This window comes from Proteiniphilum sp., assembly GCF_040307845.1.
Classification (GTDB): Bacteria; Bacteroidota; Bacteroidia; order Bacteroidales; family Dysgonomonadaceae; genus Proteiniphilum.
The window spans coordinates 1-57,671 of the sequence record NZ_JAWRIS010000030.1 but is presented as its reverse complement, the minus strand read 5'-3'; the positions used below and the strand labels follow the sequence as shown (position 1 = coordinate 57,671).

The following is a 57,671-nucleotide window of genomic DNA, read 5'->3' as shown; positions in this document are numbered from 1 at the left end:
GGCGCCATAGCCGATAAGATCGGGTTTCGTTCCGCCATCATTTTGGCTTTTTCATTACTGACAGTAGGGTATGCCGGACTGGGAATTCTCCCGACAATGCTTGAGAATGCGGGATTGGTTAATTATGATATGACCACCACCTATACAGGGTTGAATGAGAGTTATTTGAGATGGTCCATTATTGCCCCGCTGATACTGGTTGTTATCGGAGGATCGTTCATTAAATCGGTAATATCGGGTACGGTAGCGCGTGAAACCACGCCGGAAAACCGGGCCCGTGGCTATTCAATCTTCTATATGATGGTGAATATCGGCGCTTTCACCGGTAAGACGGTAGTCGATCCGCTGAGAAGGAGTATGGGCGACCAGGGATTGGTCTACCTGAATTACTTTTCGGCAGCGATGACTCTCCTTGCATTGATCGCGGTTTATTTCTTTTATAAATCAGCCAAGACCGAAGGAAAAGGAAAAAGTTTTGCCGAATTGGGGCGGTCGCTGGGAAAAGTGATGCTGAACGGGCGATTGATGTTGCTGATATTGATTGTAAGTGGCTTCTGGGTTATACAAAGCCAGATGTACGCCACCATGCCTAAATATGTGATACGGTTGATCGGGGAGGGAGCATCACCCGGATGGTATGCCAATGTGAACCCCTTAGTGGTTTTTGTATGTGTCAATTTTGTCACTTCAATCATGAAGAAACGGAATGCCATCACCTCTATGATGATAGGAATGTTCATTATCCCATTGTCTGCCTTGGCAATGTCCTTTGGCACACAGATAGGAGCGGCTAATATACTGGGCATGCACCCTGTGGCATTTATGATGATCATTGGCATCGCCATGCAGGCAGTGGCAGAATGTTTTATTTCACCCCGTTACCTGGAATATTTTTCGCTTCAGGCACCTAAGGGCGAAGAAGGGCTTTATCTGGGATTCAGCCATCTGCACTCATTTTTTTCTTTCCTGCTTGCTTTCGGGCTCTCGGGATTCCTGCTGGATAAATATTGTCCCGACCCACGGCTGTTCATCAATGAGGAGGGGGTGCTCGATGTCGTCGCCTACGCTGCCGCTACCCAAAACGCACACTATATCTGGTATGTTTTCGTTGGAATTGGTGCTGTTTCGGCCATAGCGCTCGTCCTCTATACTGGCATTACACGTAAACTGGATAGGAGAAGAGAAGGCGCGTTATAATATACAAGGAGGATATGATTAGCTTTTTTAAAAAATAAAGAGATATGAGATTAGATTTAAGTTCACACATTACCTTTGAGAGGGTTCCCAAAAAGTATTACAGGCCCGAAAATGATTTCGAGGAATATAACCTGTCGCGTTTCGAGAAATTGCCGGTAGCCATTTTTGAGGAATCGGGAAGAGCGGCAAAAAAAGTTGCGAAGGATATCGTCAACGAGATGAAAGCAAAGCAGAAGGAAGGCAAACCCTTTGTGTTGGGAATCAGTGGGGGGAATTCTCCGATACCTGTCTATGACGAGCTGGTGAGATTGCATAAAGAGGAAGGCGTCAGTTTTAGCAACACGATCGCTTTTAACACCTATGAATTTTATCCGGTACTTGATTTCACCTATAGCAACCTACAGATGCTGAAGGAGAATTTTCTGGATCAGGTAGATATTGCACCGGAAAATATTTTTTCTCCCGATGCTACCGTAGAGAAGGACCTGATAGCCGAAAACTGCGAGGCGTTCGAGCAAAGCCTGAAGAAAGCAGGTGGACTCGATTATCTGCTGTTGGGGTTAGGGAGTAAAGGGAATGTGGGATTCAATATGCCCGGTAGCAGCCTCCATTCGGAAACCCGCCTGGTAATGCTCGACGGTGATTCCAGGAAAGATATCTCCCGTAACTTCGGCTCGCTCGACAAGGTGCCGGTAAGCGCCATCACCATGGGGCTGTCTGATATGATGGATGCCAAAAAGATCTCATTGGTGGCCTGGAGTGAACAAAAAGCTCCCAGTGTCAAGGAAATTGTGGAAGGTGCGGTAACTGACTTGGTCCCCGGTTCTTTGTTGCAGACACACCCTGAATCTAAAGTGTTTGTGGATTTGGCGGCCGCTTCTGAGCTGACACGTATCAGTCGTCCCTGGTTAGTGACCAATTGCGAATGGACCAGCAAACTGATCCGCCGCGCTATCGTCTGGCTCTGCGGGGTAGTAGACAAACCTATCCTCAAGCTGACAAACAAAGATTATAGCGATAACGGATTGAGTGAACTCATCACATTATACGGATCGGCCTATAATGTGAATATCAAGATATTCAATGACCTGCAGCATACCATCACCGGTTGGCCGGGAGGAAAACCGGACGCCGATGATACTTATCGTCCTGAAAGGGCAAAACCCTACCCCAAAAGAGTGGTTATTTTCAGCCCGCATCCCGATGACGATGTGATTTCCATGGGGGGTACATTCCAGAGGCTCGTCAACCAGGGGCATGAGGTACATGTGGCTTACCAGACCTCAGGGAATATTGCCGTGGGCGATGAAGAGGTGATCCGTTATATTTCCGTGCTGAACAGTATGCGTAAGAAATTCAATCCTGAAAACACTGGATTACTGGAAAAATATGAGAGTATCCGCCGCTATCTTTTGCATGAAAAATCGAAGGATGATGTGGATACGCCCGATATTCTTTTCATTAAAGGCAGGATTCGTCGTGAAGAGGCCCGTTCGGCCGACAGATATGTGGGACTTCCGGAAAAGAATGTACATTTCCTTGATCTCCCTTTCTACGAAACCGGTAAGATTAAGAAGAATCCCATATCGGAGAGAGATGTCAATATTGTAAAAGATTTTATTGAAACCATCAAACCGCACCAGATCTATGTGGCGGGCGACCTCGCCGATCCGCACGGAACGCATAAGGTTTGTCTTGATGCCATCCTGGCAGCGATAGACCTGATGAAAGAGGATGACTGGTACAAAGATTGTCGGGTATGGATGTACCGCGGCGCATGGATGGAGTGGGAGATAGACCATATAGAAATGGCAGTACCCCTCTCTCCCGAAGAACTGCGACAAAAGAGGAATGCTATCCTCAAACATCAATCGCAAATGGAAAGCGCTCCTTTCCTCGGAGATGATGAGAGATTGTTCTGGCAACGTTCGGAAGAACGGAACAGGGCAACGGCAGATATGTACTGGGAGTTGGGGCTGGCCTCCTACGAAGCTATAGAGGCGTTCGTCGAGTATATTCCCGTCCAATAGTCTCCGACCTGATAAAATGATCCCGGCACCCGGAGACAGGAGTGATCTGTTCCGGATGTCGGGGTTTTATTTTAAAATTAACCGACGATTGTATGCATAAATTCAAAAAAAATTTGTATATTGTGTGCCTGTTTTGAATTAATAAATGTCAAAGGAGAAATTTCATATCGAATTCCTGATGGGAAATGCTACCCAGAGCAGTTTGTGGCGAATGATCAGTCAGATTGACGGTCTTTCGGAATGGTTTGCAGATGAGGTGACAATGGATGAAACGGAGACCATCTACAAATTCATATGGGGAAAAACCGATAATGAAGCACGGATAATTAATAAGAAACCACAATCAAATATCCGCTACAAGTGGCTCGACGAGGAAGAGGAAGAACTCTATTTCGAATTCCTGTTGCGTAAACTTGATCTTTCAGGTGCTATGACACTTGAAATAACCGATTTTGCCGAACCCGACGAAAAAGGAGATGCCATAGCATTATGGGAATTCCAGGTTGATGAAATGAAAAGGAGACTGGGAATCTGACACGATTTCTCTCATTTTTCACTATCTTTAGATAAGATAGGATGCGCCTCGGTAATCTTTTGAGCGCAAACTCTCTCGATTTCTCTCAGCTTTCACTATCTTTGTCGTAAAATTAAACGACTCTTTTTTTGTCCATTTTTTAATGAGAAGATTTTTCCACATAAAGCGGCTATACAGCTATATCCTCACCACCTATATCCCGCTTCTCCTGATGACTTTTGCGATATGCCTATTTTTGGTATTGATGCAATTTTTGTGGAAATACGTGGAGGATATGGTCGGTAAAGGACTTGAGATAAGTGTGCTCGCAGAAATGTTTTTCTATGCTGCCCTCACTTTTGTTCCTATGGCGCTGCCATTGGCGATACTGCTGGCCTCCCTGATGATGTTCGGAAATATGGGTGAAAGCCTCGAATTACTGGCAGTGAAAGCGGCCGGTGTGCCGTTGTTGACAGCCATGAAACCGCTCACTATCCTCATTGTGGCTATCTCAATCGGTGCCTTTTTTTATCAGAACGATGTGATGCCGAAAATAGCAGCCAAGAATTATTCGCTGCTCATCTCTATCCGGCAGGCTTCACCGGAGCTCGAAATTCCCGAAGGGGTCTTTTATAAGGATATTCCCAATTATAATCTCTATGTAGGAAAAAAGGATCAGAAAACGGGAACGTTGCACAATGTATTGATCTATGATATAGAAAACGGATTCAACAGTATGGCTGTGATTGTCTGTGACTCTGCCAAGATGAGTATGACCGACGACAAGAAGATGCTTCTCTTCACGATGTATAACGGGCAGCAGTTTAGCAACTTTGACCAGGGCAGTTCTTCCTCTTCGCGTTATAACAATGATTTCGTTCCATACGCGCGGGAAAGCTTCGATACAAAGACCATGATGATCGATTATGATGCCAACTTCAACCGTATGGGAGAAGATGTGATTGAAGGAAGCTCGACCAGTAATTATGTATCTAAAAACTTATCGCAACTGGGTGCCTCCATCGACTCCATGTCCCTGATCATGGACAGCGTGAACCGGGTGGACAGGAAGACGATGAAGAACTATTCCTACCTCTCTTTCCGGAACGGTTATCCTGCAGGAAAGAAAGATTCACTGATTGCTGCCGCAAGGCTTACACCTGTTGATGTACCCGCTCCTGACACACTGGTCCGTTCAAAACCGCTGAATGATCAATCCGCCATCTTGCAGAATGCTTTCATGAAAGCGGATAATAACAGTAACGAGTTTATATTCAGGTCGCTCAATAAAACTACCACACAAAAAACTATCAACCGTCATTGGATAGAATTGCACCGGAAATTCACCATTCCGTTCACTTGCCTGATATTCTTTTTTATCGGGGCTCCGTTGGGTTCTATTGTGAGGAAAGGAGGACTGGGAACACCCATCGTTATTTCGGTGATCATGTTCATTATCTATTATATCGTGGATAATGTAGGATATAAAATGACCCGTGACGGTGTCTGGGCACACTGGTTCGGTATGTGGTTCAGTTCGTTCATCCTGTTGCCCATAGGGGTGTTCCTCACTTATAAGGCAATCAACGATTCGGTGATCATGAACGCCGATACTTATGTCAATTTCTTTAAAAGAATCTTTTTTATTCGTGAGACAAGAAAATACCCGGTGAAAAGTGTCATCATTGAAAAGCCGGACTATAATGAGATATCCCGGTCATTATCGGAGCTATCGCAGAAAATAGATCTCTTCCTTGAGAGATATGGCCATCTATCTTATAGAGATTATTGGATGGATACCAGCTACAACAAGGAGTTGCGTTCTATCAGAAGCTCCATGGAGATATCATTGAACAGCCTGTCAAATTCAAACAGACTGGAGGTATTATCCAAAGCAGAAGAGTATCCTGTACTATTCAATATAGTGAGGATTTTCGAAACCGGTTCACTCCCGGCTAAAATCTGTATGTACTTTTTTCCCGCAGGTATTATTATCAGACTTCTTTCTGTTCCCTTTGAATGGACAATCAGGAAAGACCTGAAATATATTCAACAGTTGAATGGAGAGTTGATACCTATTTTACACGGCATTCATGGGCCGGAAACTGTAGCTTTAGCATAAAACAATCCTATATATAATGCAAGAAAAAATTCAATTACATACCATCGATGAGGCGATTGAAGAGATTCGCAAAGGCAACTTTATTATAGTGGTCGACGATGAAGACCGTGAAAATGAGGGCGATCTTATTATTGCGGCAGAACATATTACTCCGGAGAAGATTAACTTTCTGGAAACCCATGCGCGAGGGCTCATCTGCGCGCCTATCACAAAAGAGCGTGCCGAGGAACTGGACTTGCCCATGATGGTTTCACACAATACATCCATACATTCCACTCCTTTTACCGTCTCCGTCGATCTGCTTACCCATGGTTGTACTACCGGTATCTCGGCCTACGACAGGGCCCAGACTATCCTGGCCCTGACCCGTAAAGAAACAGCGCCCGAAGATTTTGGCCGTCCCGGACATATCTTTCCCCTTCGTGCACAAACCAAAGGGGTACTGCGTCGCGCGGGACATACCGAAGCAACAATCGACTTTGCCCGCCTGGCAGGACTCTTCCCGGCCGGTGCCCTGGCCGAGATAAAAAATGAGGACGGCTCTATGGCCCGCCTTCCGGAACTGATGGAGATGTCCCGGAAATTCAACCTGAAGATCGTTTCCGTAGCCGACCTGATAAAATACAGGCTCCAGACGGAATCGTTGATAGAAAGGGGGGAAGCGGTGAGACTGCCTACCGAATATGGTGAGTTCACCATGATACCGTTCCTACAGAAAGCTACCGGCCAGGAGCATGTAGCACTTATCAAAGGGGAATGGCTGGAAGATGAGCCTGTGCTGGTACGTGTACACTCCTCCTGTATGACCGGCGATATTTTCGGGTCGATGCGCTGTGAATGTGGTGAACAACTTCACAAAGCATTGCAACTCATTGAAAAAGAAGGAAAAGGAGTCCTTGTATACCTGAATCAGGAAGGAAGGGGAATCGGACTGATGGCAAAAGCGGCGGCTTACAAATTGCAGGAACAGGGACTCGATACCGTGGATGCCAACCTCCACCTCGGTTACCAGGCCGATGAACGGGATTACGGTGTAGGGGCGCAGATACTGCGCAGTCTGGAAGTAAAAAAAATGCGACTGATGACCAATAACCCTACCAAACGCGTAGGACTGGAATCATACGGACTGGAAGTAGTGGAAAACGTGCCGCTCGAAATTACCCCCAATAAGTATAACCATTTTTATATGGAGACCAAAAAGAATAGAATGGGTCATGTGCTACGTAGTGTAAAGTAGTTCGATAGTTATTCGCTTCGCTGTTATTCGATCGTTATTCATGCTTCGCATGTTATTTCCCGCTTTGCGGGATAGTGCAACAGAACAACAACAGAATGTTTGCGATAAGCGAGTACAGAGGAAAAACTTGTTTTAACTATGTAGAGCGTAGCAAACAACTAAATTTATGAAATAAATTTGAATAACAACTGAACAATATGTACGGAAAAATGCAACAACACCTGCAAGATGAACTGAAATCAATCGAAGAGGCCGGACTTTACAAAAAGGAACGGATCATTGTTTCGCCGCAAAAAGCTGAAATAAAAGTACAAACGGGACAACAGGTCCTCAATTTCTGTGCCAATAACTATCTGGGATTATCCGATCATCCGCGACTCATCGACGCGGCAAAACGGGCTCTCGACGAACGGGGTTACGGCATGTCGTCGGTACGTTTCATCTGCGGAACCCAGGATTATCACAAGGAACTGGAGGCGACCATCAGCCGCTTCTTCAAAACCGAAGACACCATCCTTTATGCTGCCTGTTTCGACGCTAACGGAGGGTTGTTCGAACCGCTCTTCACCGATGAAGATGCTATCATCTCCGATGCATTGAACCATGCATCCATTATCGACGGGGTGCGTCTCTGCAAGGCTCAACGCTACCGCTATGCCAATGCCGACATGGACGATCTGGAAGAGAAACTGAAACAGGCGCAAGCCCAACGCTTCCGCATTATTGTCACTGACGGCGTCTTTTCAATGGATGGCAACGTAGCACCGCTCGACAAGATTATGGAGCTGGCGGAGAAATACGATGCACTGGTGATGGTGGACGAAAGCCACTCAGCTGGCGTAGTAGGCCAGACAGGGAAAGGTGTATCCGAACTGTATAATGTAATGGGCAATGTGGATGTGATTACCGGAACATTGGGCAAAGCCTTTGGAGGAGCCATCGGCGGATTTACCACCGGACGCAGGGAAATCATCGACATGTTGCGCCAACGATCGCGACCCTATCTCTTCTCCAACTCTATTCCTCCCTTAGTGGCGGCATCGGGTATAGAGGCATTTACCCTGTTGCAGGAATCCAACGAGTTGCAGGACAAGCTTCATGAGAATGTGGACTATTTTGTGGCCAGGATGAAGGAAGCCAATTTCGATATAAAACCGACCCAATCGGCCATCTGCGCCGTAATGCTCTACGATGCCAAACTCTCGCAGGAATTTGCCGCAGAACTGTTGGACGAAGGTATCTATGTGACCGGATTCTACTACCCTGTCGTACCCAAAGGGGAAGCACGTATCCGTGTACAGCTCTCCGCAGGCCACGAACGCACACATCTCGATAAAGCCGTCGCCGCGTTCATCAAAGTTGGGAAAAAACTTAAAATAATTTCTTAATGAGCCAATATGCCAATGTTTCAATGAGACTAATCTACTGGTTATAATAGTCTTGAATCTTGGTTCTAAAAATCTTGACTCTAACAGTCTTTACTCTTTATTCTTTATTCTTTATTCTATCAAAAATGAAAGCATTAGTCAAATTACGTCCTGAAAAAGGAATCTGGATGCAGGAAGTACCCGTCCCGACAATCGGAGTAAACGATGTACTTATCAAAATCAAAAAAACATCGATATGTGGTACCGACCTCCACATTTACAAATGGGACGACTGGTCCCGGAAAACTATTAAAACGCCTATGACTATCGGACACGAATATGTCGGTGAGATCGTGGATATGGGTAGCGGCGTAGAGAACCTGAAAGTGGGTGACCGGGTAACCGGTGAAGGACATATTGCCTGCGGCCACTGCCGCAATTGCCGCCGTGGCAAGCTGCATGTCTGTGAGAATACCATTGGCGTGGGTGTAAACCGTGACGGCGCTTTCGCCGAATACCTCTCCTTGCCGGCTGCTAACGTGGTGAAACTTGATCCGCGGATTCCCGATGAGATCGCCTCTATCATGGATCCGTTCGGCAACGCCACACATACCGCCCTCTCTTTCCCGCTCATCGCCGAAGATGTGCTGATTACCGGTGCAGGACTCATCGGTAGCATGGCGACCGCCATCTGCCGTTTTGCCGGTGCCCGTTATATCGTGGTAAGTGACCTGAGTGAATATAGGCTGGAGATTGCCCGGAAGATGGGAGCAACGCTTACAGTGAATATTTCAAAGGGCGAAACAATCGCACAGGCCGTGGAGAAATTAGGAATGCGCGGTTTCGACGTGGGGTTGGAAATGTCGGGGTCTCCCGCCGGATTCAGGGAAATGATTGACAATATGTACAACGGGTCCAAGATATCGCTATTGGGCATTCTACCTAATAACACGATGGTAGACTGGAACGAGATCATCTTCAAGGCGCTTACCCTGAAAGGAATTTACGGCCGTGAGATGTGGGAGACATGGTACCAGATGGAACAGATGATCATTTCCGGATTGGACCTGAGTCCTATCATCACCCACCGTTTCGGGGTTGATGATTTCCAAAAGGGATTCGACGTGATGGAAGAAGGACAATGTGGTAAGGTGATCCTGAACTGGGAATCATGATCAGGATCTGAAAAATTTGACAGTCTTATCTAATTTATCAATGGCTTTGCCGAACAAATTTATTGGTTTTAATGAAGGGAGCTCTTTTCCGGGGCTCTCTTCTTTTTCTTCTTCATGCGGGTCTGGAAGTACCTTATAATCGTCAATCAATTCGATATTCTTTACAACCCATTGATTGGCCGTCGTCACTTCTTCAAGGAGCAGTTTCATCTGGTCGGCTGCGATCTTCATCAATCCACTTTGTAATGCGGCTTTTTTTACCTGCTCTTTTGCCAGGCTCTGGATCTGTTGAAGGTCTTTTCTGCCGATCACATTGAACAGGTCATCTTCGAAATAATAATAATTGAAATCACAGTCAACGGAAAGAATTTCAGGTTTGGGAAAATCCATCAGCCGTATCTCTTTATTTTCTTCATCGACCTCCCATACACACTTTTTTATGTCATAACCTATCAGCACCTGCGCACGCACAATGACCAACGCCTTTTTGGTAGAAGGAATAAACTTCAGCAACTTTTTTGTGTTCTCATAATTATATATCTCGTTGAGTTGTCCTTCGGCCACTACGATCTTGAAAACCCGTTTTATGCCTTCAACAACTGTATGGGAGGTGGTGACGGTACCCGATCGGGCTTTGCGCATATTCCAGAGCAGAAACATCAGCCCCGCAATTACAATGCCGGTGAGCAGTCCAAAGACCAGGATACCCAATATATTCCCGCTTCCGGCGTATGTGGGCCTGAAAAATGTCCGGTAAAGAAATCCTGCAATTAATAATAGAAGAATGATAACTGTTATTAAACCTGCTCTTTTTATGATCTTTTTTGTCATACGTATAAATCTTCGTGATAGAACACAAAAATAAGAATAAAGGTTTGATAAATATAGAGGCTGAGGATGAAATACCCAAAAAGATGAAATATGAAAAATTATCGTTAATTTTGTAGCCTCAAAAAAGAATTTGAGCGAAAGCAAAAGCCGAAACTATATGAAACAACTTGTTATCTTACGTCATGGCAAAGCCGAACAGGATACAATGTCCAAAGATGATTACGATCGCGTTCTTACTGACCGCGGTATCAGGAATGCCTCCGACATGGGAAAGTTTATTCTGAAAAAATGGGGCGTACCCGACCTGATCCTCTCTTCGTCTGCAAGACGTGCACATGATACCGCCATACTGGCTGCACAAAGCCTCAGCTATCCGCAGGAAGAAATTAAAACCGACCAGAATCTTTATTTCGCTCCTTCCCGTTGGATACTGAATGTAATTTCCAAATTGCCTGACGAGGTCAATCGTTGCCTCTATGTGGGACATAACCCCGGTGTGACAGACCTGGTCAACGACCTGGGTATACGTATCGACAATCTCCCCACCGCATCGGCCACATGCTTTGAATTCCACATCGACTCCTGGGTAGACATCTCTACCGACAAGGCGGTTTTCCTTTGGCTGAAACAAGCCAAGGAACTCTGACCAGAAGCCTCAGAACAGAAATTGAGTCGCCCGATTGGTCGGGATCATATATTTCTGAACAGTAACCAGGCAATCAGCAGGGTAAGTACGATATTGAACCCCTGTGCCGTAAGGAACGACCAGATGTATTTGGCATTTTCTTTCCTGAAGATATAACGGAAGTCGGTCTCTAAACCGATACATACAAATGCCAATGAGAAAAGCAGTCCGCGTGCACCTTTGTTTGCCACTCGCGACAACTCTTTACCGGTCTCGGCATCAAAGGCAAAACTGAAGACCAAAGAAGCGATCAGGAAACCAAGTACAAATTTAGGAAACCTCTCCCAAAGCACACTCCCGGAAGGACGGATATCGCTGTTGGTACCCTTGTATGACCAATAAATGGAAATGGCGAATGCGGCAACGCCCAGCAACACATTCTGTGCCGATTTGATGATCACACTGTATTGCTCGGCCGTTTCCCCGATAAATTTCCCTGAGGCAACCACAGCGGCAGTCGTGTCAATGGTACCACCCAGCCAGGCACCGGCGATCTCCTCGCTCAACCCCATCCATTTTGCCAGGTAGGGTAGGAGATACATCATCGGGATAGCTACAATAAGCACCAGCGAGATCACAAAGGAAAGCTTCTTGGGATCACCTTTAATGGCACCACTGGTGGCGATGGCAGCAGAAACCCCGCAGATAGAGACCGAACTCGATAACAACATCGACATCTCCGGGTCTATCCTGAATGCCCTGGTAGATATCCAGAAGCTGAAATACCAGACCGAGAGCACCACAATGATACCTTGCACCATACCGAGTGCTCCGGCCCGCATGATCTCATTGAAAAGAATGGAACTACCCAGAATTACCAGGCCTGCCTTAATGTAATACTCACTCTTCACTGCGGGAGCCAACCATTTCGGTAATCCTACCGTATTACGGATAAGCAGCCCAATGAGTACGGCAAAAAAGACTGACTCCAGTCCGATCGTCTTAATAGGACTGAGACCGGCAATGTATTCCGCTAACCAGGCCAGTGCGTAAACTACCACAAACGAAAGTACGAAACCGCCTTTGTCTTTATTTCCCATAAACAGATACCCCAGATAAGCCAGTATGGCTATCACAAGCGACATCTGCACATAATTCTTCATCACCGACGGCAAAAGAATTACCAGTACAAGGATAACTCCACCAATAAGCGTGGAGACCCAATCTTCACTTTTCAATGTTTTCAGCATGTGTATATTTCTTATCGAACAATAGATTTGCAGACAAAATTATAAATAATTTACAAATAATAAAGAGAAATAGCCATTTTCTTTCCTGCCCCGACATGGTTTAATCGCCTCAAACCCGCTGTTGGTCGATAAAATAGGCGGGTTGATCTATTTCTTTTGTATAACCTTCGTATCTGTGCTATTTTTGCTGCAAATTATGATCACCATAGGCATGATGTCTTGGTTCTTGACTCTAAATTTTAATTGTATGAAGAAGATTTGTTTTTTGGTTATGGCTGTTTTACTCCCTACATTCTCTTTCATGATGCAGGCGCAGACCACCAGTTCCATCTCGGGAAAGTTAATAGAAAAAGAATCGGAAGAACCGGTGCCGATGGCCAATATCCGTATACTCCAGCAGGCTGATAGCAGTTTTGTTACGGGAAAAGCATCCGATGAGAAAGGATTGTTTTCCATACCGGTAAAGAACGGATCTTATATCGTACATATCTCATACATCGGATATCACGACATATTCAGGAATGTGCAAGTGACTTCAGCCGCTCCAAATGTAAAGTTGGGTAATATCGGGCTGGAGAATGACAATATCCTGCTTTCGGAGACTGTAGTCACTGCCAAAGCGCCGGAAATTGCCGTAAGGGGAGATACGCTGGAGTATAATGCCGATTCTTATAAAGTGACGGAGAGCGCTGTGGTGGAAGACCTCCTGAAGAAAATGCCGGGAGTGGAAATCAGCAGCGAGGGAAAGATCACCGTAAATGGGAAGGAGATCACCAAAATATTGGTCGATGGAGAGGAATTTTTCAGTGATGACCCTAAAGTAGCTTCTAAAAATCTTCCGGCCAAAATGGTGGAAAAGCTGCAAGTCCTGGAGAGAAAAACAGAAATGGCGCAGATGACCGGATTCGATGATGGTGAGGAAGAGAATGTGATCAACCTGCTGGTACGTCCCGGCATGAAGGAGGGACTGTTCGGAAATGCTTTCGCCGGCTATGGCAGTAAAGACCGGTATGAGGCCAACGGTATGGTCAATTATATGAAAGATAAAGACCAGTATACCTTTCTTGGAGGTATAAACAATACCAATAACGCCGGGTTTTCCGATCTGGCCGGGGCCATGTTCGGCAATATGGGTGGTCGCGGCGGCCGGGGTCGGATGTTCGGGGGAACAGATGGTATATCCACTTCATTGAATTTGGGGGGGAATTTCAGTACCCAACTCTCTTCCAGGTTCAAGATAGGGGGTAACGTGCGCTACGGATCTACCGATACCGACGTGCATTCGGATGTATTCACGCAGAATATCCTTAGTGCGGGAAACACCCTGGAAAATGAAAGCAACCGTTCCAACAGCAAGAGCCGGAATTTTAATATGGATCTCAGGATGGAGTGGAATCCGGATGATGCCACCACCATTATTTTCCGACCGAATGTGTCTTTTTACAGTAACGACCGCAACGAAGAGGGGAACTTTCATACCCGTAATGAGCTGTCGGGCGATACCATTAATCATGGTGATTCGAAGTATTTCTCGGAAGGGGACGGCAAAAATTATGGTGGAAACCTGGACATAAGCCGTAAACTCGGGAAAGAGGGACGAGTCTTAAGCGCTCAGATACGCGCCAACAGAAGTGAGTCAGACAACAGCGGTTCCAGCGTTTCCAGTACTTTCTACAACGGGACACGCCCCGATGATCTTATCGATCAACGCTTCACGAACACAAGCGACAACACCTCCTGGCGGGCATATATTTCTTATGTGGAACCGATCGGTAGAAATAATTTCCTTCAGTTGGCATACGAATACAGCCAGAATGTATCGGAATCGGACAAGGATACACGTACCCAGGATGAATCTGGACAATACACCGTACTCGATTCACTCTATAGCAAACGGTTGGAAAATAACTTCAGAAATCAGGAAATTGAGTTGAATTTCAAGGCCGTGAGAGAGAACTACGATTATATGTTGGGTGTGTCGATGGAGCCCTCCAGTTCCCGAAGTAAAACGTTCATCGGAACAGACATGATACACGATACCAAACAAAATGTGCTCAATTTTGCTCCTATGGCACAACTCAACTATCGTTGGAGCCGTACGCATAATCTTCGCCTGCGATATTTCGGGCGTACCGAACAACCATCGGTCACACAACTTTCACCGGTGATAGACGTCTCTGACCCGCTCAATATACGATATGGCAATCCGGACCTGAAACCCTCTTTCCAGCATCGGTTCAATATACGATATCAACGTTCGAATCCTGAAAAAGCCAGTTCAATGATGGCCTTCGTAAATGGAGGATTTACGACAAACGATATTGTGTCGGCTACTATCACCGATGTGACTACCGGACGTAAAGAAACCACATACCAGAACGTATCGGGAAACTGGAATGCAGACGGACGCCTGATCTTCAATGTACCGTTGAAAAATATTAAATTCTCCATCTCCTCGATGTCGTTCGCAAGGTATAACCAGGGATACGGATATTCTAAATCGATTGCCGGCGAAGATGAATCAAATGAGTTCACCGATGAGGATAAAAATACGAGCAGACAGCTATCATTGGCTGAATCGCTGGGGTTGAACTACCGTTCAGACCTGTTCGACTTCTCTATCCGCGGTAATGTCAATTTCAACAATGTAACCAACAGCCTTGAAGGACAGATCGACCAGCAATATTTCAACTATGGTGGAAGTGCTACTACTGCCATCTATCTGCCGTGGGACCTGACACTGGAAAGCGATATCAATTACGCCACCAACTCAGGCTATGCTGACGGCTTCGAGCAAAACGAATGGCTGTGGAACGCTTCCCTACAGAAAACATTGTTTAAACAAAAGAGCGGCACCATCCGTTTTAAGATATATGATATCCTGCAACAACGCAGTAATATCAACAGGAGTGTAACTTCCAACTATATACAGGACACAACTACCAATACACTCACGAGTTATTTCATGGTGCATTTCGTATACCGGTTCAATATCTTTAAGGGAGGTGCTTCGCGTGAAGATATGATGCCGCAGAGAAGAGGCTTTGGCGGACCGGGCGGACCGGGTGGTCCTGGTGGACCTGGTGGTCCTATTTAACACGACGATATAAATATCAGGACAATGGAGCAACAATTAAAATCAAAGCACAAAGAAAAACGGAATAATGTGCTGATGCATATCCTACTGTGGGGGGTGATTTTCATTCTCCCCTACTTTTTTATGGATTCCGAACGTATCTTTAATTGGCAGTGGTTCATCCGTTCGCTCCCGGAGATGTTGGGATTCATGCTGGTGTTTTACCTGAACTATTTCCTGCTGATCGACAAACTCCTCTATAAAGGTAAGACCAAACAGTTTATCATTTATAACTTGCTGCTTGTCGTGGCGGTAGCATTCCTGATACATTACGGGCGAGGTCTGCTCGAAACAGTCATGCCGGAGCTGAGACCACGAAGGCGTATGAGGAAGGGCGGACTCAATATGCAACTCCAGTTCTTGGTGCGTAATTCTACTTCGTTGTTGTTAATGACGGGATTGAGTGTGGCGTTAAAAATGACTACGCGTTGGTTTGAAGTGGACAATGAACGCAAAGAGCTGGCAAAAGCAAAATCGGAGGCCGAGCTGCAAAACCTCAAAAACCAGATCAACCCCCATTTCCTGCTCAATACACTGAACAATATCTATGCACTGATAGAATTCGACCCACCCAAGGCACAACAAGCGGTGATGGACCTGAGCAAGATGCTACGGCACCTGCTTTACGAAAATAACCAGACTTTCGTGCCCCTCCGACAGGAAGCTACATTCATGCGTAATTACATAGAACTGATGCGGATACGTCTTCCCGACAATGTGAAACTGACGACCGACTTCTCCTATTCCGAATCGGGAAATACGCTTATTTCTCCTTTAATTTTTATATCTTTGATAGAAAATGCGTTCAAGCATGGCATCAGTGGGGATAAACCTTCATTTATCGATATCTCGCTCAGGGAACATCCCGACGGGAAAGTGGAATTCGTCTCCCGGAACAGCTATTTCCCGAAATCAGGATCTGATAAGAGCGGAAGCGGTATCGGCCTCGAATTAGTGGAGAAGAAGCTGGAATTGCTTTATCCCGGTAATTATCAATGGAAGACCTCCATGGATGAGAATGTGTATTCAACCATGCTTTTGATCGACACAAAACAAACAACCGATGATACTCAATTGTTGGATCGTAGATGATGAACCACTGGCCTTGTCGCTTCTGGAGTCATATGTACAGAAGACCTCTTTTTTGCGATTGACAGGTAAATACAGCAATGCCCTGTCGGCCATGAAACATCTGGCGGAAGAGAAGGTAGACCTTATTTTCCTCGATATTCAAATGCCGGAAGTGAATGGGATGGAGTTTGCGCGCATCATCAATGACCACACCCGCATCATCTTTACCACCGCTTTCAGCGAATATGCCCTGGAAGGGTATAAGGTAAGTGCGCTCGATTACCTGCTGAAGCCTTTTTCGTTTGCCGATTTCCTTACCGCCGCCAAAAAGGCGTTAAACTGGTTCGAAATGACCGAGAAGAAGCCGGCCACCGAAGCGGTGCAAGAGAATTCGGGTATCTTTGTGAAATCCGATTACAAACTTCTGCATGTATTGTTTGACGATATCCTCTATATCGAAGGACTGAAAGATTATGTGAAAATATATACCGAAGGTCAGCCAAAACCCATATTGTCGCTGATAAGCCTCAAATCACTGGAAGAAGACCTGCCCCCGGATCGTTTTATGCGCGTACACCGTTCCTATATCATTCACAAGAATAAGATATCGAGTATCAATAAAAAGCGCATCATCATCGGAGAAAAACAAATCCCGATGGGAGACACTTACCGTAAACAGTTCCTCGCGTTAATTGGACAGTAATTTCATGGCAACTTTAACTCTTATGACGCCTTCATCGTATGAAGATAAATGGTGCGTAATGTGGATAAAAGGTGCGTAATAAAAAAGAGAGCGGACTAGCCCAACGGGTGATCCACTCTCCTTAACTTATATTCTAACGGTACCTTACGAGAGGTATGCGGTAAGCATCCAGACGGTTTTTTCTTGTTCCGAGAGATAGTCGCTCATCAACGCCACGGTGCCTTCGTCGTTGGCTTCGGAGGCATTTTCCAATATTTCACGTTCCAAAGCGATAATCACCTTCAGTGAGTCCAGGATTTCTTTTACGATTTCCTTTGAATTGGTTACCACGCCGGTTTCTTTGATGGCCGATACTTTGAGGTATTCGCTGAAGTTGTGCGCAGGCGTGCCGTCCAACATCAGGATGCGTTCTGCCACTTCATCCACCTTTTCGGCAGTGTCATCATAATACTCTTCAAATTTAGCGTGTGCGTTGAAAAATTCAGCACCTTTCACGTTCCAATGGTATCCGCGGAGGTTGGTGTAGTAAAGCTGCAAGCTGGCCAGTAATTTCTGTAAGCCATCTACTGTCTTTTCAGTACTCTTTGGGTCTAACCCTAAATAATCTAATCTCTTCATAATTTTTTTGTTTAACTGTGTTGTCGTTATAACTGCGGCAAATTTACAAAATAGTGTGCTATTTGCCAATTTTTTCATTTATATTCCCCGGATCCTGTCGTCGAATGCTGTCAAAGCGGCCTTTGCCCCTTCACCCATCGAGATGATGATCTGCTTGTAGGGCACCGTGGTCACGTCTCCGGCAGCATAGATCCCGGGCACATTAGTCCGTGCGCGTTCATCGATCTCTATTTCTCCGAAACGGTTGGTATTTACCACATCCCTGAAGGCTGCACTGTTGGGTGCCAGGCCGATCTGTACAAATACCCCGTCGAGGTCTACAAGACGTTCTTCCTCTGTCTTACGGTCTTTTACTTTCATCCCGGTCACTTTCTCCCCGTTATTGATCACTTCTGTGGTCTGCGAGTGGAGGAAGATATCCACATTCTGCAGGCTTTTCACCTTTTCCTGTAATACTTTATCCGCTTTCAGCTCATCCAGGAATTCAAAGACAGTGACATGGGTACAAATCCCTGCCAGGTCGATAGCCGCCTCGATGCCGGAATTACCCCCGCCTACCACGGCTACACGTTTATCTTTATAGAACGGACCATCACAATGGGGGCAGAAAGCTACACCTTTTCCTATAAAATCGGCTTCGCCGGGTACGTTCAGCCTGCGCCAGCTTGCTCCTGTAGCGATGATCAAAGCAGGTGCGGTAAATATCTCTCCGGTCCGGGCGGTAATCACCTTTTGACCGTTTTCGACCTTTACATTTTCCACCGAACGGTTCTCAAAAATATCGATGGGATAATTGTTCATGTGGTTTTTGAGGTCATCCGAAAGTTTAGGACCTGTTGTCTGGGGAACCGAGATAAGGTTTTCTATCCCTCCCGTCTCATTGACCTGTCCGCCTACACGTTCAGCAATCACAGCCACTTTCAGTCCCTTGCGGGCGCTGTACACAGCCGCTGATGAACCGGCTGGGCCGCCACCCACCACGATCACGTCGTATTCGCGGACGGGTTGTTCTTCGGTTTCGGATGTCTCCGTACCGTAATGTGCTTCGAGTTTTGCCAGCAGTTCGCCGAAATTACTACGGCCTACATGCAGCAATTCTCCATCGGCAAAAACTGCCGGAACACCCTGCAAGTCCAAAGCATCCGCCTCTTCCTTGTAGATGGCACCATCCACCGCTTCGTGGGTAATATGCGGGTTAAGCACCGCCATGGCGTTCAGCGACTGTACCACATCCGGACAATTGGTACAGGTGAGCGACATATATGTCGTCAAACGGATATTTCCCTTCAACGATTTCAATTTTTTTGTGACGAATTCATCAGGCAGGTTTTTACCCTTGCCATCAGCATTCAATACGGCCAGTAACAATGAGGTGAACTCATGACCGTTGGGTATGGCGCGGAACCGGATGCCGGTATTTTCTCCGTTTTTCAGTATGTCAAAAGCAAGTGCCTCACCGGAGGTCTCTTTTACAGATAAACGATCCGAAACCGATGCTACGTCGTTGAGTAGTTCGAGTAGTTGTCCACGGTCGGGATGGTTCTGGTTGACCGAAACATCGAACGTGTAATCATTGCCGAGTTCCGCGAAAATACCCCGTAGTTGTTCTATTAATGATGTGTCTAACATAATGCATCAATAAAAAACAGGTAACCAAATAGTTTGCAATTCACTACAGGTTACCCGTCAGTAGTGATTGTATATTAAATTTTTCCCACCAGGTCAATGCTGGGTTTCAATGTCTCCTGGCCTTCCTGCCATTTAGCGGGACATACTTCACCGTCGTGGGTGGCTACGAACTGGGCGGCTTTCACCTTGCGCACCAGCTCTTCAGCGTTACGACCGATGCCGTTATCGTGGATTTCGGCAATCTTGATCTTTCCCGAAGGATCTACTACAAAAGTACCCCTGTAAGCAACACCTTCTTCTTCCACCATCACACCGAATGCGCGGGCAAGGAGTCCGGTAGGATCTGCCAGCATAGGATATTTGATTTTGCGGATGCTCTCGGATGCGTCATGCCATGCTTTATGGGTGTAATGCTTGTCGGTACTTACCGAATAAACTTCCACGCCCATTTTCTGCAGTTCTTCGTATTTTTCAGCCACGTCCACCAATTCGGTAGGGCATACGAATGTAAAGTCTGCGGGATAAAAGAAAAAAATCGCCCATTTACCCAATACATCGTTGTGGGTTACTGTTTTGAACTCGCCTTCGTGGTAGGCTTCTACTTTAAACTCTGTCAGTTGTGAATTGATAATTGAAGTCATAGTTTTTATATGTTTTATATAATGTTTATTCAACATGAAGTCCTGTCATTGTCTTTGTCCCGGAATGTGTAACATTCGGGTTCCAATAATGTTTTAGGACATATCCGTTTTTTATCACACCACAAAGATAAATAAAGATTTTATTTATTGAAAACGTTTTTCAATTGATTGTGTTTATATGGTATTGGCTAAAGTTTTAGGTAGAGTGAAGAAAAATTTTGCATGTTTCCCTCATTTATCTGTAAGTTAGATCGATTTGCAGAGAATTAAACAAATTAAGGGTAGGAAAGGGGAGCGTATATCAAGGAAAGGTAGTCTAAAGTATTTTATTGATATATCCTACAAAAGTTTCCGGATATGTAACAGGCGCCTCGACATGTCTGCCTTCATAATTTCCTTGGTATCCTCCTTGGCTGAGTAGGGCGATGTTATGAATTGCTTTATATGTTCGTGATATTCTTTGGGTGAGGTCAATAATGCAACATCCGTAAAGGAAGTCATCATTCCGTCAAATATCAGTGTAGATATTTTATTGTTATTGTTCCTTTACATAGGAGAGTAAGAGAGAACCAAAAGTATTGTTTAGCCGATGTCCTACACTCCAGTCAAATATCGGATTTCCTAAGGCAATTAATAATAGAACGAGGATATTATTGATTAAGCTTTTCCAGATCGTCCATGTAGACGGATTGTTGAATTTTTTGAATTTCGGGAAAACAGCCTTTAATTTTGGTAATGCTTCGGAAAATTATTTGCCTGATGGTTTCACTCCCATATTATAGAGAGTGAATGCCTGAATGTCGGCATTTTCTTCAATGGTTTTGGAAAGTGGTTTTCCTGCTCCATGTCCCGCATTTACTTCAATCCGGATAAGAACGGGGTTTGTGCCACTCTGTTTTTCCTGCAACTCGGAAGCAAATTTGAAACTGTGTGCCGGCACAACCCTGTCGTCGTGGTCTCCGGTGGTGATTAACGTGGCAGGATATTCCACCCCTTCTTTTACATTATGCACCGGAGAGTATCCCAACAAGTATTCGAACATCTCCTTGCTTTGTTCGGCGGTACCATAATCATACCCCCAACCGGCACCTGCGGTGAAGGTATGGTAACGCAGCATATCCATCACGCCGACGGCGGGAAGCGCCACCTTGAACAGGTCGGGGCGTTGCGTCATGCAAGCGCCGACCAACAGTCCGCCGTTTGAACCGCCTTTGATGGCCAGATAGTCGGACGAAGTGTATCCTTCATCAACCAGGTATTCTGCCGCTGAGATGAAATCATCGAACACATTTTGCTTTTGCATTTGAATGCCTGCTTCATGCCATTTCTTGCCATATTCGCCGCCACCTCTTATATTGGCAACGGCATAGATTCCGCCGTTTTCCATCCAGACTGCGTTGGTAACCGAAAATCCGGGTGTCATGCTCGCGTTAAATCCCCCGTAACCATAAAGAATGGTCGGATTTTTCCCGTTGCGTTGGGTACCTTTCTTATAGGAGATGATCATAGGCACTTTTGTGCCATCTTTGGAAGTGTAGAACACCTGTTCCGATTCGTAATCATCTGCATTGAATTTTGCCTTTGATTTCTCATAGACTTCCGTTTTGCCCTCTTTCGGTTCGTAGGAGTAGGTTGTTCCCGGCGTGATGTAATTGGTGAAACTATAATAAAGGAGCGGATCCTCTTTCTTACCGCCGAATCCGCCGGCACTTCCCACTCCCGGAAGCTCCACTTCACGCACCAAGTTCCCTTGGTAATCATATTGCTTTACCTGCGAGATCGCGTCTTTCATATAGTGGGCAAAGAAATAGCCGGAACCGGTAGAAGGGGAGAGTACATTCTCGGTCTCCGGAATAAAATCGACCCAGGGAGCAGCCGGATTGGTGGCATCCGCCGTGACAATCTTACTGTTGGGTGCATCCTTGTCAGTCACGATAAATAGTTTGTCCCCTTCATTGTCAATCACGTAACAATCATTGTCGAAATTATCCACAAGAGTGACAATCTTACCGTTTGGGTTTGTTAAGTCTTTGATATATAATTCATTTCCGTAAGTGGAGTTGGCCGCGGTGATGACCAGGTATTTGTCGTCTTCGGTTACATAACCATTGATATACCGTCTTTTTTTGTCGAGTCCGAAAACCACCTTATCTTCTGATTGCGGTGTTCCCAGTTGGTGCCAATATAGCTTATGCTGGTCCGTCATGGCGGAGAGTTCACTTCCTGTCGGCTTGTCATAACTCGAATAATAAAACCCTTCGTTTCCTTTCCAGGAGATACCGCTGAATTTGATATCGACCAGCGTGTCCCCCAGGATTGTTTTGGAAGCCACATCCATAATAATCACTTTTCTCCAATCGCTTCCCCCTTCAGAAATAGCATACGCCGCTGTTTTGCCGTCTCTTGTGAATTGTAAGCCCGCCAATGAAGTAGTGCCATCTTCCGAGAATTTATTCGGATCGAGGAACACTTCCTCGTTACCGTCCTTGTCTCTTCTATAGACAACGTATTGGTTCTGCAATCCGTCGTTTTTCATGTAATAAGTGTAACCCCCTTCGGTAAACGGGGCACCGATCTTCTCATAGTTCCACCGGTCCTCCAATTTGTTTTTAATCTGATCGCGGAAAGGAATTTTCTCCAGGTAACCGAATGTCACTTCATTCTGGGCTTGCACCCAGGCTGCCGTTTCGTCTGAACGGTCATCCTCCAGCCAACGATATGGGTCTTTCACTTCCGTACCGAAGTAAGTATCTACGGTATCCACTTTCTTGGTTTCAGGATAAGTGACCACTACAGTTTGTTTGTTTTCTTGATTGCATGAAGCCAAAGTCGCAGCAATACACATAGCTATAAAAATTTTCTTCATTGTGAGATGATTAGCTGTTTAAAGGACAAAAATAGCTTTTTATAGTCAGAGTTGAAAATAATTAAATCAGACTCTTTTTGAAGGAATTTATTCAAAATCGGTCAGGAATATTTTTACTATAATAATTCAGGTATTATATTCAATATTTTTTTTTGATATTCATAAAGTTTTTGTAATTTTACGGATATTACTATTTTGTTGGATTATATTTAGAAGAAATGCGCTTTAATCTTACTTTAAGTATTGATAAACAGCAGTTTGGTGATATTATACCGCTTAATTACCAATATGCGGCTTCAGCATTGATTTATAAAATTCTCTCCAATTCAGGGAGCGAATTTTCGTTGTGGTTGCACGAAAATGGATTTCAGGAAAATCAAAGACGTTTTAAGTTATTCACTTTTTCAAGGCTATACATACCTTGCTACTCCATAGAAGGATCTTATCTTAAAATATTGTCAGATAGCATAGAGTGGTATATATCATTTCTACCTGAACGTAGTACACAAGAATTTGTACAAGGATTATTCAAAGAACAGCAGTTTTTTGAATTGGGTGACCGTCGTGCAAACATCCGTTTCCGTGTGCAGGGGGTGGAGATATTGTCTTCACCGGTTTTCAAGGAGACTATGACGTTTAAAACACTGTCCCCGGCTTGTATCGTACGTCAGGAAGAAGATGGCTCTGAAAAATACATCTCACCAGATCATCCTGATGCAGGTGAGATTGTGAGACTTAATTTGTTGAACAAGTACAGGGCTTTTTACGGTCATGATTTTTCGGAGGAGCATTTTCCTTTTAGCCTCAGAGCACTTACAAAACCAAGATCGAGTTTGATTACCATTAAGGAAGGTACTCCCCAGGAGAGCAAAATCCGTGGATTTATGTGTAGGTTCGAATTGACAGCCCCCGTGGAATTGATGAAGATAATGTATGAGACCGGTTTGGGTGTATGTCTTCAAACTAATGTTTACCAATATGGCTTAAGTGTTTTATTTTACAAACATAGTGAAATTGTTTCATATTTTTGTTTTTTAAGTCCTCATTATTTTGTGAGAGGACGTTTAAAAACAAAAATATTTAGCCAGTGACCGCTTCCAATAATTTAGCCATTTGATAGTTGTCTCTTCTCTGTCTGATTGTCTTCTCCTTGATCTTTTGCCTTAGTTTAAGTATCTGTTCGCCACGTCCCAGATATACATCTTCAGGCGTGAGGTTGTCCAATGACTCGTGATAACGCTTCGTATTGTAATAGTCTACATACTGGTCAATTGCACAGGCAAGTTGCTCAGGACAATAGTAGTTATCTAATAAGACTATCGATTTAATGGATCGGTGATACCTCTCAATCTTACCCTGCGTCTGTGGATGCATAGGTTTTCCCCTGATGTGTTGTATGCCCTTCTGAGAGCTTAGGTATTCTCCCAAGTCCTTGGCAATATAGCAAGCTCCATTATCAGATAAAAGTTTGGGAGCATCCTTCTTACCTATCTGTGCACGTTCCATTGCCTTTTCCACGCTTCTCCTGACATCTTCCGCTTTCATAGTGGAACATAGCTCGTGATGGACAATATACCGACTGTAATCATCTAAAATAGTCGACAGGAAGTACCACCCCCAGCCTTTGATCTTGAAGTAGGTAAAGTCCGTTTGCCACATTTCGTTGGGGAACTTGGTTTTGGTATGAAACTGATCGGCTGCCACAATAAAAGTGTGAGGCGATGGGGCAATCAATCCCCTGGACTTCAAAATACGATATACACTGGATTCAGAAACAAAGAGTTGCTGTTCATCGGTAATCTTTACCGCCAATTCTCGGGGCGATAGATCTGTGTGTTCCAAAGCAACATCTACAATGAGCTGACGTTCCTGGTCGGGTATCCGATTCCACTGCCGGGAAGAGCGTTCCTTAGGCAACAAACCATCGATACCATCTCTACTGTAGGCATGATACCAATTGTAGAAAGTACGCTTGTGGATACCCAAAGAACGCAGGGTCTTGTTCACTCCTTCAGGGCTGCTGATAACCAAACGGATCACCTCTGCTTTTTCATCTGCCGTTAAACGCATATACTTCTTCCATTTAACGCTTAATCCAACAGAATCAAGCTTTTTTTTACAATATCATATCGGATAACTAAATCGGCCAGAGACTCTTTGAGAAGATTATTCTCCTTTTTCAACTCTTTTACCTCATCGGAAGTGGCTTCCCGTAGTTCATCTCCTGATAAACGTTTCTTACCGGCTTCAATGAACTCTTTGCTCCATTTGTAGTACGTGGGTTGTGAGATCCCATACTTACGACACAGCTCGGCCACAGAAAGCTCAGCACGCATGCCTTCCATAACTATCAGAATCTTCTGTTCCGAGGTATAGGCTTTTGCTGTATTACGACGAATCTCTTTAATTAGTTTCTCGGTGTTCGATGCGGAATCTTTACTTGTTGTTTTCTTTGCCATAATCTTAGGTTTTGAAAGTGGATAAATAGAATACTTTTCTTTCAAAACACTTAAGCAATTAACCTATTAACTGGTAAACATTATGCTGAATATTTACAATGTACCCCATTTGAAGCCATTAATCGTACTAGGTAGAATTGAAATAGGGTACTACCGACCTGACCGGGTTATTTCAGCATTCCATTAATCGTACTAGGTAGAATTGAAATACGGATTTGCGGGGTTGAATTTTGTTGGACCTATTTCCATTAATCGTACTAGGTAGAATTGAAATCACTTTAATGCATTTTTTTGTGTGTTTTTATTTGGCCATTAATCGTACTAGGTAGAATTGAAATATATCACCAGAAACGATTTCCAGCGTTTCAGCATCACCATTAATCGTACTAGGTAGAATTGAAATAGGCTAAACGGCATCAGCTTAAAAGAGGCATATTGGACCATTAATCGTACTAGGTAGAATTGAAATAAAGTATTATAATCCCAAGCTCAAAAGGGAATGGTACCATTAATCGTACTAGGTAGAATTGAAATTCGGCAAAAGACGAAATTATATATCTTTCTGTTTGACCATTAATCGTACTAGGTAGAATTGAAATGATCAAACTATAGTGTTCTTTTGACAAAAGAAGAAACCATTAATCGTACTAGGTAGAATTGAAATTAATTTATTTCGATGCCGTTTAATAATACTGTTTTCCATTAATCGTACTAGGTAGAATTGAAATAAGGAAACGACGGATTTGGTATTCGGACTGCAAAAGGCCATTAATCGTACTAGGTAGAATTGAAATACTTCAAAACTTAATATACTGCCTTTGCGGCAAGGAACCATTAATCGTACTAGGTAGAATTGAAATTGGATTTGCCCGATGACCTTAATTTGCTTAATATTGTCCATTAATCGTACTAGGTAGAATTGAAATAATAATTACTTACATCTTCACTACTGTCCAAAGAAATTACCCCATAGGTTCAGTTGATCTGAATCGGAATCATTCATCGGACGTTTTGGTTTAATAAACAGTTCGCCTAAAGGCTTCCTCTCAAAGAGTACTTTGCCGACGACAGACGATAAAATATAAAGTTCTTGATCAATATGAAACATCTTTCTGGCAATGGCAAGCAGCAGGTAATCGCAGATGGCAATCCATATCTGCGAGTATACCGCATTCTGGCTGGTTCCGTAGAACGCCTTGATGTTCAGATGTTGTTTGATCCATTTGAAGAAACATTCCACTTGCCAACGTTCCCTGTAAAGTTCAGCAATGGTCAGGTAAGAATGTGTGAAGTCATTGGTCAGGAACCGATAGACATTTCCCGTGGCATAGTCCTCATACACAACCATGCGGAGTGTGTCCGGATACCATCGGGAGGTTTTCAATCCCGTCAGCCTGATAGTGGAATCGCTAACAACTCCGGTGCTTTTATCAACCGAATGCTCTTCTATCACCTCATACTTCATGTTGTCCTTGGCCCTGGTGACGAAGAAAGCCTGCTGGCGATGAAAGTGGCAGAACAACTGCTTGAAATCCACATATCCCTTGTCCATGAGGTAATAATTACCAGGCTCCACGGGTACGAGGCTCATGGCTTTGGAGTCATGGACCGCGGCTTCCGTCAGATAAACAAATGTGGGAATCGCTCCCCGCAAATCCAGCAGGGTATGCATCTTCACACCACCTTTATCATGATGAAGTCTTGCCCATGGACAGAGTTGCAGGCAAAGTTTCATCGTGCTGCTGTCGAAGGCATAGACGATTCCGTCCACGTCGAGTCTGGAAGGTTCGTTGCGGTACAGGTGTCTCGCTTGGGCAATCAATATCTGACCGAAGTCGTGATAGATGCGCCAGTCCTTGGTCCCGTTGATATGTGCCAAAGTCGAGCGTTGGATATATTTGATTCCGGACGAGTACAACTTGGAGGACAGGGCAACCAACGTTGCATCAATGCTGCGAAGGCTGTCCTGACTGGTGAACTGGGCAAAACTCATCACCATGAACTGGTCTCTGCATTTGAACTCGATGGCATGTCGGTTGCCATTGTATCTCTTTACGCATTTGTCAAACTCATATCTCGGTATGAGCGACATTATCTGAGCGAATACGGTCTTTCCCTGATTCATGATTTCTATCTCTTGCAATACTATTTGCAAAAGTATAAAATCAAATCCCGGAAAAATTTTATTCGTGTAATGCATTAATATAAACTAATTTAAATCATGTCTGAGAAAATTTCTTTGGACAGTAGTGTTACATCTTATCTTATCATATTTCGGACCATTAATCGTACTAGGTAGAATTGAAATGGGCAAAGATACGTTTTATCTCCCGTGATTTCATCCCATTAATCGTACTAGGTAGAATTGAAATTTTTATTTGATATGAGCAAAAGAACTGACTTAGAAAGCCATTAATCGTACTAGGTAGAATTGAAATCAAGAAAGTAGACCGATCAATAAAACGGATAGTAACCATTAATCGTACTAGGTAGAATTGAAATAGGGAGAAGGTGGGTAGAATTCTTTTCTCCAATGACCATTAATCGTACTAGGTAGAATTGAAATGAGCCAAATCCAATAATCTCTCGGCTTCCAAACATTCCATTAATCGTACTAGGTAGAATTGAAATATGTCTTTGTCGCTGAATCCCCAAATAGATTTTATCTCCATTAATCGTACTAGGTAGAATTGAAATGTGCCTAAGGTAACTATTTCCGCTTCAAATGATACCATTAATCGTACTAGGTAGAATTGAAATATATTTGATGCCCTATGTCTTCTGACAACTTCTTTCCATTAATCGTACTAGGTAGAATTGAAATGTATAAATGACAAATTTTCCATATCTTCTATCCGCCATTAATCGTACTAGGTAGAATTGAAATACGAGATTAACCGTTAATGATGTGCCTTTTGCCCAGACCATTAATCGTACTAGGTAGAATTGAAATTTCACTACAAATGTAAGTATATATATCTTTGAAACCATTAATCGTACTAGGTAGAATTGAAATACATCATCTAATATTTCTTTTGGAACGTGTGTTAACCATTAATCGTACTAGGTAGAATTGAAATCTGATTATCGTTATCCCGACATAGACGGAATCATACCCATTAATCGTACTAGGTAGAATTGAAATTTGAGGTATAGGCTCACCCCCTATTTTCGGGATGGTCCATTAATCGTACTAGGTAGAATTGAAATAAGTTTACCATTTCGATCTCGCCGCTTATTTTGTCACCATTAATCGTACTAGGTAGAATTGAAATATGGTTGACATGGTTAAAAGCATCAGGGAAACGGACGACCATTAATCGTACTAGGTAGAATTGAAATAATCGTGACAAATTAATACCAATATCAATATACCCCCATTAATCGTACTAGGTAGAATTGAAATTTGTATTCCACAAGGCAAATTGCACATCCTTTCTTCCATTAATCGTACTAGGTAGAATTGAAATCGGTACTCGTCACGGGTGATCACATACTCCTGTAACCATTAATCGTACTAGGTAGAATTGAAATTCGGTGATCCTGTTGAGTTGCGACACAAGCCTGTCCCATTAATCGTACTAGGTAGAATTGAAATTTGTATTCCACAAGGCAAATTGCACATCCTTTCTTGCCATTAATCGTACTAGGTAGAATTGAAATATCATTCCCTTATTCACCCTCCGGATTGTGTCTATCCATTAATCGTACTAGGTAGAATTGAAATTAGGTAAAATTATCTTCTAAAACTCCCCATTCTTTCCATTAATCGTACTAGGTAGAATTGAAATAACGCACCGGAACCGCCAGTGAAATAGAAATAGTTACCATTAATCGTACTAGGTAGAATTGAAATGCGGGGAATAACAGCCCCTATGTAGCCCATTATGCCCCATTAATCGTACTAGGTAGAATTGAAATATGATTTCTATTACTGTCCAAATTGCTACTCCTACCATTAATCGTACTAGGTAGAATTGAAATATCAGGAAGTACTACTGTTCTGGTTCCTGCTGATAACCATTAATCGTACTAGGTAGAATTGAAATTAAGATAGTCGTAGCTCAATTCCGTGAACCTATTTCCATTAATCGTACTAGGTAGAATTGAAATGCCTTACATCCTGCCATGTATGCCCTGCGCAAGATGCCATTAATCGTACTAGGTAGAATTGAAATTCATTGAATTTAGAGTGTATGCTTATCGCATATTTCCATTAATCGTACTAGGTAGAATTGAAATTAATATTTATCTCATCTCGTAATGCCCGCCTCTCTTCCATTAATCGTACTAGGTAGAATTGAAATACGGTAGAATCTGGACGCCTTGAATTGAGCACGCTTTTCCATTAATCGTACTAGGTAGAATTGAAATTTTCATGCTGGGACGTCTCTGTTTTCCTTGTTGATCCATTAATCGTACTAGGTAGAATTGAAATCGGACTCACATTCGAGCCTTTCGAGGATGACTTGTCCATTAATCGTACTAGGTAGAATTGAAATCGTAATTGTTGAAGAGTGGATAAAACTTGTGTGAACGGTAATTAAAAATGCAGCATTTTCAGTAACAAATTACGGGAAGATGGATTAAAAGTCGATTAGGTTGAAATTAGAAGGACGGTTTTTAATATTTGAATATCGCATCAAAATTATCATAAGGAAACCATTTGGAATGCCATAGATCCAGATAGATATCAGAATACGCCTGTTTATGTCAACAGTTTCATCGACTAAGATACTGCTCACATTATTGGTTTCAATAGCTTCTTTTAGTTGTTTTCTGATAATGTCAATAAAATGAGGATTACTCTGGGCGTTTTCATAAAATAATCTTTCTCCATTCCACCATTTGGAAGCAAGTAAATCATTTTCGGAGAATGGATTTTTCAGTTCGCCTTTGAAGTATTTATACATACTAAAATCTTTCATGATGTCATCTTCTTAAATCTATGTACAATAGATAAGAACTCGCCGGGTAAATACTCAAAAGCAGAATTCTTGATATGTTCCGGAATGCCATAGTAGGCTTCGGCTATGCTCCCGGTGATGGCAGCTATGGTATCGCTATCTCCCCCGATCGACACGGCCAAGCGGATGGCGCTCTCAAAGTCGGTACTTTCAAGAAAACAGACGATCGCTTGTGGTACTGTTACTTGGCACGTTTCATTGAATGAATTCGTTTTACGGATTGAATCGCAGGTCATCTCAAGATTATAACCGTATTCCTTTGTGGCTAAATCAATAAGTCGGGACATTCCATTACCTGTGCGGGCATGATACATACAATCGGCCACACATAAGGCGCCTTTGATACCTTCCGGATGATTGTGGGTGCATTCAGCGGATTCACACGCTTTCCGTAACACTATCTCTCTATCCCTTGAAATCCAGCCGCAAGGAGAGACACGCATCGCCGATCCATTGCCAAAACTGTGATAGGGATGCGGATTGTCATCATGTATCCATCGAGTAAACGAGCCTCCGTAGGCACCTTTAGGATAGGGATATCTCCTGCACCAGGAGTGCAGGCTATCGCCGAATGGAATACCTTTTAGAAGGGCATCCGCCACTGCAATAGTACAAACAGTATCATCCGTGAAATCACATTCCGGGGTGAACAGTTCAAAATCGATCGAGTGGGTATTGTTGAACTCGAACCGTGAACCGATTATATCTCCTATTATTGCTCCCAACATAACTATATGTTTTTACAAATTAAATATCATTAAATTGCAACAAATACTAAAATCTTGACTTTTTAAAGTCGATAAAATATCAAAAACAATGACAATAGCATAATTATCAGAAAAATATAATAAACACCCTTGCCAAAAGGGGTATTCCAATTTGTGGAAATTTTCTTTTTTCTGCCAAATTCTAAATCAACCCTTTTAAAATCCGGTTTGAATATTCCTTTGCCATAAATCATAACCCTAATAAAGGTTGACAAAATGAGTATAAGGAAAATAACAAATACAATAAATGTCCACATATCAGTAATTTAAAATAAATCGAATTCTCAACTTTCACTAAAACTCTTATTTGATATTGTGTCTTTGAGTATGGAAAGTATCGATACAGAAACCATGAATACTGATCTTTACCGGTATCCGTACGGTTATTTCCCTGCGCCAAGGGTAATTTTCATACCGACATCACTTCCACCTTGCTTTTTCCGCTCTGCTGCTTGCTCACCCTGATCTGTACCGGTATGCGTTCGGTCATTTCCTGCACGTGGGAAATCACACCGACTTTACGACCTTGGTTGTGCAACCGTTCCAACGCATCCATGGCGATATTGAGAGTGGCGGGATCGAGTGAGCCGAAGCCTTCGTCGATGAAAAGTGATTCCACTTTCATGCGGCTGGAGGAGAGGGAGGCCAGCCCCAGGGCTAATGCCAGCGAGACGAGGAATGATTCACCACCGGAAAGGGAATAGACCGTTCGCACCTCATCCCCCATGTCCCGATCTACCACCTGTAACCCCAATGAGTTGGGGATGCGCTGCAAGAGATAGCGTTTACTTAGAATTTCCAGATGCACATTGGCGTAACTCAACAACACATCCAATGTGTACTCCTGCGCTATCTGGCGGAATTTTTTGCCGTCTGACGATCCGATGATGTCGTTGAGTTTTGCCCAGTCTTCCCCTATGGCGGTCTGCTTCTCTATCTCTTGTAACAACGATCCTATACGTTGCTTGTTGAGGGTATCTTGCTTTATGGTAAAGTCGATTTCATTGGCCTCCTGTGAACTTTTCCTTAATAATTCACGCACATATTCCTGTGAAACTGATAGTTCATCCAATGTTTTCTCCGATGGACGTTCTTCCAGATGTTTTTTCAGCGCCTTGGTACGTTCTCCCAAAACTGACTCGGCCTGCATCACCGCGGCATCGATTTCCTGCAACTCCCACCTTTCGTTTTCTATCCACTCCCGGGTGAATTCCAAGAGGGGGAGCAGCTGTTCACGGCTAAGCACAGACGCTTGCCGGGAGGCATATGGTGGATGTTGTGACGAGGTATGTAATGGATGTTGTGGCGAGGCATATGGTGGATGTTGTGTTGAGGTATGTGATGGATCTTGTTGCGGGGTATGACAGGTATCGCCTTCCGATTGGGTTGGAACAGAGGTGTCCGGTACGGCATTGTATTGCCGGTTATAGTGAACAATCCAATCTTCGATTTGCTCGTCGACGGTTGTTTCCTGCCGGATCAATGTGGCGACATCCTTCTCCAACTGCCCATGCAGTGCTTCGAGGCGGGTAATTTCCGACAGTATCGCATCGACTTTCTTTTTCTGCTCTTCCAAAACCTGTTTTGCCACACGAGTCGTTTCTTTTAACTTAACCTCCATTTCTTCTGCCGGCACACCATTGAAGATTGCTTCCCGCTGGTCGGTCAACTCTTTATGCCGGGACTGTAAGTCGGCGAGATATTCACCTTTTTTCCGGGAATCCTCTTCCACATCCTTTAGCCGGCTTTCCCATTCTTTTATTTTTTCAACTGTCATCTTTTGTTGATGGAGTTGCTCTTCTAAACGGGTAGTGTTATTTTTCCAATTGCAGGCAAATTCACGGATTTGTTGCACGAAAGCATCGGGATTATGCTGCCAGTTCTTAAACCACTCTTCGGCACGAAAATAAATAGCCACTGCAGATTGCACACTCTCCAAGTTGTGGACAGCCTTCCGCTGCGCTGTAGTATTATTTTGTTGCTGTTCCAGTAGCGACTTCAGCGCCCTTTCGTTATCCTTTATCCGGTTCTCGCAATCGGTCAATTTTTTATCCAGTGCGGTAAGATCAGATTTGTATAATTCCAGCTGCTCTTTCTGTTTCCCGTAGGATTGTATTTGTTCCGATAATTGTTGTTGACGGCTTTTGTGTCGTTGCAACTGATCATGCAGCCATGTCGCCCTGTCGGCAAGCGGATATTTGCCACACTGACCGGAAATCCGAAATTCCGACCATTTTGATTCGAGATTCTTTATTGATTCGCTTTTATCGGCAAGTGTCATTTCCAATTCTCCAATCGACTTTTCCAATCCCTCACAGATTTGCCGGAGACGACTGTGAAGTGCCAGTTGTGCCGCATAAGCGGCTTCATGCTGCTTATAGGTGGCTTCTTGTTCCGAAAGGAGCAAATCTGCTAATGGATTCTTTTCCGCATAAGGATGCTCGGTGCTACCGCAGACCGGACAGGGTTTCTTGAATTCTAATTGCTCCCGCAGTCGTTCCACGCTTTCAGCCATCAGCAGCCTTGCTTTTTCAAGCGACTTCAACGCGGTATCCTTTTCTGCCAATTTTATCGGCAGGAGGTTTTCTGCCTCGGAAAGCAGTATTTTGTTTTGCTCTAATTCTTTTTTATTGTTTGATAACAAGCTGTTTGTATTTTCTTTCTCGATAATTGCCCGGTACAATATTTTCCAATGGGCTTCTGCCGCCACCATCTCCTCGATATGGCTGTCCAACGAGATTTTTTCATTTTCCAGCTCCTGAATAGGTACAGCCGATAGGGTAGTGTGCAGCTGCTGAAATTCACTCTGTTGCTGTAGTTGGGAGGTCCGAAGACTGTTTCTCTTATCTTCAAGAATTTGTTTTTCCTGTTCCAGTTGCAGGCATTTTTTTTCTGCTTCCTTTATGCTTGTGGTATAGTCATGCAAGCTTTTCAGGATTTCTTCCGCATCAGTCAGTTTGGATAAGATTAGACTCTCCTGCTCGGCTATTGGCTGTCGGAATTCATTTTCATTTTTCCAGCGGCTTAACCCATCGATTTCTTTTTCCAGATCCGTCAAATTCTTTTTTGCTGATGACAACTGCTCTTTTTGACCGATTATTTTCTCGGAGATGGCGGAGAAGTCGTCGTACGCCCGTTTTACCTGTGCCGCCTTTTCGGTAAGCTGCACGTCTAGCGCCCTTGCTCTGTTTAACAACGGTTGCGCCTCTTCTTCTTTCCGGGCTGCGGTCTCCAGGGTGGCAACGGCCTGGTCAAACGCCTTGTCGGCAGCCTTTTTCTCCTCTCTCTGTATCATCAGTTTCGAAGAGTTATCATTGATGGCTGATTGCTTGGCATCGATTTGCTCGCGGATATGTAACAGGTTATTCACTATTTCTTTCACAGGCCGGACACGGATAATCTGTTGTAAAAGCTGTTCCCGGTGCCGCGATTCTGTTTTAATAGAGATTGCTTGTGCGTGTTGGGAGGCAGCTGTCTGCACGCCTTCCTCCAGTTTCGCCCATTGCTCATGCCAGTTAATCTCCTTGTTGAGCGCCTCTCTTATTTTCTCGTTGTTCTTGATGAGAATGGTCAACTCCTCTTTTCTTGCCTGTAGTTCGGCCAATTCTTCATGGGTAAGGGTGTCTATCCCTTCACGTTGCAGATTTAGTTCCCTGAGTTTTTGCTGTTGCTCTTTGTAATGCTCATAGACTTTTTTGGATATCTCGGAATAGATATGGGTGCCGGTCAGCTTTTCCAGTAAGGATGATTTCTCATCTTTTCCGGCTTTCAGGAAAGCGGTGAAATCGCCTTGCGCCAACAGGACAGAGCGGGTGAACTGCTCAAAAGTCAATCCGACCAACCGTTCAATTTCTACCAGCAGTTCGGTTTTTCTGCCCGGCACCTCCTGCCGGGTCGTGATATTTTTCAGGGATATCTCATAAGCCTGCAAATTTCCATCGACCTTGTTACGCGCTCTTCTCACGCTCCACCTGGCACGGTAAGAATGTCCGTCGACACCCTCGAAATCGACTTCTGCAAAACCATCGGATGTGCCATCCCTCAGGATCCCACGTACATCATCCTGCTTGATGGTGCTTCCCCGCACATCCAGGACATCCACTCTATTGTCCGCCAGCTTGTAGCGCGGTGTTTCGGCATACAAGGCAAGGCACAAAGCATCGAGGATGGTGGATTTGCCTGCTCCCGTGGGACCTGTTATTGCGAAAATACCTGCGGAAGAGAGCGGTTCCCGGGTAAAATCAATTTCAGTCATGCCATCCAAAGAGGCCAGGTTTTTCATCCGAATAACTTGTATCTTCATTGTTATGCCTCCAATTCATTTACTTCCTGTTCGACTTGTTGAAAAAGCTTTTGCAATGCTGCGGGGATAGGATTGTCATACTTGGCTTGATATACTTTGTGCAGCACTTCAATCGGTTTTAGCCGGTTGAGTTGTTCCGGATCAACAGGGGCAGCATTATCGGGGTTCGCAGCAGCAGATTTATAACGCACATCAATCTTGGCCAATCTGAAATTTTTACCGGCCAGCGCAGTTTCTATCTTGTGCCTCAAACCCGGTTCCGGCCCTTCCAATAATACTCTTGCTTCCAAGTAAGGCGCGGTATGTGGGTCTCCTTCAAAAGTTTTTAATTGCGATAATGATATGAGTACTTCGGTGAGTGAACTATGGACTGATGGAACCCTCATCAAGGGTACTGATACCGGAATTTCAAGAGCTTTCAGGCTATCGATCGCATCATCTGCCATATCGAAAACGATGACCTGATGCTTGTAATTCGTTTCAGAAAAAGACATCGGCAACGGACTGCCACTATAGCGGACATGTTCTTTACCCCCGATACGCTGGGCTTTATGAATATGTCCCAATGCCACATACCGGAGTTTCTCGCTGAATGCCGTCGCGGAAATACATTCCACTCCTCCCATAATCAATCTCTCCATCTTGTCTATATCGCCCACCTCCGCTTGTTGCGCATGCAGGTGTCCCATGGCAATAATGGCTTGCCCGGGCTCTTTGATTGATGCTGCATATTCACAGGCTTCCTTATAAAATGCACTGACTCCATCCGCATAAGGGTTCGCACTGTCCGTGATGGAAGGATAATCTCCCAAGCGCAGGAACGGTGCTGCAATACACCATGCTTCGGTATGGCCCTCTTTATTCTTTAGGGGAATGCAGATTTTACCATAGTCCACCATCCCGACATCATCCTTTTCCACGATACCTACGATATGAATATTGGACGATTCCAGAAGGGGTTTAGGCGATTCCAATCGCGATGCCGAGTCGTGATTGCCCGCGGTAACGATAATCTGTAAATGGGGATTCTGTTTTGCAGACTGATTAAGGAAGGTATAAAACATTTTTATGGATGCCGCCGAAGGATTGGACGAGTCGAACACATCTCCACTGACCAGCAGCACATCCACTTGTTCTTCAGAAAGGGTATCGAGTAACCAGTTAAAAAATTGGCGGTGCTCATAAGTGCGGTCATACTCGTGGAAGAGTTGCCCTATATGCCAGTCAGCCGTATGTAAAATCCGTATCATATCAACCTATGCTCCTGTTTTTCTTTCAAAAATAGTAAGAAAAATTGAAAATCAAATGATTGTAAAAAAAGAAAGCCCCAACTTACGCTGAGACTTTTGAGTGAACCGTGCCGGATTCGAACCGGCGACCTCTGCCCTGTCAAGGCAGCGCTCTAAACCAGCTGAGCTAACAGTTCGAGCCGCAAAAATACGGAAAAATATGATACGATCACTATAATTCGGAGAGAAAAAGAGTCTTACAAATTAACGGCCCTAAGAGTATGCCTTTGTCAATCTTACCTCCAGAAATCAAAAAAATGATGGACGGGACCATGCCCCTTCCCAATTTCATATTCGGAACCGATTAAAATAGCGCGATCTATATAATCCTTGGCTTTGCGTACTGCATCATTGAGCGGCAAGTCATGGGCCAGAAAGGAGGTGATGGCGGATGATAACGTACAACCCGTTCCATGTGTATTCTTTGTGGCAATACGTTTGGAACTCAGTTCTATTATTTCATCGGTTTCGGCATTATAAAATACATCGGTCAACTCATCTCCTGACAGATGTCCGGCTTTTAACAGGACCGACACGGAACGGCCGAAAGAAAGGTCTTTGACGAGCAACGGTAAATCCTTTTGCGATTTGATCTTTTTTCCGAGCAGTATTTCCGCTTCGGGAATGTTGGGGGTGATAATGCGTACATGGGGGATCAATTTTTCCTGCAATGTGCTGATGGCTTCATCCTGCAATAACTTATCGCCGGAGGTAGCCACCATCACCGGATCCAGTACAATATTCTTAATGTCATATTGGGCCAGGGTCTCTTGTACCGACCGGATAAGCTCGGACGAGTGGAGCATCCCGATTTTAATTGCATCCGCGCCTATGTCATCCAGCACGGAGCGGATTTGCCCTGTCACAAAAGGTACAGGAACAGGGTGCACACCGGTTACACCTACCGTATTTTCATCTACCACAGCTACAATTACTGTCGCACCATAGCACCCACAGGCGGAAAATGTTTTCAGGTCGGCTTGTATCCCTGCGCCTCCGCTCGGATCGCTTCCCGCAATCGACAAGGTTCTTCTATACTGTTTCTTCATTTGTTTCTTCTTTTAAAATGAGAGTTTATCAGCTATCTTATTTTTCCATGCCGGTGACTATATCATATAGTTCCGATGCTGCCTGTCGTGGATCTGATGCCGACATGATGGCCGATACAACCGAAATACCGTCCGCACCGGCTTGTATGATTTCCAGGGCATTGCTGTTGTTGATTCCTCCGATACCGACACCGGGATGTTTTGAAACCAGCGAAATCTCATGTACACCTGCCAAGCCTAACTCCTGGGCCGTATCTGTCTTGGTAGGGGTGTCAAAAACCGGAGATATGCCGATATAATCCACGTCCAGCTTGTTGGCATCCAGCGCATCCTGTTTGTTTTCGACGGAAAGACCGATAATCTTATCTTTCCCCAGTATTTTCCGTGCCACTTCATAGGGAAGATCGCTTTGGCCGATATGCAACCCTTCCGCATCGCAGGCAAGGGCGATATCCAGCCGGTCGTTGATGATAAGTGGAATATTGTAGGGTTTCAGACACTTTTTGAGGGCCATCGCCTGTAGGTAGAATTCTTTTGAAGAACACTCCTTCTCTCGGAGTTGTACCATGATAACGCCTCCTTTCACCGCCTCTTCCACCACATATTCCAATGGCCTGCCCAAGGATAATGAACGGTCGGTGACCAGATACAGGCTCAAGTCGAAGTGCTTCATAACCGGATATTTTTCCTTATGTTTCTTTCGTCGATATTGAAAAGGATATCCAGAAAATTGAGTTGCAGGCTACCATTCCCTTTCGAGCTTGCGGCCGCGATTTCTCCTGTGATACCCATGATGAACATGGCGTTGGTGGCTGCTTCGAGGAAGTTGGGGTTGATGGCGGTAAAAGCACCTACCAGGGCCGATGCCGTACACCCCATGCCCGTCACTCTTGTCATCATCTTGTTTCCGTTCTTTACGGTCTCGACAGTGTTTCCGTCGGTGATATAATCCGTTTCGCCGCTGATTACCACGATGGCACCGGCTTTATCTGCCAGAGCTTTGGCTGAATTCAATGCTGCCTCGGAACTGTTGGTGCTGTCAACACCTTTGGTTTGGGCATTAGCATTCGACAGGGCTATTATTTCCGAAGCATTGCCACGGATGACCGAGGGTTTGCATTCTTCAATTATCCGGGTACATACTTTCGACCGGTAGGAAGTGGCTCCTGCACCCACGGGGTCGAGAACAACCGGAATCTGTTTTTCCAGGGCTGCCTTACCCGCAATCAACATGCCTTTCACCCATTCGGCGTCAAGCGTACCAATATTGATCACCAGCGAAGAGGCTATGCCGGCCATTTCGGCAACTTCATCCGTTGCATGGGCCATTACCGGAGATGCGCCTATCGCCAGCAGTGCATTGGCCGTATTGTTCATCACCACATAATTGGTGATATTATGTACCAGCGGTGATTTTTCCCTTACCCGGTTCAGGTCCCGGATCAGATTATCAATGTTCGTCATTTTAATTTATCCTTTAAATCCGCAAATAGCTACATAATCCCCGCTATCATTATCCGGGAAATAAAAAAGCCGTCTCATATTTGTATGAAACGGCAGTGATGAATATATATAAAATTATAATCTTCTAAATTTCCGTTTCCCTACGATGTCAATTACAACATATCAGGTTCGAGGGTTTGATCTCAGCCTTTTTCGAAGGCACCCCTAACAGAGATGCTACAAAGATATACATAAATGATGAATAAATCCGGAATCTTTCAATAAAAACATGTATCGGTGGACCGGTCAAAGCTGTGTATAATCTCAACACGATTCGATGATAGCTGAAAAACCGATTTATTTTTGTATCTTTGCATCCATTATCAATTAAGTTAGTATTGTATCTTTCTTCTCAAGGTTTTGCTCCGCCATTCTAGGCGGATCTTCCCATCGCCGAAATCGACATCAAAATCAACTTATTTGTATAAGATATCAATCAGTTACAGGAATGCGGAATATCGTTTATCATAGCATATCCTGTTTAATAGCAGAACATGACATTTAAAGAATTATCAATTATTGAGCCGGTATTGAGGGCTCTGAACGAAAAAGGACATACAACTCCCACACCAATACAACAACAGGCTATTGCCCCGGCACTCGACAACCGTGATATTTTAGGACTGGCACAGACCGGCACAGGAAAAACCGCAGCATTCGTACTTCCCATCATACAGCAATTGTATTTGAACAAAACCCATGACAGGAGAAGAGAGATAAAGGCGTTGATTTTAACACCTACGCGTGAACTGGCTATCCAGATCAACGAATGCCTGAGTGATTATATCCGGTATACGGGACTTCGCCACTGTGTAATTTATGGAGGTGTGAAACAGAATGCCCAGGTGAATGAACTGAACAGGGGAGTGGATATATTAGTGGCCACTCCGGGACGATTACTCGATTTGATGAACCAGAAGATTATCAGTCTGCGTGCCATCCGTCATTTTGTACTGGATGAAGCCGACCGGATGCTGGATATGGGTTTTATCCACGATATCAAACGGTTGCTGCCGCAGTTGCCCCGGGTGAAGCAGACGCTTTTCTTTTCAGCTACCATGCCATCGTCCATAGCCGACCTCTCACGGTCGATCCTGCATAAGCCGGTCAGGGTAGAAGTGGCACCGGTATCATCAGTGGTAGACACCATAGAGCAGTATATCTACTTCGTGGAAAAGCCGGAAAAGAAGAATTTGCTGATCGATTTGCTGAAAAAAGATAAAAGGAAATCGGTATTGATATTCTCCCGTACCAAACATGGAGCGGATAAGATCGCACGGATACTTAGTAAATCCGGAATAAACAGTGCCGCCATTCATGGAAATAAGTCGCAGAATGCCCGGCAAAAGGCGTTGGCGGATTTTAAATCCCATAAAATACAAACCCTCATTGCAACGGACATTGCAGCCAGGGGAATAGACATTAATAATCTGGAGCTGGTCATTAATTACGATCTTCCGGATGTGGCAGAAACCTATGTGCATCGTATTGGTCGCACGGGTAGGGCAGGGAATACCGGCACGGCTTTTACGTTCTGTGCCGATGAAGAAAGGGATATGTTAAAGGATATCCAGAAATTGACAGGTAAAACGCTTGTGGTGGCAAGCTAAATAACAATTATTCAATCAATTAAAAAAAATAAAGACATTTTAAGTGTAAATATGGCTAAATCAGTTTCGTATAACAAAAGAGAAATAGAAAAGAAAAAACAGGAAAAACGATTAGAAAAACAGAAGCGTAAAGAAGAGCGTAAGGCCAATCCCGGCTCCGGCTCATTGGACGATATGATCGCTTACGTGGATGAAAACGGGGTGATTACCGATACTCCGCCCGATCCGATAAAAAAAGAGGAAATCGACATTGAGGATATAGTGGTATCTACTCCCAAGAAAGAGGATGTGGGAGAGCCCGAACCCTACAAGGGACGAGTGGAATATTTCGATCGCAATAAAGGGTATGGATTCATTAAAAACAGTGCCAATATGGACAAATATTTTTTCCATATCAGCGCTGCACCGGCTTCAATCGATGAAGGTGATAAGGTTACATTCGACCTGGAACGCGGCAAAAAAGGCATGAATGCAGTGAATATCGTGATTACGGATTAAAGGATCGGTGGACTTGCCCTACCGATCCGCAGCCAGGGTTGAGACCAGCTCAAACTCCTCAAAGGTCATATTGAGATCTTTGCGGTTAATCGGTGCTTTCCCCATCTCTTTCCTTAGTTTATGTTTGTCGATATGCGATTGTGAATGCTCTTTGCTGGCATGCCATTTTTCCTGGGAATCCTTGTCTTTCCAGTAAATAAGCACTTTGATAATATCAAAATCATCCGCTTCCTTATTGACCATTATATCCCGGCGAATAAAACCGTCTGCTCCGGTAGACCTCGAAGGAAGCGACAAATCCTCTATGACAGCGTCCGAAAGATCTTTCGCCACCTTCATATTGCGTGAAACTATATACATAACTGTGATTTCTAATTGTTAAAAATTATACTATTTATTGCGGATAAGGAGAGAGTCCAATAACTCTTTTAAATTATACCAGCAGGTATTTTCATTATTGATTGTCCGGACCAGAATATCCTGTTCATTCATAGGGACCCCCAGGACCCTGAATATGTCAAAAACTTCCCGTTCCGCCACATTCATACAATATAGCCTCCTCTCATGCTCTGCATGTTTCCTGCAATTGTCGCAGGCGCTATTTAAATAACTGACCATCACTGTAATTTTTATTTGACCTGACTTCTACATATACATCTCTCTGGAGAACTCTCATTTAAAACATAAAATTACTCTCTTGCGATCTATTACGCAATACCCTAAAATAATGATTTTTCTACACTAAATTAATCTGTTTTGGGTATAAGGGGTAATTCTTTCACTTTAAACATCTATCAGGAAACTTATGTTCGGGGTTCGTGTCCTGGTGGGACAGTGAATAATCACCGGAGATTACACTGCAGGGGTTACACTGCCTTTCCCACAGTATTTTCCCGATGTTCCAATCCCCATTCCACCATTACATCCAACACTTTGGTGAGAGATTGGCCCGATCGTGTCAATTCATATTCAACAGTAACCGGCACACTGTCGTACACCGTTCTTGTCACAATACCGTTCATCTCCAGATCCCTCAACTCTTTGGACAACATCCGCGGAGTAATCTTCGGGATGTTCCTTTCCAGTTCCTTGAAGCGTTTTTTACCGAAAAGCAATGCCCCGATGATGGGTAACTTCCATTTTCCACTGACAACATTCATCGTGTCATTGATGGCCAGTACATAACTGCCCGCACATTGTTTTGCTTTATTCAGTTCAATCGAAGGACTCATATCTATCTGGTTTTATTGAAACTATACTAAAGTATACCGGTATACTTTGGTATAGTAGTTACTATTCTATAGCAAATATAGCTAAATTTGCATCATCAAAGTGATTTTATCAATAGAAATTACAGCAATATCAAATAAAAAAATATGTCATTAATAAACAACTTGAACTGGCGATATGCCACAAAGAAAATGAACGGACAGGCCGTTCAGCAGGAAAAACTGGATTACATCCTCGAAGCAGCAAGGCTGGCGCCATCCTCATCCGGATTACAACCCTATAAGGTCTTTGTCATCAGTGACAGAAAGGTACTTGAAAAGATAAAAGAAGCGGCTTTCAACCAAAGCCAGATCACCGACTGTTCCCATCTGATCGTCTGGGCTGCCTGGGACAGTTATTCGCCCGAAAAGATCGGGAACGTAATGGAAAAGACATCGAGGGAACGCGGATTACCGGAGGATTCGATGGGTGAATATGGCCGATCGCTTTGGGCAAATTATCAAACCCTCGGCGAAGAATGGCATAGAAACCATACCGCCAAACAAGCCTATATATCCTTCGGATTAGCGATTGCCGCAGCGGCAGAGCAGCAAGTCGATGCTACCCCCATGGAAGGATTCGACGCTGCCAAATTGGATGAAATCCTTGGTCTTGAAGCATTGGGGCTTAAGAGTGTCGTTATCCTACCCATCGGCTACAGGGATGACCAACACGATTGGCTCGTAAACCTCAAAAAGGTACGTACACCCAAAGAAGAATTTGTCACGGTCATTGACTGATCCAATAGCACAACAACTTTAATACGGCTCCGGACTCATTGAGATTCGGAGCTGTTTGTTTAGAAGCATCATATACTTTTACCTTTCTCATCTACTTGGACATTGGAAGAAAACAGCAACGGAAAAGCCATTTTCGATTTTTCCCTGGTAACGGCGTTTAGGGTAGTGGAAAATGTGTCGAAAAGATATTTCGAGGAAGGTTTTGGAGTCGATATTGCCCAAGAAAAAGAAGAAACTACCCCGAAAAAAGAAGAGAAAAGCCAAAGAAAAACTGTTGAAACATCCAAGAAACATCCAAGAAAAAATTTTACAGGCAATAAAGAATAAACCATCAATAACTCGAAAAGAACTAGAAATTCAATTGGGATATTCTCATGGAAGTATTAAATATCACATTCAGGTAATGTCCAATGCCGGTGTTATAAAACACGAAGGATCAACTAAATCCGGAAAATGGATTATTCTATGAAAGCCTCTCATTCTTGGCTATGTTGATCGCCATTTTGCGTTATTTATACTCTCATTATTAAAATAATATAGACATGATATCAGCACCTTTACTCGACAACCTTATTGAAAGGGCACAAATGCATCCTGATCTACTGGTCCAGACCGACAAGGAGCATTTATTGAAAATAATCGATCATCTGCAATGTGTCGCTATTTGTGGCGATGACGAGTATCGTGAACTTTGGTTTACAGTGGAACGAGGTTCTATCGAAGAATTTGGAGATTACGATGATTATCTGGAAAATGAGATGGTGGAAAACCGGGAGGACTTCGAAGAACTGTGGAAGGCATATTATCCCGATCCGGTCAAATGGTATCTTTTCTCTGTAAGTCGTTATAACGAAGAATATTTCATTGGCATTGACAATAAATTCACGCTGCATATAAAAAAAGAATCGCCTGATATCCAGGAGTCCATTCATGGTCAATTGATTTCATTGATCGATTAAGTGGTGGCTCAATCCATTGACCGGTTAAAAAAAGATCCGGCCGGATATAATCGGTACATCGAACGAAATCTTCCTTTTTCAAAGCGGACAGGTCGTATCCTTAGGCAACAATATTGGGATATCGATCCGGAAGAAAAAGAGTGGACATTGAAAGGATTGACCTCGGCTGATATAGATATTCTTAAAACGATTGTTGAATTATCGGAAACAGAAGAGAAGACTATATTTGACGGAGAAATGACTTCCGGTATTTTCTTCGGGTGCTGTAAATTGGGATATGATGCCAATGACTATCCGTATGATAAGGAATTAAAGCCGGTTGCCCTGTATCGTAGATTTGCGGATGGAAGAGATTTTGGGCTTACCCAACTGGATCCCGATTCTCCTGAAGCATTTGAAGAATGGTTTGACAAACGGGAGTGGCAATTCGGCCATCCATGGGAAGTGTGCCGGGGTGGTAACTCCACCCATATTTCGTTGTATGTAGACAAACAGGCAAATGGGTGGAGGCTCTCCCTTGCCGGAAAAAGCCGGGGGCGGGTTGCCGAGACAGTCCGGTTTGCCATAGCGTTGTATAAGCATAATATTCCTTTCAAACTATGGGATGCCAAAGAAATTCTGGCAATGGTATCCGGCACTGATTACATAGGAATCGTACCCGAAAAAGTCATTCCGGTTTATTGTCATTCCTATTTTCCGAAGGAAGACCGAATTATCGATTTTATGAATTTACCTGTTGAGACCAGGGATAAGGTTATAAAAACTGCTCACTGGTATCCTCTGGATGAGGTCAAGCTGGCTGGCAAATAACTGTAGGTAAAATTACGATTTACAAATTATGCGCCGATCTGATTTTTTAAAGAATATGGAGTGCACTGATAAGATACGCTCCATCAAAGCCCCTTCACAGGAAATATCCTGTATGGAGATGTATGCACCCTTATTGGAAGAGTTGTTCACTCTGACTTCGGAAGATTGGGAACTAGACGAAACAACGAACAATATTGAAGATGTGGTGGAAATAGCCACATCTCTGTACGGACAAGAACGATATGGTGAAGCGCTTAGCTTGCTTACACAGATGATTGTCACCCTCAATAATCATTTCGAACGGGATGAATGGTACTCAATGTTTGACGATTTTAACAGTATGGATCATAGCGAGTCTCTTATTGACACGATGGATTTATTTGAAGAGTTGCTTCAGAACAAAACGTCCCCCCAATCGCTTACAGACCCTATATTACAAACACTCAGGATGGTTTCCGAAGATAATGTCCTGGCAAATTACTCAAGTTGGGATATCAGTCCCCTGTTAAATCTGCAAGATAAAACTAAAGATAACGGCATTCACCCCGATAGCAATATCCTGAAATGATAAGGCTTGTCCCATTTGTCGGTAATGTAAAAATCAGCCCCTTGTTCGAGTGGACTGTAAATGATTGTGTGATGGTTCGTACATTATAATTTTAGCATATCTTTTTTGTTATTTCAAAGCGTAACCCAAGCGCATCGATAATCCGGTAAAACGTTCCTGAGCCGGGTTCTATATCCCCATTCTCAATTTTTGAGATATAGGATTTGTTCACCCCTATACGGCTTGCCAGTTCCGACTGGGTAACTTTTTCACTTTTACGTGCGTTGTATATTATCTGCCCCATGTAATAGGCGTATGCTTCGCGACGGAAATCTTCACGCTCCTGCGTGCCGGCTTTTCCGAATTTGGCATCAAGTACCGCATCGTAATCAACAATTTGGTGATTATTGATATGTTTTTTTGTCTGCATAATATTCATTTTTAATTTTAATTGCTTTCTCGATTTCACTTTTTGGCGTTTTACGAGTTTTCTTTTGAAAACCATTAAATAAAACAACGATCTGTCCGTCATCGAAAATAAAAATACGCGATATATGTTTCCGTTGTATTCGGTTCTTAATTCATATAATCCATCCTTTATAAAGGATACAAACTTCGCAGATATCCTATCTCTGTTTTCAACAAATCAAGACCGTATTGGATTTTACGCTGTTCCTTGTCGGTAAGCGTATCCATAAAGGATTCAAAATAACCACCGTATGTCCTTATTTTTCTTTCCATGCTGTAAAGATATATATTAAGTTCCATTATCATGCAACTTTTTGCTGTTTTTTTGTATCACACTTTTGAGAATCAGGTTAACTCTAATAGATTATGGCGCAAGGTAAGAGGTGCAAAATATTTTCTCAAAAAAATAATCGTTCATTAATTGTTCGTATTGTTTGTTATTTTGTAATTTTTGGCTCAATTCGATCAAACTCGGCTCACGTGCCTCAAAATAATTTGGTTCAAATTCGAATCATGTATTTCAAAACATCAAGTAAAGGTATTATTCTCTGGGAATGGTTCAAGAGCAGATAGTCGCGAGAGTGAAGAAGGTAGAGATCATATCAGGCAGTCTCTCTTATCAGAGACTTGCTGGGGGCAACATGCCGGAATGGCAGGATACAGATATTTCGGCATCAATATGGTCAAGCAGATACTATATACCTACATGGGAATCGGGTAGGGAGCCAAGAGGATATTTATAGTGTTTGTAATCCGATATCTTTCAAATAATTATATGTACCATCGTAATACTCTTTTTTACGAGTATGATCTTCCTCATTCCCTTCAGGAATGACAATCACCATTCCTTGCCTTGCACGAGTAAGTAAAACCCGATATTATGTCTGTCTAAGCATGAAATCAGGAATTGCGACTCTGAATAATCAAAATCTGGAATACCTTTTTTCTATTTCATAGATTTTATCATCTGCAAGAGAAGAAGATACGCAGATAATAGTATCTCATTGTTGTGATACAGACCCTTTGTCTGGTGTACCTGTTCCTCATGTTAAATAAGATTGCACAATAATTGCACAAATAGCACAAATTTCTTATCATCCGTATGACAGTAATAGACGAGTTCTCCAATTTTGCTCATTCCAGATGAAGAAAGTTCTAGAGTTTATACTGCTGTTTTTTTGATAGTAGGGTATTTTGGCAATCACGTCTATGAACCATTCCCTGGAGTTGACACCCTGTTCCTCGCAGGATCTCGGTAACGAACAGATGACGGTGGATATCCCGATGATATCCAGTCAGTGATTCTGCGTACACCCGGCCAATTTTCAGACTGCTTGTTTTGTATGTTGACCTGACAAATTCACAAAAACTTATAGGTATAAACAATAAAGGAGCCAATTATTTTACTGTAATATAGATGATTAGTCGATTGTTTACTGTTGACTGTGCTTTTTTGTACTTTTGCATAGTAAGATTATTGAAAACTGAATGGATATCTGGGATAAGGAAAAGCGGTCACAGGTAATGTCAAAGATTCGGTCGAAGAATACCAAACCCAAAATGATATTACGGAAAGCTCTTTTTGCAAGGGGATTCCGGTATCGTGTGAACGATAAGAGGCTTCCCGGAACTCCTGATATCGTTTTACCCAAATACAGGACCGTCGTTTTTGTGCATGGATGTTTCTGGCACGGTCACGAAGGTTGCAAGTATGCAAGTACTCCTAAAACGAATACTGAATTTTGGGTGGAAAAGATTACCACGAACAGGGAAAGGGATAAAATTCATACCACGCAGCTTATTGCGCTGGGGTGGAATGTACTGACTGTTTGGGAGTGCGATATCCGTCACAATTATAAGCACGACCTTCCAAGGCTGATTGATACTATTGAAGCAGAAATCCTGCGGGGCAAATCCGGGAAAATTTCCATGAAAATCTATGAAGAACGGGAAAATAAGGTCATATTGGTTGCCGAAGATATTGTTGAATATAACCAGAACCTGTCAGATACGAAGGCCGGAAATCACTGATGTAACTCGATGATTTTAGATTTTAGCACTTCCGATAAAGTGGCCGAAAACGGTTTGGCTGAATTTCGGTGCGTCTTGAGCAGTGGTAATCTCCTCAAATCGATTTTTATATTGTCGAGATCTTCAGAAGCGTTCTTTTCTATTTCAAAAACGATATACAACTCACCTTTGGGTTCGGGGTATCCGCTTCTCAGCAAATCATTTCTTGAAAAGATTTTAGCTCCTTTGGAGGTGAGTTTGAAAATCCTGTCTGTTTCCAGTTCACCTTTTCCGTGTAGAATCAGGTATTTTGCATTAATGTGCATTTCAGATAGGGGAAGCGACCCTCTGTCGGTACCGGTACGGAAGTTATAAAGATGGTGCTTCAATATCCATTGTAGATGTTCCTCGTTCTTATAGAATCCGACCAGTACAGCTATTTCATCTGCAAAGGCTTTCTCTTTGTCTACATATTCGGGGATACGTTCGTGTATGACGTTATAATCATCTTTTGGCTCCTTGAAGATATGATAGGTCCCGTCCGATAACTTTTCACGCTGGGAAGTCCTGTCGAGCAAGTGGTCAATCACAAGGTCGATGAAATTTGACAATTCCTTTATGTCGGTATTATCAGGAGAGGGATTCACCGAAAAGGCCCCTAATCCAGGTATGATTTCGTGAAATCCTCTGAAGGTTTCATCGGTTGCTCCCGGATATAAGATATAGGCTCCTCCCGAACGGCGGATGGCATCTTTATAGGCATGCATCTTGAGGAGATCCACATTCTTGTAGGTGCCTTTGCGTTCGTCGATCTCTGTCCGGTCAAGTTCCATCTCCAATTCCGCGCCTTCCAGGTCCGGTTGAACCGTCCGGTAGAAATTGTCGATCTTGTATTTCGCGTCGAAATGGATGTGGACAATCGACTCGTTACGTTCCGCCTCTTTCTCGGAAAAGATTTTCGGCCAGATACTCAATGTGTAGTCAGGCCTGAGGGGAGCCGTCCAGCTTCCGCTTCGCTTGTCCTGATAATTCACTCCACCTTTGAAGGTCCTGTTATAGGAAAATTTGATGCTTAAATCCCGGTTTCTTTTTGTATAGGTTCCTTGCAATGCTGTCTGTTTTCCCGATTTCAGCATCACGTTCAGGCCGTCATTCGTCGGTTCTATCAGATGTCTGTAGGCCTTGCCGTCAAATGATACCGAATCGATCCCGAACTTCTCCTTCACCAGATCATACAGGGTGAAGAACAGCCAGTATTCATACAATGTGGCGATATCCTTTTTGCCTGCCTTGTAGACATCATCTCCACCTTTCCATACGAGCCTGGAAGCAAAATCGAATTGCAGCCAGCGATTCAGTATTTCCCTGTATCCGCTTCTTTTCTGCAGCACCGGACTGTTGAGTTTAAGCGAAGTCGGCGGATTGATATTCTTGAAGAAAGGATGCTTCAGGTGAACCTCCAGCTTGTGGATAAGATATGCCGCTTCTTCGGTCGGTCCGGTCATCTTGAATTTCTCGAAAACCGCCAGGCATTCTTCGCAAAACCGTTTGAATGTTTCCAGTACATGCTTGATAAATCTGTTTTCGGCCGTATTGATATTCTCTATTTTCCGGAAGTTACCTATCCTCGTCGGAATTGAACCGATCCCGTAGTTTCTCATTGAATGGTCCGGCGGCAAATCCATGCGGTTTGTGCCCGAGATAATCTGACGAAGCAGATGATTGTTGATACGTCCGATTTTTCGGATATCGGTCGATTCGGATTCCTCTTCCCAGTTTGTTTTGGGATTACTGATGATTCTTTCGACGGATTCGGTGAAGATGGGATTGTGGATGATGGACCGGACGAAGCAAAAACGCTGATATACCGTTCCCCTGTCACGATCAAAATCGATCTCGAAAGTTTGATAGACAGGGGTGTTAATCTGCATCAACAATTCGGAACACTTGTCAGTGATACTTTCCAGCATGAAACGGTAATTCTGCCTGTAACTTTTATCGATCTCCTTGTTGAATTTCGTGGCCAGCACCTTCAGGTTCAATTTGTCAATAAACTTGCCGTTCTCGCTATCCACTATCTCCAGGGTCAATGTACCTACGTAGATATTCGGGACAATCCTTCCGGAAGAAGGATGTTTTTTGGACGGAATAACGATACCCGGAATATTTGCTTTGAGTTGACAGGTACTTTTGCTGAAACTGTATTCTGTGCTTTTTATTACTTTTGCATAGTAAGATTATTGAAAACTGAATGGATATCTGGGATAAGGAAAATCCCATCTTATGCCTTTTATTACACTTGCAAAGATCGTCTTGTTTAAAAATTTTTGGTGACCAAATAAGCTATATCATCTCTATCAAACCAAATCTCAAAGTATTTAGATAAATTATCCCAATCATAAAAACGATAGAATCTTTTAGTCCTGAAAGAGTCAAAGTCATTCCTGAAGTTATATCCTTCACTTTTAAAAAGAGATTTTATTTCGTTTAATGGCGTTTCTGTCTTGATTTCAGAGAACTTGTTAATATACTGAATGCAGGTATTAGGTTCCAAAAAGGATTTTGTTGTCGCATTTATTTAATAATTTAAAAATCAGCATTTTATAAAAATCAATTCATTATTTAGGCATGGATACCATCGATAGAATTTGGTGGCTCTTTCCCTATCTCTGTCAGTCCTAAAGTTATCCCCTTTTTCTCCAAAATAAGTAGCAACGACCTCATAATTTGAATCCTAAACAATCCTATCGAAAATTTTCTCAAACTCTTTTGACTTGTAGTCAAAATAATATTCATTCTCGTTCTCTTTCGTACATCCAATTATTACAATATAAACAATGATGAATATAAATTTTGATTTCATAGTTCTACTTTGTTTTTCTACTGTTTGAAGGATTTTAAATTTTCAACTATCTCTTCAATGGTATGGATAGATGTATTCAGAGCATATTTGTCAGCTAAAGATGGACTAAATTCCAAAACTTCATTTTTAGTTATTTTATGCCAAATGGGAAGAATAACTTTATGACCATTCATTTCTCTTGCTACCATTCCGTTTAATTCATATTCCGTCCAATTTTTTTTGACAAAAGAAGGAGAGATTATAACTATTCCGTAATTTGAATTAGATAAACCTCGGTCTATATTTTTCCTAAGGCTATCCCCAATTTTTAACTCAAATTCGTCATACCACACTTTGAATCCATTCTTGATCAATGCTTCAGCTAATTCTCGGACAATATCGTTCTTGTCTTCTGATGCGTGGGATATGAAGAAATCATATCTGGGTGTTCTTCCTTCCAGATCATCAGACTCAGTTACCTGATTTAATGAAGAATGGCTTTGGACCGCTAATATATTTAATTGCGATTTTTGAAGTTCAATATCTCGCTGCAATTTCTTCTGGAATTTTAGTTGATCCTCTTCTATTTTCTTTCGTTCTGTTTGTTGAGCTTTGAGTAGTTCTTGCCTTTTTCGTCCCAATTCGGAATTTTTTGTCACTATATTTTTCTGATAATCAGCAATTTTTGTTTTACAGGCTAATATTTCTTTACGGTACCCATCTATCTGTCTTTGCTTAGAGGTAAGCATTGAAATAGATGTATTCTTTGTTATACTTCTACTTACAGAGTCTATTTGTTTGTTTTTACTTAATTCCTTTTTAAATTCGTCTGCAACTTTTTTATTAAGGTCTGCTATTTCTTTTTCTATCCGAGTAATTTGGTTTTGGTAATACGATGAATTCATATTATATATTTGTGATAATAATCTTACAAAGATAACATTATTATCGTTTTCGTCATGAAAGTTTTGAGCAGGTTTTATCTATCTTTTTTGAACTGTCAAGGAATACTTGATTGTTGCTTTCCTTTATTCTCCACTATATATAGCTTTTCATGACATTATTTTGTATTTTTGGATCAGTAACCAATTTTGGTGGAAGCTATGGATATCTGGGATAAAAAGAAACGTTCAGAAGTAATGTCTAAAATCCGGTCAAAAAACACAAAACCGGAAGTTATTCTGCGGAAAGCCCTGTTCGCAGAAGGTTACCGTTACCGCATTAATTACAAGAAGCTCCCCGGGAAACCAGATATAGTACTACCGGTGTACAGGACGGCCATCTTCGTGCATGGTTGCTTCTGGCATGGGCATGAAGATTGTAAGATAGCACATATTCCAAAAACTAATTCGGGGTTCTGGAATGAAAAATTAGCCCGGAATAAGGAAAGGGACCGGTTGAATAATCAAGAAATTAAGCTCCTTGGATGGAAAGTTGTCACAATTTGGGAATGTGAAATTACCAAGAAAACAATCCCGACCATTATTAATATGCTTACTAAAATATTTAATGAAGAGTCTGTCGATCCTTCACCCATGCAAATCAAAGTCTATGAAGAAGTTTCCGGTGACATGGTGATGGTCGCAGAAGACATAATACCGTATAAAAAGAAAGGGAAAACCTGATATTTTATTTAAAGTGAACATGTTTTATCTTTTACATTGAAAAGCAATTATTTAGGTAAATATCCCTATTATGTTGATAAATTAGGTTAGAAAATAGCTTGTAATATAAAAAAAGTCCGTAAATTTGTCCGTGTACGTAAAAATGTCCGCAGCTATGGCAACAATAAATTTTTATTTAGACAAACCGGATAAAAAAGGGTTGGCCCCAATCCATTTGAGGATCAATTGTACTGGCAACCAGATAAAATTGACCACCGGACAAAAGGTAGATCCCAAGCAATTCGACAAGAAAAAGCAAAGGGCTATAGGTACTTCAATCGAAGCATTGGAAATAAACCATTATTTGTCGTTCTTGCAGGACAGGGCCGATGAATTACTCCATAATTCAAATAAAAAGACCTTTTCCCACGAAGAAGTAAAAAACTTGCTGAACCAACATATCGAGAGTTATAAGGAAAGTAATTCTGTAAACCTTATCAAGGAGCAGCTTTCTTTATATGGCAGGCCTGTTACCTTCATCGACTTGTTTGCAGGGGCGGGCGGGTTCAGTGAAGGATTCTTGCAAGCGGAGGTCAATGATAAATTTTTCGATTTTATCGCAGCCAGTGATATCAATGAGAATTGTGAGCTCACCCATATAGTAAGGTATAACCACCAGCTCGGGTTGGACACTGAATTCTTACGTCAGGATATCACAGAGCTTGATTTTCTGGAAAACTTGTTAAGTAAAATAGGGGATAGGAAAATAGACGTTATTTGCGGAGGGCCACCATGCCAGAGTTTTAGTTTGGCCGGGAAAAGGAAGAAATTCGATAAGAAAGACGACCTGTTTTCCCACTACCTTGAAGTGATAAAACTTTTACAGCCCAAATATTTTGTCATGGAGAATGTAAAAGGGATATTGACCAAAGAAAATGGGAAAATTAAAGACCTTATTATCCAAGAAATAAATTCTATTGTCGACCCGAAGGAAATCCCCTTATTGGTCTCCTTTATTAAGAAAATAATGCCGGAGGATAATACGTTTATTTTCGAGGTTATTATTAAGCGGATCGAATTGGAAAAGCTTAGGGAAGGGCATAAAGAGGCTGGGCAAGAAAGTTATATACGGTTTGTAGATAATAAGTTCAAGTTATTAACCCCGAAGATTGTAGATTATAAGACCAGTAAGACCGATCCTCGTATCAACACCATCAGGCATGGTTTTAATATATTGGCGCGGGCGAAGGAATGGAACAAGCTAAAGCGTGATATTATCAAGGAAAAAGATTTTTGCAATATCGACGGTGACTCCTTCGTGGATTCTTTCACTACTTTCTTGACCCAGATTAGTACGGAAAGTGTTATTCACCAGATCGAAGAAGCTTTTAAAGATTTAAGGGTACCTACTAAATATAAGGAAGAATGTGCGGATATCATTAAAGCATTGAAAATATATACAGCCACTTTCGATGAAACCGTTGAAATACTCAATAACTTGTGCAATAGTGAAGGGAAGAAGGAACTGGCAACAATCTTGGGGAATATCCGGCTTTACAAGATAGACCGGCCCTATGTGGTGAATGCATCTGATTATGGCGTGCCACAAAATAGGGAGAGGGTCTTGTTCATCGGGTGCCGTAACGACCAGAAACCTATCCTTAAAATTCCTCCTTCCGTATCTAAAAAAGAGAAAGTCACTATCTTTGAAGCTTTGCACGATTTAGATTTTATTGGGAATAACCAGGAAGCCCACCATTATGAACTTGTCGATATATCGGCTCAATTCAATGGGAGTGCCGAAAAGTATAAATCCCTTATAAAGCAACGGGCTATTGATGGTAAAACGGATACTAAAGCGGGTAAGACTTTTGCGGAATGGTCAAAGGAAGGGCGGTTACCCAGGAGGTATTCTACCCAGTTAAAACCTTTCTATGTCAGGAATTTTGAAGGATTGAAGAATGGTGAAAAATATTTCGACATCTTGAATAACCATAAAACAAGTGCACAGAATCAGGATGTAGTGAACCGCCTTAAGATTATATTAAGGAACGGGGACTATAAGAAAGCCCAAGGTGAGTTAGGGGCCTGCGGCCTTATTTCCAACAAAAGGAATTATAATGTTTTGAAGCCGGATGAACAAAGTTCAACAATAATGACTATTCCCGATGATTATATACACTACAATTCCCCGAGGGCACTGACCGTACGGGAAATGGCCCGGCTTCAATCTTTTGACGATTCCTTTGTATTTCAGGGGAAACGTTCAACAGGGGGCAATAACCGGAAATCAGAAGTACCACAATATACGCTTGTCGGGAATGCAGTCCCCCCGCTTCTCGCGAGGGCTATAGCAGTTGAAATATTAAAACATATCAAATGAGGAGCCTCACCGTTCAAGAGCAAAACAAGATCAAGGTATTGACAAAGAATCAAGTCTCTTTGAGCTTGATCGAGCCAACAGTCACAGGGTTAAAAAAGTCGATAATGGATGCAACAGGATCCGTTAGGAGTTTCCTGAAAACCAATAATGTTCACGATTACGGTTGTCAGGGACAAGGGCCTGAAAATAAGGTGATGATCCCCGCATTAATTTATGAAGAATTTAAAACTATCAACTCTCATGCATCATTATATAGGCCACAGACAAAGAATGGCGACCCAAGGATATGGTTCTCCGGGCTAACAAAAATCGCTAATCCCAATGATATCGTAGCTATCATTTATTATGAGGGGCAATTCCATGTATTCAACCTTACCCGGCTCGATGTCGGAGCATTACTGGACTCTAGTATCCTCAATCCGCTTAAGGAGCTAATATCAGGGATAAATGGTAAAGCAAATGCAGTTTCCCGCGAACTTTTAGCTTTACTGATGGATCTAGCCCATGCTGGACCTATTCCCTCTATGGTTGCTGCTGATACCTCTGTAGGGAGGACTTTGGAAACAGCCTTGGGAATCGATATTAATTCTTCCAAAAAGCCAGATTATAAGGGGATTGAGTTGAAATCATACCGGAGTCATAGGGGCAACCGGAAAAACCTATTCGCCCAAGTACCCGATTGGGAGCTAAGTAAATTTAAGAGTTCCGCAGAAATCCTTGATAACTTCGGCTACAGGAGGGGCGATGATTTCAAACTTTATTGCACAGTGTCTGCAACCACCAAAAATTCACAAGGATTGTCTTTGAATTTGGATCAAGATATTAAGCAGTTGATCGAGAATTCCGATAAACCGGAAGTGGGTGATTTTGTCGTTTGGCCTTTGGAAACCCTTCATAACAGGTTGCTCGAAAAGCACAAGGAAACATTCTGGGTTGAAGCGGATAGCAGCTATATCGATGGAAAAGAATACTTTCAATATACCCTTGTTGAGCATACAAAAGGTCCGATTGTTTCCCAATTTGATTTGCTCGTCGACCAAGGGATAATTACCTTGGACCATCTAATAAAGAGGAATCAACAAGGACGGGTTGTAGAAAAGGGGCCATTGTTTAAAATTAAACCCAAAGGAATAGACCTCCTCTTTCCTCCAAGTGAGCAATATAGTTTAATATAACACTTATCGCACAATTCATTGTAAATCAATTAAATGTAATAATTTGCAAATATAAATGGAAGACATTAACAAGACTTTTACAATTCAATGGGGGGGCCTTTTAAAAATACTGAAGAAATTAAAGAGTATGAAAACGACGAAAATACTGCAGACAAAAGTTTATTCAACTTTTATTTTTTCAGTGGTCATAAATATAGGCAGCATAAAAACAAGATCTTTAGATACTTTGGTATTCACAAAAAGAATGATAGCATAACCAGAAGGCTAAATGATAGGCACCAACGTTTATTAGACTTTGATGATGATAAAGATTTAAATCTATGGATTGGGGCATTTAGCTGTTCAAAAAATCAGACCGAGCGTAATATCGAAGACGTTGAAACACTGATTATCTCAACCTATTCGACTGAATGGTTTACCGAAAATATCAGGAAAACCCAATATGCTCCATTACAGTCCATATGTATAATAAATCGCTGGTATGATAAAGATGAGGTGGAATGGATTTATCGTAAAAAAGATATGGCCTTCATGGATGATGTTATTGTCTATGAAAAAGAATATAAGAAGGTTCTTACATCATAATAGTTCGTTATTTTTTCAAAGTGTAGTTATGCGGCAATAGCGGCAAACTCAATAAGTTCTTTGACAAGTTTATCATTTAATCTTCTGTTCGGCCTGATGCCTGACACGCAAATAAATCGCTCGAGCAGGTAGGCATTGTGTATCATCGCCTTACACGATTGCATCGAAAATGGGACTCCCCTTTCCCTTGCCACCACCTTTGCAAGGTTGACCGAGGTAAGGGAAGCGTTAAAGTTGAAGGAGAGCTTTGCCACATCCCTCGCCTGCGATTGCATAAGCCCGGTGAATCCCTTGGCATCGCGGAAGCAAAACTCGATCTGGAAACGGGTGCGGTAATATTCGATGACATCCTTGCCGCTCATGGCGGTATTGGTGGAGAAGAACAGTTTTGGGGCTTTCCCTTCCCTGTCATACCAGATGGCAAGCCTCACCTTCCGCCCGAGTGATTTTGACCAGGCGATCAGGGTATATAGCTCCCCGTTGTCGATTTCGATTTTCTCGACCCTGGACTTGTCCAGATTTGCCATGTCAATCCTGCCGTCGTAGAGTTTGGGTCTTCCCCTCTTGCCGGTAGGTTTTTGCAGGGTGGGATAAAGAAGGACGGCGTCACTCCTGAAACGGCTCACCAGTGCAAAACCCATATTGTGCAAGCCCTCCACGAAGGTGCTCTTGGAGAAGTACGCGTCGGCAACTACGTGGCGGCTTGCCCGCAGGAGTTGCTCCTTCTTCGAGCCCAATACCTGCAGATACCAGTCAATCAGGTTTGAATCCCGGCTTTCCAATGTCTGGCTGTCCGGTGTCTGGACCGCCTGAAGGCTGATG

47 protein-coding genes, 1 tRNA gene, 1 pseudogene, 2 CRISPR repeat arrays and 1 riboswitch (1 of these 52 running past the window's edge) are annotated in these 57,671 nt (G+C 43.1%); of the genes and pseudogenes, 25 read left to right on the top strand and 24 right to left on the bottom strand.

What is annotated here, in order from left to right; all coding sequences use genetic code 11:
• The 7 genes from ABV001_RS07625 to tdh form a co-directional block, all read left to right on the top strand.
• Positions 1 to 1,197 carry the 3' portion of an MFS transporter gene (locus ABV001_RS07625; protein WP_352422235.1) on the top strand. Its footprint begins 186 nt before the window's first position, so 1,197 of the gene's 1,383 nt are visible here — the last part of the coding sequence; its start codon lies off the left edge, out of view; its stop codon occupies positions 1,195 to 1,197.
• 44 nt (positions 1,198 to 1,241) lie between these two features.
• A complete protein-coding gene (locus tag ABV001_RS07620; RefSeq protein WP_352422234.1) occupies positions 1,242 to 3,227 on the top strand; it encodes a glucosamine-6-phosphate deaminase in 1,986 nt (661 codons plus the stop codon).
• A 145-nt stretch (positions 3,228 to 3,372) separates the two neighbouring features.
• Entirely contained in the window at positions 3,373 to 3,762 is a 390-nt protein-coding gene (locus ABV001_RS07615) for an START-like domain-containing protein (protein ID WP_323423095.1), read from the top strand.
• Between the two features lie 142 nt (positions 3,763 to 3,904).
• Positions 3,905 to 5,863 (top strand): LptF/LptG family permease, encoded by a 1,959-nt coding sequence (locus tag ABV001_RS07610; protein WP_352422233.1) that lies wholly within the window; start codon positions 3,905 to 3,907, stop codon positions 5,861 to 5,863.
• Positions 5,864 to 5,879: 16 nt separating this feature from the next.
• Entirely contained in the window at positions 5,880 to 7,100 is a 1,221-nt protein-coding gene (locus tag ABV001_RS07605) for a bifunctional 3,4-dihydroxy-2-butanone-4-phosphate synthase/GTP cyclohydrolase II (RefSeq protein WP_352422232.1), read from the top strand.
• A 197-nt stretch (positions 7,101 to 7,297) separates the two neighbouring features.
• Positions 7,298 to 8,488, top strand: a complete 1,191-nt coding sequence (kbl, locus tag ABV001_RS07600) for a glycine C-acetyltransferase (RefSeq protein ID WP_352422231.1) — start codon at positions 7,298 to 7,300, stop codon at positions 8,486 to 8,488.
• A gap of 125 nt (positions 8,489 to 8,613) precedes the next feature.
• On the top strand, positions 8,614 to 9,642 hold the full coding sequence (gene tdh / locus ABV001_RS07595; protein ID WP_352422230.1) for an L-threonine 3-dehydrogenase: 1,029 nt from the start codon (positions 8,614 to 8,616) through the stop codon (positions 9,640 to 9,642).
• Here the strand turns inward: tdh and ABV001_RS07590 are convergent, their stop codons facing one another.
• Positions 9,643 to 10,473 (bottom strand): DUF4230 domain-containing protein, encoded by an 831-nt coding sequence (locus tag ABV001_RS07590; RefSeq protein WP_352422229.1) that lies wholly within the window; start codon positions 10,471 to 10,473, stop codon positions 9,643 to 9,645.
• A gap of 157 nt (positions 10,474 to 10,630) precedes the next feature.
• Between ABV001_RS07590 and ABV001_RS07585 the strand changes: the two genes are divergently transcribed.
• On the top strand, positions 10,631 to 11,119 hold the full coding sequence (locus ABV001_RS07585) for a SixA phosphatase family protein (RefSeq protein WP_352422228.1): 489 nt from the start codon (positions 10,631 to 10,633) through the stop codon (positions 11,117 to 11,119).
• A gap of 44 nt (positions 11,120 to 11,163) precedes the next feature.
• Here ABV001_RS07585 and ABV001_RS07580 read toward each other — a convergent pair whose 3' ends face one another.
• Positions 11,164 to 12,348, bottom strand: coding sequence for a YeiH family protein (locus ABV001_RS07580; RefSeq protein WP_352422227.1), 1,185 nt, complete (start codon positions 12,346 to 12,348; stop codon positions 11,164 to 11,166).
• 247 nt (positions 12,349 to 12,595) lie between these two features.
• On the opposite strand from ABV001_RS07580, the gene ABV001_RS07575 reads away from it, so the two are divergent.
• Genes ABV001_RS07575 through ABV001_RS07565 form a run of 3 tightly spaced genes read left to right on the top strand, consistent with a single transcriptional unit; the run spans position 12,596 to position 17,258 of the window.
• On the top strand, positions 12,596 to 15,445 hold the full coding sequence (locus ABV001_RS07575; RefSeq protein ID WP_352422226.1) for an outer membrane beta-barrel protein: 2,850 nt from the start codon (positions 12,596 to 12,598) through the stop codon (positions 15,443 to 15,445).
• A 24-nt stretch (positions 15,446 to 15,469) separates the two neighbouring features.
• On the top strand, positions 15,470 to 16,576 hold the full coding sequence (locus ABV001_RS07570; RefSeq protein WP_352422225.1) for a sensor histidine kinase: 1,107 nt from the start codon (positions 15,470 to 15,472) through the stop codon (positions 16,574 to 16,576).
• Entirely contained in the window at positions 16,548 to 17,258 is a 711-nt protein-coding gene (locus tag ABV001_RS07565; RefSeq protein WP_352422224.1) for a LytR/AlgR family response regulator transcription factor, read from the top strand. The genes ABV001_RS07570 and ABV001_RS07565 overlap by 29 nt, the downstream gene beginning before the upstream one ends.
• A gap of 144 nt (positions 17,259 to 17,402) precedes the next feature.
• On the opposite strand, the gene ABV001_RS07560 is transcribed toward ABV001_RS07565, so the two are convergent.
• The 4 genes from ABV001_RS07560 to ABV001_RS07545 all read right to left on the bottom strand — a co-directional run bounded on the left by ABV001_RS07560 (position 17,403) and on the right by ABV001_RS07545 (position 23,012).
• Positions 17,403 to 17,876, bottom strand: coding sequence for a Dps family protein (locus ABV001_RS07560; protein ID WP_352422223.1), 474 nt, complete (start codon positions 17,874 to 17,876; stop codon positions 17,403 to 17,405).
• A gap of 78 nt (positions 17,877 to 17,954) precedes the next feature.
• Positions 17,955 to 19,505, bottom strand: a complete 1,551-nt coding sequence (gene ahpF / locus ABV001_RS07555; RefSeq protein WP_352422222.1) for an alkyl hydroperoxide reductase subunit F — start codon at positions 19,503 to 19,505, stop codon at positions 17,955 to 17,957.
• Positions 19,506 to 19,579: 74 nt separating this feature from the next.
• Entirely contained in the window at positions 19,580 to 20,146 is a 567-nt protein-coding gene (gene ahpC / locus ABV001_RS07550) for an alkyl hydroperoxide reductase subunit C (RefSeq protein WP_352422221.1), read from the bottom strand.
• A 748-nt stretch (positions 20,147 to 20,894) separates the two neighbouring features.
• Positions 20,895 to 23,012 (bottom strand): prolyl oligopeptidase family serine peptidase, encoded by a 2,118-nt coding sequence (locus ABV001_RS07545; protein WP_352422220.1) that lies wholly within the window; start codon positions 23,010 to 23,012, stop codon positions 20,895 to 20,897.
• Positions 23,013 to 23,230: 218 nt separating this feature from the next.
• Here ABV001_RS07545 and cas6 point away from each other — a divergent pair, with 218 nt between their 5' ends.
• Complete coding sequence (gene cas6 / locus ABV001_RS07540) at positions 23,231 to 24,103, top strand: CRISPR-associated endoribonuclease Cas6 (protein ID WP_352422219.1); 873 nt, start codon at positions 23,231 to 23,233, stop codon at positions 24,101 to 24,103.
• On the opposite strand, the gene ABV001_RS07535 is transcribed toward cas6, so the two are convergent.
• The 10 genes from ABV001_RS07535 to thiM form a co-directional block, all read right to left on the bottom strand.
• A protein-coding gene (locus ABV001_RS07535; RefSeq protein WP_502929865.1) for an IS3 family transposase occupies positions 24,093 to 25,471 on the bottom strand; the annotation gives its coding sequence in 2 pieces (ribosomal slippage) (positions 24,093 to 25,132 and positions 25,132 to 25,471; 1,380 coding nt in all). The genes cas6 and ABV001_RS07535 overlap by 11 nt on opposite strands.
• A gap of 115 nt (positions 25,472 to 25,586) precedes the next feature.
• Positions 25,587 to 26,397: a CRISPR direct-repeat array (repeat unit 29 nt; unit sequence CCATTAATCGTACTAGGTAGAATTGAAAT).
• Between the two features lie 20 nt (positions 26,398 to 26,417).
• Positions 26,418 to 27,596, bottom strand: coding sequence for an IS4 family transposase (locus tag ABV001_RS07530; RefSeq protein ID WP_502929864.1), 1,179 nt, complete (start codon positions 27,594 to 27,596; stop codon positions 26,418 to 26,420).
• 153 nt (positions 27,597 to 27,749) lie between these two features.
• Positions 27,750 to 29,973: a CRISPR direct-repeat array (repeat unit 29 nt; unit sequence CCATTAATCGTACTAGGTAGAATTGAAAT).
• A gap of 84 nt (positions 29,974 to 30,057) precedes the next feature.
• Positions 30,058 to 30,399, bottom strand: coding sequence for a hypothetical protein (locus ABV001_RS07525; RefSeq protein ID WP_352422217.1), 342 nt, complete (start codon positions 30,397 to 30,399; stop codon positions 30,058 to 30,060).
• A complete protein-coding gene (locus ABV001_RS07520) occupies positions 30,396 to 31,166 on the bottom strand; it encodes an ADP-ribosylglycohydrolase family protein (RefSeq protein WP_294080739.1) in 771 nt (256 codons plus the stop codon). Before ABV001_RS07520 ends, ABV001_RS07525 begins: the two co-directional genes overlap by 4 nt.
• 448 nt (positions 31,167 to 31,614) lie before the next feature.
• The gene (locus tag ABV001_RS07515; protein WP_352422216.1) at positions 31,615 to 35,508 is read right to left on the bottom strand and encodes an AAA family ATPase; all 3,894 of its coding nucleotides are present in this window, start codon (positions 35,506 to 35,508) and stop codon (positions 31,615 to 31,617) included.
• A 2-nt stretch (positions 35,509 to 35,510) separates the two neighbouring features.
• Positions 35,511 to 36,758 (bottom strand): exonuclease SbcCD subunit D, encoded by a 1,248-nt coding sequence (locus ABV001_RS07510; protein WP_352422215.1) that lies wholly within the window; start codon positions 36,756 to 36,758, stop codon positions 35,511 to 35,513.
• A gap of 101 nt (positions 36,759 to 36,859) precedes the next feature.
• Positions 36,860 to 36,934 (bottom strand) — tRNA-Val (locus ABV001_RS07505).
• Positions 36,935 to 37,033: 99 nt separating this feature from the next.
• A complete protein-coding gene (gene thiD, locus ABV001_RS07500; RefSeq protein WP_352422214.1) occupies positions 37,034 to 37,846 on the bottom strand; it encodes a bifunctional hydroxymethylpyrimidine kinase/phosphomethylpyrimidine kinase in 813 nt (270 codons plus the stop codon).
• Positions 37,847 to 37,883: 37 nt separating this feature from the next.
• A complete protein-coding gene (gene thiE, locus ABV001_RS07495) occupies positions 37,884 to 38,519 on the bottom strand; it encodes a thiamine phosphate synthase (RefSeq protein WP_352422213.1) in 636 nt (211 codons plus the stop codon).
• Positions 38,516 to 39,310, bottom strand: coding sequence for a hydroxyethylthiazole kinase (gene thiM, locus ABV001_RS07490; RefSeq protein ID WP_352422212.1), 795 nt, complete (start codon positions 39,308 to 39,310; stop codon positions 38,516 to 38,518). The genes thiE and thiM overlap by 4 nt, the downstream gene beginning before the upstream one ends.
• Positions 39,311 to 39,430: 120 nt before the next feature.
• A riboswitch (TPP riboswitch) is annotated at positions 39,431 to 39,526 on the bottom strand.
• A 317-nt stretch (positions 39,527 to 39,843) separates the two neighbouring features.
• Between thiM and ABV001_RS07485 the strand changes: the two genes are divergently transcribed.
• Together ABV001_RS07485 and ABV001_RS07480 are read left to right on the top strand one after the other, a co-directional pair.
• A complete protein-coding gene (locus ABV001_RS07485; RefSeq protein WP_294080727.1) occupies positions 39,844 to 40,959 on the top strand; it encodes a DEAD/DEAH box helicase in 1,116 nt (371 codons plus the stop codon).
• 51 nt (positions 40,960 to 41,010) lie between these two features.
• Complete coding sequence (locus tag ABV001_RS07480) at positions 41,011 to 41,457, top strand: cold-shock protein (protein WP_294080725.1); 447 nt, start codon at positions 41,011 to 41,013, stop codon at positions 41,455 to 41,457.
• Between the two features lie 18 nt (positions 41,458 to 41,475).
• On the opposite strand, the gene ABV001_RS07475 is transcribed toward ABV001_RS07480, so the two are convergent.
• From ABV001_RS07475 to ABV001_RS07465, 3 genes are all read right to left on the bottom strand, one after another.
• On the bottom strand, positions 41,476 to 41,817 hold the full coding sequence (locus tag ABV001_RS07475; RefSeq protein WP_352422211.1) for an antibiotic biosynthesis monooxygenase family protein: 342 nt from the start codon (positions 41,815 to 41,817) through the stop codon (positions 41,476 to 41,478).
• A 30-nt stretch (positions 41,818 to 41,847) separates the two neighbouring features.
• Positions 41,848 to 42,075 (bottom strand): hypothetical protein, encoded by a 228-nt coding sequence (locus ABV001_RS07470; protein ID WP_294080722.1) that lies wholly within the window; start codon positions 42,073 to 42,075, stop codon positions 41,848 to 41,850.
• A 248-nt stretch (positions 42,076 to 42,323) separates the two neighbouring features.
• Positions 42,324 to 42,689 (bottom strand): winged helix-turn-helix transcriptional regulator, encoded by a 366-nt coding sequence (locus tag ABV001_RS07465; RefSeq protein ID WP_294082463.1) that lies wholly within the window; start codon positions 42,687 to 42,689, stop codon positions 42,324 to 42,326.
• 144 nt (positions 42,690 to 42,833) lie between these two features.
• Here ABV001_RS07465 and ABV001_RS07460 point away from each other — a divergent pair, with 144 nt between their 5' ends.
• The 6 genes from ABV001_RS07460 (at position 42,834) to ABV001_RS07435 (ending at position 45,803) form a co-directional block, all read left to right on the top strand.
• Positions 42,834 to 43,466 (top strand): NAD(P)H-dependent oxidoreductase, encoded by a 633-nt coding sequence (locus tag ABV001_RS07460; RefSeq protein ID WP_352422210.1) that lies wholly within the window; start codon positions 42,834 to 42,836, stop codon positions 43,464 to 43,466.
• 102 nt (positions 43,467 to 43,568) lie between these two features.
• Complete coding sequence (locus ABV001_RS07455; protein WP_352422242.1) at positions 43,569 to 43,793, top strand: hypothetical protein; 225 nt, start codon at positions 43,569 to 43,571, stop codon at positions 43,791 to 43,793.
• Entirely contained in the window at positions 43,741 to 43,935 is a 195-nt protein-coding gene (locus ABV001_RS07450; protein WP_352422241.1) for a winged helix-turn-helix domain-containing protein, read from the top strand. Before ABV001_RS07455 ends, ABV001_RS07450 begins: the two co-directional genes overlap by 53 nt.
• A gap of 73 nt (positions 43,936 to 44,008) precedes the next feature.
• Entirely contained in the window at positions 44,009 to 44,425 is a 417-nt protein-coding gene (locus tag ABV001_RS07445) for a hypothetical protein (protein ID WP_352422209.1), read from the top strand.
• Positions 44,426 to 44,428: 3 nt separating this feature from the next.
• The gene (locus ABV001_RS07440; RefSeq protein ID WP_352422208.1) at positions 44,429 to 45,235 is read left to right on the top strand and encodes a hypothetical protein; all 807 of its coding nucleotides are present in this window, start codon (positions 44,429 to 44,431) and stop codon (positions 45,233 to 45,235) included.
• A 55-nt stretch (positions 45,236 to 45,290) separates the two neighbouring features.
• Positions 45,291 to 45,803, top strand: coding sequence for a hypothetical protein (locus ABV001_RS07435; RefSeq protein ID WP_352422207.1), 513 nt, complete (start codon positions 45,291 to 45,293; stop codon positions 45,801 to 45,803).
• 91 nt (positions 45,804 to 45,894) lie between these two features.
• Here ABV001_RS07435 and ABV001_RS07430 read toward each other — a convergent pair whose 3' ends face one another.
• Both ABV001_RS07430 and ABV001_RS07425 read right to left on the bottom strand, forming a co-directional pair.
• The gene (locus tag ABV001_RS07430) at positions 45,895 to 46,212 is read right to left on the bottom strand and encodes a helix-turn-helix domain-containing protein (RefSeq protein WP_352422206.1); all 318 of its coding nucleotides are present in this window, start codon (positions 46,210 to 46,212) and stop codon (positions 45,895 to 45,897) included.
• A pseudogene (locus tag ABV001_RS07425) lies at positions 46,187 to 46,523 on the bottom strand (type II toxin-antitoxin system RelE/ParE family toxin). The gene ABV001_RS07430 and the pseudogene ABV001_RS07425 overlap by 26 nt, the downstream one beginning before the upstream one ends.
• Before the next feature lie 1,215 nt (positions 46,524 to 47,738).
• Between ABV001_RS07425 and ABV001_RS07420 the strand changes: the two are divergent.
• The gene (locus ABV001_RS07420) at positions 47,739 to 48,281 is read left to right on the top strand and encodes a very short patch repair endonuclease (RefSeq protein ID WP_352422205.1); all 543 of its coding nucleotides are present in this window, start codon (positions 47,739 to 47,741) and stop codon (positions 48,279 to 48,281) included.
• Here ABV001_RS07420 and ABV001_RS07415 read toward each other — a convergent pair.
• Together ABV001_RS07415 and ABV001_RS07410 are read right to left on the bottom strand one after the other, a co-directional pair.
• A complete protein-coding gene (locus ABV001_RS07415; RefSeq protein WP_352422240.1) occupies positions 48,275 to 50,377 on the bottom strand; it encodes a DUF2357 domain-containing protein in 2,103 nt (700 codons plus the stop codon). The two genes, ABV001_RS07420 and ABV001_RS07415, sit on opposite strands and share 7 nt — an antisense overlap.
• 763 nt (positions 50,378 to 51,140) lie before the next feature.
• Positions 51,141 to 52,007: a TIR domain-containing protein gene (locus ABV001_RS07410; protein ID WP_352422204.1), complete on the bottom strand. Its 867-nt coding sequence runs from the start codon at positions 52,005 to 52,007 to the stop codon at positions 51,141 to 51,143.
• Between the two features lie 198 nt (positions 52,008 to 52,205).
• Here ABV001_RS07410 and ABV001_RS07405 point away from each other — a divergent pair, with 198 nt between their 5' ends.
• From ABV001_RS07405 to ABV001_RS07390, 4 genes are all read left to right on the top strand, one after another.
• On the top strand, positions 52,206 to 52,727 hold the full coding sequence (locus ABV001_RS07405; protein ID WP_352422239.1) for a very short patch repair endonuclease: 522 nt from the start codon (positions 52,206 to 52,208) through the stop codon (positions 52,725 to 52,727).
• Between the two features lie 154 nt (positions 52,728 to 52,881).
• On the top strand, positions 52,882 to 55,089 hold the full coding sequence (locus ABV001_RS07400; protein WP_352422203.1) for a DNA cytosine methyltransferase: 2,208 nt from the start codon (positions 52,882 to 52,884) through the stop codon (positions 55,087 to 55,089).
• Between the two features lie 104 nt (positions 55,090 to 55,193).
• Positions 55,194 to 56,264, top strand: a complete 1,071-nt coding sequence (locus ABV001_RS07395; RefSeq protein WP_352422202.1) for an MvaI/BcnI restriction endonuclease family protein — start codon at positions 55,194 to 55,196, stop codon at positions 56,262 to 56,264.
• Positions 56,265 to 56,351: 87 nt separating this feature from the next.
• Entirely contained in the window at positions 56,352 to 56,849 is a 498-nt protein-coding gene (locus tag ABV001_RS07390) for a hypothetical protein (RefSeq protein WP_352422201.1), read from the top strand.
• Between the two features lie 26 nt (positions 56,850 to 56,875).
• Here the strand turns inward: ABV001_RS07390 and ABV001_RS07385 are convergent.
• On the bottom strand, positions 56,876 to 57,671 hold a 796-nt coding region (locus ABV001_RS07385), incomplete at its 5' end, for a transposase (RefSeq protein WP_352422200.1).

Bases quoted from the DNA above. Each gene is read 5' to 3' on its own strand.
- ABV001_RS07620 (WP_352422234.1), top strand. From the start codon at position 1,242: ATGAGATTAGATTTAAGTTCACACATTACCTTTGAGAGGGTTCCCAAA.
- ABV001_RS07615 (WP_323423095.1), top strand. From the start codon at position 3,373: ATGTCAAAGGAGAAATTTCATATCGAATTCCTGATGGGAAATGCTACC.
- ABV001_RS07610 (WP_352422233.1), top strand. From the start codon at position 3,905: ATGAGAAGATTTTTCCACATAAAGCGGCTATACAGCTATATCCTCACC.
- ABV001_RS07605 (WP_352422232.1), top strand. From the start codon at position 5,880: ATGCAAGAAAAAATTCAATTACATACCATCGATGAGGCGATTGAAGAG.
- kbl (WP_352422231.1), top strand. From the start codon at position 7,298: ATGTACGGAAAAATGCAACAACACCTGCAAGATGAACTGAAATCAATC.
- tdh (WP_352422230.1), top strand. From the start codon at position 8,614: ATGAAAGCATTAGTCAAATTACGTCCTGAAAAAGGAATCTGGATGCAG.
- ABV001_RS07590 (WP_352422229.1), bottom strand. From the start codon at position 10,473: ATGACAAAAAAGATCATAAAAAGAGCAGGTTTAATAACAGTTATCATT.
- ABV001_RS07585 (WP_352422228.1), top strand. From the start codon at position 10,631: ATGAAACAACTTGTTATCTTACGTCATGGCAAAGCCGAACAGGATACA.
- ABV001_RS07580 (WP_352422227.1), bottom strand. From the start codon at position 12,348: ATGCTGAAAACATTGAAAAGTGAAGATTGGGTCTCCACGCTTATTGGT.
- ABV001_RS07575 (WP_352422226.1), top strand. From the start codon at position 12,596: ATGAAGAAGATTTGTTTTTTGGTTATGGCTGTTTTACTCCCTACATTC.
- ABV001_RS07570 (WP_352422225.1), top strand. From the start codon at position 15,470: ATGGAGCAACAATTAAAATCAAAGCACAAAGAAAAACGGAATAATGTG.
- ABV001_RS07565 (WP_352422224.1), top strand. From the start codon at position 16,548: ATGATACTCAATTGTTGGATCGTAGATGATGAACCACTGGCCTTGTCG.
- ABV001_RS07560 (WP_352422223.1), bottom strand. From the start codon at position 17,876: ATGAAGAGATTAGATTATTTAGGGTTAGACCCAAAGAGTACTGAAAAG.
- ahpF (WP_352422222.1), bottom strand. From the start codon at position 19,505: ATGTTAGACACATCATTAATAGAACAACTACGGGGTATTTTCGCGGAA.
- ahpC (WP_352422221.1), bottom strand. From the start codon at position 20,146: ATGACTTCAATTATCAATTCACAACTGACAGAGTTTAAAGTAGAAGCC.
- ABV001_RS07545 (WP_352422220.1), bottom strand. From the start codon at position 23,012: ATGAAGAAAATTTTTATAGCTATGTGTATTGCTGCGACTTTGGCTTCA.
- cas6 (WP_352422219.1), top strand. From the start codon at position 23,231: ATGCGCTTTAATCTTACTTTAAGTATTGATAAACAGCAGTTTGGTGAT.
- ABV001_RS07530 (WP_502929864.1), bottom strand. From the start codon at position 27,596: ATGAATCAGGGAAAGACCGTATTCGCTCAGATAATGTCGCTCATACCG.
- ABV001_RS07525 (WP_352422217.1), bottom strand. From the start codon at position 30,399: ATGAAAGATTTTAGTATGTATAAATACTTCAAAGGCGAACTGAAAAAT.
- ABV001_RS07520 (WP_294080739.1), bottom strand. From the start codon at position 31,166: ATGTTGGGAGCAATAATAGGAGATATAATCGGTTCACGGTTCGAGTTC.
- ABV001_RS07515 (WP_352422216.1), bottom strand. From the start codon at position 35,508: ATGAAGATACAAGTTATTCGGATGAAAAACCTGGCCTCTTTGGATGGC.
- ABV001_RS07510 (WP_352422215.1), bottom strand. From the start codon at position 36,758: ATGATACGGATTTTACATACGGCTGACTGGCATATAGGGCAACTCTTC.
- thiD (WP_352422214.1), bottom strand. From the start codon at position 37,846: ATGAAGAAACAGTATAGAAGAACCTTGTCGATTGCGGGAAGCGATCCG.
- thiE (WP_352422213.1), bottom strand. From the start codon at position 38,519: ATGAAGCACTTCGACTTGAGCCTGTATCTGGTCACCGACCGTTCATTA.
- thiM (WP_352422212.1), bottom strand. From the start codon at position 39,310: ATGACGAACATTGATAATCTGATCCGGGACCTGAACCGGGTAAGGGAA.
- ABV001_RS07485 (WP_294080727.1), top strand. From the start codon at position 39,844: ATGACATTTAAAGAATTATCAATTATTGAGCCGGTATTGAGGGCTCTG.
- ABV001_RS07480 (WP_294080725.1), top strand. From the start codon at position 41,011: ATGGCTAAATCAGTTTCGTATAACAAAAGAGAAATAGAAAAGAAAAAA.
- ABV001_RS07475 (WP_352422211.1), bottom strand. From the start codon at position 41,817: ATGTATATAGTTTCACGCAATATGAAGGTGGCGAAAGATCTTTCGGAC.
- ABV001_RS07470 (WP_294080722.1), bottom strand. From the start codon at position 42,075: ATGGTCAGTTATTTAAATAGCGCCTGCGACAATTGCAGGAAACATGCA.
- ABV001_RS07465 (WP_294082463.1), bottom strand. From the start codon at position 42,689: ATGAGTCCTTCGATTGAACTGAATAAAGCAAAACAATGTGCGGGCAGT.
- ABV001_RS07460 (WP_352422210.1), top strand. From the start codon at position 42,834: ATGTCATTAATAAACAACTTGAACTGGCGATATGCCACAAAGAAAATG.
- ABV001_RS07445 (WP_352422209.1), top strand. From the start codon at position 44,009: ATGATATCAGCACCTTTACTCGACAACCTTATTGAAAGGGCACAAATG.
- ABV001_RS07435 (WP_352422207.1), top strand. From the start codon at position 45,291: ATGGAGTGCACTGATAAGATACGCTCCATCAAAGCCCCTTCACAGGAA.
- ABV001_RS07430 (WP_352422206.1), bottom strand. From the start codon at position 46,212: ATGCAGACAAAAAAACATATCAATAATCACCAAATTGTTGATTACGAT.
- ABV001_RS07420 (WP_352422205.1), top strand. From the start codon at position 47,739: ATGGATATCTGGGATAAGGAAAAGCGGTCACAGGTAATGTCAAAGATT.
- ABV001_RS07410 (WP_352422204.1), bottom strand. From the start codon at position 52,007: ATGAATTCATCGTATTACCAAAACCAAATTACTCGGATAGAAAAAGAA.
- ABV001_RS07405 (WP_352422239.1), top strand. From the start codon at position 52,206: ATGGATATCTGGGATAAAAAGAAACGTTCAGAAGTAATGTCTAAAATC.
- ABV001_RS07400 (WP_352422203.1), top strand. From the start codon at position 52,882: ATGGCAACAATAAATTTTTATTTAGACAAACCGGATAAAAAAGGGTTG.
- ABV001_RS07395 (WP_352422202.1), top strand. From the start codon at position 55,194: ATGGATGCAACAGGATCCGTTAGGAGTTTCCTGAAAACCAATAATGTT.
- ABV001_RS07390 (WP_352422201.1), top strand. From the start codon at position 56,352: ATGGGGGGGCCTTTTAAAAATACTGAAGAAATTAAAGAGTATGAAAAC.